This window comes from Methanobacteriaceae archaeon (assembly GCA_030656015.1).
In the GTDB taxonomy this organism is placed as follows: Archaea; Methanobacteriota; Methanobacteria; order Methanobacteriales; family Methanobacteriaceae; genus UBA349.
In genome coordinates this window covers 57,672-115,342 of record JAUSNX010000001.1, presented here as the reverse complement: position 1 = coordinate 115,342, position 57,671 = coordinate 57,672, and the positions used below count along the sequence as shown (strand labels likewise).

At 33.0% G+C, this 57,671-nt stretch carries 52 protein-coding genes, 2 pseudogenes and 1 CRISPR repeat array (2 of these 55 cut by a window edge); of the genes and pseudogenes, 22 read left to right on the top strand and 32 right to left on the bottom strand.

The window, feature by feature from the left end; all coding sequences use genetic code 11:
- Together Q7I96_00520 and Q7I96_00515 are read left to right on the top strand one after the other, a co-directional pair.
- On the top strand, positions 1-452 hold the 3' portion of the coding sequence (locus Q7I96_00520; GenBank protein MDO9626091.1) for an Ig-like domain-containing protein. 289 nt of this gene lie to the left of the window's left edge; 452 of the gene's 741 nt are visible here — the last part of the coding sequence; its start codon lies beyond the left edge, outside the window; its stop codon occupies positions 450-452.
- A 187-nt stretch (positions 453-639) separates the two neighbouring features.
- On the top strand, positions 640-1,845 hold the full coding sequence (locus Q7I96_00515; protein MDO9626090.1) for a cation:proton antiporter: 1,206 nt from the start codon (positions 640-642) through the stop codon (positions 1,843-1,845).
- Positions 1,846-1,892: 47 nt separating this feature from the next.
- Here Q7I96_00515 and Q7I96_00510 read toward each other — a convergent pair whose 3' ends face one another.
- Positions 1,893-2,510 carry an isoprenylcysteine carboxylmethyltransferase family protein gene (locus tag Q7I96_00510; protein ID MDO9626089.1) on the bottom strand — a complete coding sequence of 206 codons (618 nt, stop codon included), beginning with the start codon at positions 2,508-2,510 and terminating at the stop codon, positions 1,893-1,895.
- Between the two features lie 95 nt (positions 2,511-2,605).
- Positions 2,606-3,238, bottom strand: coding sequence for a TetR/AcrR family transcriptional regulator (locus Q7I96_00505; protein MDO9626088.1), 633 nt, complete (start codon positions 3,236-3,238; stop codon positions 2,606-2,608).
- A 329-nt stretch (positions 3,239-3,567) separates the two neighbouring features.
- Here Q7I96_00505 and Q7I96_00500 point away from each other — a divergent pair, with 329 nt between their 5' ends.
- Positions 3,568-3,972: a nucleotidyltransferase domain-containing protein gene (locus tag Q7I96_00500; GenBank protein ID MDO9626087.1), complete on the top strand. Its 405-nt coding sequence runs from the start codon at positions 3,568-3,570 to the stop codon at positions 3,970-3,972.
- A gap of 43 nt (positions 3,973-4,015) precedes the next feature.
- A complete protein-coding gene (locus Q7I96_00495; protein MDO9626086.1) occupies positions 4,016-4,687 on the top strand; it encodes a hypothetical protein in 672 nt (223 codons plus the stop codon).
- Positions 4,688-4,756: 69 nt separating this feature from the next.
- On the opposite strand, the pseudogene Q7I96_00490 reads toward Q7I96_00495, so the two are convergent.
- Positions 4,757-5,101, bottom strand: a pseudogene (locus Q7I96_00490) (ion channel).
- Positions 5,102-5,399: 298 nt separating this feature from the next.
- On the opposite strand from Q7I96_00490, the gene Q7I96_00485 reads away from it, so the two are divergent.
- Positions 5,400-5,762, top strand: coding sequence for a hypothetical protein (locus Q7I96_00485; protein MDO9626085.1), 363 nt, complete (start codon positions 5,400-5,402; stop codon positions 5,760-5,762).
- A 201-nt stretch (positions 5,763-5,963) separates the two neighbouring features.
- On the opposite strand, the gene Q7I96_00480 is transcribed toward Q7I96_00485, so the two are convergent.
- On the bottom strand, positions 5,964-6,143 hold the full coding sequence (locus Q7I96_00480; GenBank protein MDO9626084.1) for a MarR family transcriptional regulator: 180 nt from the start codon (positions 6,141-6,143) through the stop codon (positions 5,964-5,966).
- A gap of 308 nt (positions 6,144-6,451) precedes the next feature.
- Between Q7I96_00480 and Q7I96_00475 the strand changes: the two genes are divergently transcribed.
- Together Q7I96_00475 and Q7I96_00470 are read left to right on the top strand one after the other, a co-directional pair.
- Positions 6,452-6,733 (top strand): hypothetical protein, encoded by a 282-nt coding sequence (locus tag Q7I96_00475; GenBank protein ID MDO9626083.1) that lies wholly within the window; start codon positions 6,452-6,454, stop codon positions 6,731-6,733.
- Between the two features lie 5 nt (positions 6,734-6,738).
- Entirely contained in the window at positions 6,739-6,972 is a 234-nt protein-coding gene (locus Q7I96_00470; GenBank protein MDO9626082.1) for a hypothetical protein, read from the top strand.
- A 26-nt stretch (positions 6,973-6,998) separates the two neighbouring features.
- Here Q7I96_00470 and Q7I96_00465 read toward each other — a convergent pair whose 3' ends face one another.
- The gene (locus tag Q7I96_00465) at positions 6,999-7,196 is read right to left on the bottom strand and encodes a hypothetical protein (GenBank protein MDO9626081.1); all 198 of its coding nucleotides are present in this window, start codon (positions 7,194-7,196) and stop codon (positions 6,999-7,001) included.
- A 128-nt stretch (positions 7,197-7,324) separates the two neighbouring features.
- On the opposite strand from Q7I96_00465, the gene Q7I96_00460 reads away from it, so the two are divergent.
- From Q7I96_00460 to Q7I96_00430, 7 genes are all read left to right on the top strand, one after another.
- Positions 7,325-8,356, top strand: coding sequence for a type II CAAX endopeptidase family protein (locus Q7I96_00460; GenBank protein MDO9626080.1), 1,032 nt, complete (start codon positions 7,325-7,327; stop codon positions 8,354-8,356).
- An 8-nt stretch (positions 8,357-8,364) separates the two neighbouring features.
- Complete coding sequence (locus Q7I96_00455) at positions 8,365-8,592, top strand: hypothetical protein (protein ID MDO9626079.1); 228 nt, start codon at positions 8,365-8,367, stop codon at positions 8,590-8,592.
- A 152-nt stretch (positions 8,593-8,744) separates the two neighbouring features.
- On the top strand, positions 8,745-9,341 hold the full coding sequence (locus Q7I96_00450) for a methyltransferase (GenBank protein MDO9626078.1): 597 nt from the start codon (positions 8,745-8,747) through the stop codon (positions 9,339-9,341).
- 85 nt (positions 9,342-9,426) lie between these two features.
- A complete protein-coding gene (locus tag Q7I96_00445) occupies positions 9,427-11,454 on the top strand; it encodes an FUSC family protein (GenBank protein MDO9626077.1) in 2,028 nt (675 codons plus the stop codon).
- Positions 11,455-11,488: 34 nt separating this feature from the next.
- Positions 11,489-12,397, top strand: coding sequence for an ABC transporter ATP-binding protein (locus Q7I96_00440; GenBank protein MDO9626076.1), 909 nt, complete (start codon positions 11,489-11,491; stop codon positions 12,395-12,397).
- A 6-nt stretch (positions 12,398-12,403) separates the two neighbouring features.
- Positions 12,404-14,002, top strand: coding sequence for a hypothetical protein (locus Q7I96_00435; protein MDO9626075.1), 1,599 nt, complete (start codon positions 12,404-12,406; stop codon positions 14,000-14,002).
- A 371-nt stretch (positions 14,003-14,373) separates the two neighbouring features.
- Positions 14,374-18,012: an Ig-like domain repeat protein gene (locus Q7I96_00430; protein ID MDO9626074.1), complete on the top strand. Its 3,639-nt coding sequence runs from the start codon at positions 14,374-14,376 to the stop codon at positions 18,010-18,012.
- 211 nt (positions 18,013-18,223) lie between these two features.
- Here the strand turns inward: Q7I96_00430 and Q7I96_00425 are convergent, their stop codons facing one another.
- The 4 genes from Q7I96_00425 to Q7I96_00410 form a co-directional block, all read right to left on the bottom strand.
- On the bottom strand, positions 18,224-18,547 hold the full coding sequence (locus tag Q7I96_00425; GenBank protein MDO9626073.1) for a hypothetical protein: 324 nt from the start codon (positions 18,545-18,547) through the stop codon (positions 18,224-18,226).
- Between the two features lie 135 nt (positions 18,548-18,682).
- Positions 18,683-19,009 carry a hypothetical protein gene (locus Q7I96_00420; GenBank protein ID MDO9626072.1) on the bottom strand — a complete coding sequence of 109 codons (327 nt, stop codon included), beginning with the start codon at positions 19,007-19,009 and terminating at the stop codon, positions 18,683-18,685.
- Positions 19,010-19,342 (bottom strand): hypothetical protein, encoded by a 333-nt coding sequence (locus tag Q7I96_00415; GenBank protein MDO9626071.1) that lies wholly within the window; start codon positions 19,340-19,342, stop codon positions 19,010-19,012. It abuts the gene before it with no gap.
- Positions 19,343-19,492: 150 nt separating this feature from the next.
- Positions 19,493-20,260, bottom strand: a complete 768-nt coding sequence (locus Q7I96_00410) for an ion channel (GenBank protein MDO9626070.1) — start codon at positions 20,258-20,260, stop codon at positions 19,493-19,495.
- Positions 20,261-20,374: 114 nt separating this feature from the next.
- On the opposite strand from Q7I96_00410, the gene Q7I96_00405 reads away from it, so the two are divergent.
- Positions 20,375-20,854, top strand: coding sequence for a DUF488 domain-containing protein (locus Q7I96_00405; GenBank protein ID MDO9626069.1), 480 nt, complete (start codon positions 20,375-20,377; stop codon positions 20,852-20,854).
- A gap of 192 nt (positions 20,855-21,046) precedes the next feature.
- Here the strand turns inward: Q7I96_00405 and Q7I96_00400 are convergent, their stop codons facing one another.
- Both Q7I96_00400 and Q7I96_00395 read right to left on the bottom strand, forming a co-directional pair.
- Positions 21,047-22,075: a Fic family protein gene (locus Q7I96_00400; protein MDO9626068.1), complete on the bottom strand. Its 1,029-nt coding sequence runs from the start codon at positions 22,073-22,075 to the stop codon at positions 21,047-21,049.
- A gap of 561 nt (positions 22,076-22,636) precedes the next feature.
- Entirely contained in the window at positions 22,637-23,275 is a 639-nt protein-coding gene (locus tag Q7I96_00395) for a hypothetical protein (protein MDO9626067.1), read from the bottom strand.
- Between the two features lie 493 nt (positions 23,276-23,768).
- On the opposite strand from Q7I96_00395, the gene Q7I96_00390 reads away from it, so the two are divergent.
- The 4 genes from Q7I96_00390 (at position 23,769) to Q7I96_00375 (ending at position 35,975) form a co-directional block, all read left to right on the top strand.
- Entirely contained in the window at positions 23,769-26,648 is a 2,880-nt protein-coding gene (locus tag Q7I96_00390; protein MDO9626066.1) for a DEAD/DEAH box helicase, read from the top strand.
- 149 nt (positions 26,649-26,797) lie between these two features.
- Positions 26,798-27,787: a ribonuclease H-like domain-containing protein gene (locus Q7I96_00385; GenBank protein MDO9626065.1), complete on the top strand. Its 990-nt coding sequence runs from the start codon at positions 26,798-26,800 to the stop codon at positions 27,785-27,787.
- Positions 27,788-28,260: 473 nt separating this feature from the next.
- Complete coding sequence (locus tag Q7I96_00380; protein MDO9626064.1) at positions 28,261-33,450, top strand: DUF3320 domain-containing protein; 5,190 nt, start codon at positions 28,261-28,263, stop codon at positions 33,448-33,450.
- Between the two features lie 404 nt (positions 33,451-33,854).
- Entirely contained in the window at positions 33,855-35,975 is a 2,121-nt protein-coding gene (locus Q7I96_00375) for a histidine kinase dimerization/phosphoacceptor domain -containing protein (protein ID MDO9626063.1), read from the top strand.
- 67 nt (positions 35,976-36,042) lie between these two features.
- Here Q7I96_00375 and Q7I96_00370 read toward each other — a convergent pair whose 3' ends face one another.
- Entirely contained in the window at positions 36,043-36,762 is a 720-nt protein-coding gene (locus Q7I96_00370) for a hypothetical protein (protein MDO9626062.1), read from the bottom strand.
- Positions 36,763-37,027: 265 nt separating this feature from the next.
- Complete coding sequence (locus Q7I96_00365; GenBank protein MDO9626061.1) at positions 37,028-38,305, bottom strand: transglutaminase domain-containing protein; 1,278 nt, start codon at positions 38,303-38,305, stop codon at positions 37,028-37,030.
- A 345-nt stretch (positions 38,306-38,650) separates the two neighbouring features.
- Here Q7I96_00365 and Q7I96_00360 point away from each other — a divergent pair, with 345 nt between their 5' ends.
- Complete coding sequence (locus Q7I96_00360; GenBank protein ID MDO9626060.1) at positions 38,651-38,977, top strand: Rieske 2Fe-2S domain-containing protein; 327 nt, start codon at positions 38,651-38,653, stop codon at positions 38,975-38,977.
- A gap of 132 nt (positions 38,978-39,109) precedes the next feature.
- On the opposite strand, the gene Q7I96_00355 is transcribed toward Q7I96_00360, so the two are convergent.
- From Q7I96_00355 to Q7I96_00325, 7 genes are all read right to left on the bottom strand, one after another.
- Entirely contained in the window at positions 39,110-39,409 is a 300-nt protein-coding gene (locus Q7I96_00355) for a hypothetical protein (GenBank protein ID MDO9626059.1), read from the bottom strand.
- 93 nt (positions 39,410-39,502) lie between these two features.
- Positions 39,503-39,790, bottom strand: coding sequence for a winged helix-turn-helix domain-containing protein (locus tag Q7I96_00350; GenBank protein MDO9626058.1), 288 nt, complete (start codon positions 39,788-39,790; stop codon positions 39,503-39,505).
- 132 nt (positions 39,791-39,922) lie between these two features.
- Complete coding sequence (locus Q7I96_00345) at positions 39,923-40,723, bottom strand: ABC transporter ATP-binding protein (GenBank protein MDO9626057.1); 801 nt, start codon at positions 40,721-40,723, stop codon at positions 39,923-39,925.
- Positions 40,716-41,855: an ABC transporter permease gene (locus Q7I96_00340; protein ID MDO9626056.1), complete on the bottom strand. Its 1,140-nt coding sequence runs from the start codon at positions 41,853-41,855 to the stop codon at positions 40,716-40,718. Before Q7I96_00340 ends, Q7I96_00345 begins: the two co-directional genes overlap by 8 nt.
- Before the next feature lie 524 nt (positions 41,856-42,379).
- Positions 42,380-43,972: a methyl coenzyme M reductase system, component A2 gene (gene atwA, locus Q7I96_00335; GenBank protein MDO9626055.1), complete on the bottom strand. Its 1,593-nt coding sequence runs from the start codon at positions 43,970-43,972 to the stop codon at positions 42,380-42,382.
- Between the two features lie 12 nt (positions 43,973-43,984).
- Positions 43,985-44,581 carry a DUF134 domain-containing protein gene (locus Q7I96_00330; protein ID MDO9626054.1) on the bottom strand — a complete coding sequence of 199 codons (597 nt, stop codon included), beginning with the start codon at positions 44,579-44,581 and terminating at the stop codon, positions 43,985-43,987.
- A 79-nt stretch (positions 44,582-44,660) separates the two neighbouring features.
- Positions 44,661-45,023: a NifB/NifX family molybdenum-iron cluster-binding protein gene (locus Q7I96_00325; protein ID MDO9626053.1), complete on the bottom strand. Its 363-nt coding sequence runs from the start codon at positions 45,021-45,023 to the stop codon at positions 44,661-44,663.
- A 252-nt stretch (positions 45,024-45,275) separates the two neighbouring features.
- Here Q7I96_00325 and Q7I96_00320 point away from each other — a divergent pair, with 252 nt between their 5' ends.
- Positions 45,276-45,554 carry an ATP cone domain-containing protein gene (locus Q7I96_00320; protein ID MDO9626052.1) on the top strand — a complete coding sequence of 93 codons (279 nt, stop codon included), beginning with the start codon at positions 45,276-45,278 and terminating at the stop codon, positions 45,552-45,554.
- A gap of 24 nt (positions 45,555-45,578) precedes the next feature.
- Here the strand turns inward: Q7I96_00320 and Q7I96_00315 are convergent, their stop codons facing one another.
- The 5 genes and pseudogenes from Q7I96_00315 to Q7I96_00295 all read right to left on the bottom strand — a co-directional run bounded on the left by Q7I96_00315 (position 45,579) and on the right by Q7I96_00295 (position 48,461).
- Positions 45,579-46,331: a hypothetical protein gene (locus Q7I96_00315; protein MDO9626051.1), complete on the bottom strand. Its 753-nt coding sequence runs from the start codon at positions 46,329-46,331 to the stop codon at positions 45,579-45,581.
- 176 nt (positions 46,332-46,507) lie between these two features.
- Positions 46,508-46,774, bottom strand: a complete 267-nt coding sequence (locus Q7I96_00310; GenBank protein MDO9626050.1) for a hypothetical protein — start codon at positions 46,772-46,774, stop codon at positions 46,508-46,510.
- A 327-nt stretch (positions 46,775-47,101) separates the two neighbouring features.
- Positions 47,102-47,755 carry a ribonuclease III gene (rnc, locus tag Q7I96_00305; GenBank protein MDO9626049.1) on the bottom strand — a complete coding sequence of 218 codons (654 nt, stop codon included), beginning with the start codon at positions 47,753-47,755 and terminating at the stop codon, positions 47,102-47,104.
- Between the two features lie 136 nt (positions 47,756-47,891).
- On the bottom strand, positions 47,892-48,167 hold the full coding sequence (locus Q7I96_00300; GenBank protein ID MDO9626048.1) for a hypothetical protein: 276 nt from the start codon (positions 48,165-48,167) through the stop codon (positions 47,892-47,894).
- 171 nt (positions 48,168-48,338) lie between these two features.
- Positions 48,339-48,461, bottom strand: a pseudogene (locus Q7I96_00295) (class III signal peptide-containing protein).
- A 188-nt stretch (positions 48,462-48,649) separates the two neighbouring features.
- Between Q7I96_00295 and Q7I96_00290 the strand changes: the two are divergent.
- Positions 48,650-49,993 (top strand): glutamine synthetase family protein, encoded by a 1,344-nt coding sequence (locus Q7I96_00290; protein MDO9626047.1) that lies wholly within the window; start codon positions 48,650-48,652, stop codon positions 49,991-49,993.
- Between the two features lie 331 nt (positions 49,994-50,324).
- Here the strand turns inward: Q7I96_00290 and Q7I96_00285 are convergent, their stop codons facing one another.
- The 7 genes from Q7I96_00285 to cas3 form a co-directional block, all read right to left on the bottom strand.
- On the bottom strand, positions 50,325-50,753 hold the full coding sequence (locus Q7I96_00285) for a hypothetical protein (GenBank protein ID MDO9626046.1): 429 nt from the start codon (positions 50,751-50,753) through the stop codon (positions 50,325-50,327).
- Positions 50,754-51,344: 591 nt separating this feature from the next.
- Positions 51,345-54,676: direct repeats of the CRISPR family, unit length 30 nt; unit sequence ATTTCAATCCCAATATGGTCTTATTTTAGC.
- A gap of 354 nt (positions 54,677-55,030) precedes the next feature.
- Positions 55,031-55,294: a CRISPR-associated endonuclease Cas2 gene (gene cas2, locus Q7I96_00280; GenBank protein ID MDO9626045.1), complete on the bottom strand. Its 264-nt coding sequence runs from the start codon at positions 55,292-55,294 to the stop codon at positions 55,031-55,033.
- 4 nt (positions 55,295-55,298) lie between these two features.
- Complete coding sequence (gene cas1b / locus Q7I96_00275) at positions 55,299-56,267, bottom strand: type I-B CRISPR-associated endonuclease Cas1b (protein ID MDO9626044.1); 969 nt, start codon at positions 56,265-56,267, stop codon at positions 55,299-55,301.
- Between the two features lie 34 nt (positions 56,268-56,301).
- A complete protein-coding gene (cas4, locus tag Q7I96_00270) occupies positions 56,302-56,820 on the bottom strand; it encodes a CRISPR-associated protein Cas4 (protein MDO9626043.1) in 519 nt (172 codons plus the stop codon).
- Positions 56,821-56,921: 101 nt separating this feature from the next.
- Positions 56,922-57,311, bottom strand: a complete 390-nt coding sequence (locus tag Q7I96_00265; GenBank protein MDO9626042.1) for a PIN domain-containing protein — start codon at positions 57,309-57,311, stop codon at positions 56,922-56,924.
- Complete coding sequence (locus Q7I96_00260; protein ID MDO9626041.1) at positions 57,308-57,541, bottom strand: AbrB/MazE/SpoVT family DNA-binding domain-containing protein; 234 nt, start codon at positions 57,539-57,541, stop codon at positions 57,308-57,310. The genes Q7I96_00265 and Q7I96_00260 overlap by 4 nt, the downstream gene beginning before the upstream one ends.
- Positions 57,542-57,642: 101 nt before the next feature.
- Positions 57,643-57,671, bottom strand: the 3' end of a protein-coding gene (cas3, locus tag Q7I96_00255; protein ID MDO9626040.1) for a CRISPR-associated helicase Cas3'. The gene runs 2,203 nt beyond the window's last position; the window shows 29 of its 2,232 coding nt (coding positions 2,204-2,232); the start codon falls outside the window, past its right edge; the stop codon is at positions 57,643-57,645.

Genomic DNA, 57,671 nt, shown 5'->3' with positions numbered 1-57,671 from the left:
ATTTTGATGTACCGATAATGGGGGATTATAGTGGACATACATTGGAAACACCGGATATTGACACCTCGAGAAATATCTATGTAAGTGTAACTTCACGGAAAATTAGTTTTGGTGGCACAACATACAATGACATAATTCCACCTAAAATAATTGCAACTAAACCCCTCAATAACTCCAACCATTTATCTCTAACCTCACCTATAAAGATCAAATTCAGTGAAAAAATCAGCAAAGGAACAAAATTCTCAAAAATCTACATTAAAAACCTAAACACCAATAAAATCGCAAAATCAACAGTAACCAGCATATCTGGAAACACCATAACCCTCAAAATGACCAAAAGCAGACTAAGTCTTAACACCTATCAGGTTTACATACCAACTGGAGCAGTCAAAGATGCTGCAGGAAATAAAAACACAGGATACGTGCTAAAATTCAAAACAAAAAAATAATAATTCTTTCTTTTTTTAGATACAATTTTTAAATTCAATAACCATTAAATTGGAGAAGTAAACTGTTTGATATAGTCTGAATAATGTATAACCTTTTGGAAATATTAATTGCAGTGATATATCAAGCCATGTGTATAATAAAAACCTATTTCACCCACCATACCCAATACTATAAATGGCGATAAACATGGTGGAACTATTATTCTTTCTCATAATGCTATTCATAGTGGCCCTCATATCTCGTAAAATTGACCATCTCCCGGTATCGGCCCAGATGATTTTCATCTTTGCAGGTATGGCAGCCGGCTATTTTTTAACGGGTTTTGTGGATGTGCGGGAACCTCCCATATCCACCATCGTGCTCATAATTGCCGAAGTGGCCCTGGTACTGGTATTATTCACCGATGCCTCCCAGGTAAAACTAGGGGCCCTTAAATCTAATCTATTAACCCTAAGACTATTATCTGTAGGCCTAATATCCACCATAATTCTGGGAATTCTGGCTGCAGCCACCATATTCACTGATTTGACTTTCTGGGAAGCAGCCATTATTGGAATAGTTTTGGCCCCAACTGATGCTGCCCTGGGCCAAATTGTAGTTAAAAATAAGAAAATTCCAGAGAGAATCCGTAAAGCACTGGAAGTGGAAAGCGGATTAAATGATGGTCTATGTGTGCCTTTTTTACTGGTATTTATTGCCATAGGCCTGGCTGAAGAGACATTTTCACCCATGGGATATTTTATAGATGTGGCCCTGGCCCAGATAGGATTAGGGGCCCTAGTAGGTCTGGGTGTGGGAATCATTGGTGCCGGTGTGGTTATAAAATCCCGTGATAATGGATTGATCACACCTGAGTATCAGAGAATCGCTTTTCTGGTTCTGGCTGTAATTTCTTTCCTTTTAGCTGATGAAATTGGGGGCAGTGGATTTATAGCGGCCTTTGTAGGTGGTCTGGCTACCGGATACATCACTCGGGATGCAGGTAAAGTTCTCATTGATTTTGCTGAGGCAGAAGGCCAGTTTCTCAATCTCACGGTTTTCTTCCTTTTAGGAATAATCATAGCCGGATTGCTACCATTTATAACCTGGCAAATAGTTCTCTATGCTATTTTAAGTTTGACTATTATTCGCATGCTGCCGGTGGCTCTATCATTAATTGGGGCCAAAGTGGACATTGATTCCACCTTATTCATGGGATGGTTTGGTCCTCGAGGCCTGGCCTCAGTGGTACTGGCTCTGATTGCTTTGGAAGAGCTGGGATCTTTCTCCGGTGAGGAAACCTTTATTTTAGCGGTGTTTACCACAGTGTTCTTTAGTGTGGTGGCCCATGGGGTGACTGCTCTTCCTTTATCCAGAAGATATGTTAGAAAATTAAAAAAAAATAATTATTAATAAATAATAATATGCGTTTTTGAAATATTTTAAAAAAAAATTAGATATTATACCAGATAAGGTATGAACATCTTGGTTTTGTTTTTATATTCTTCATATTCCGGGCCAAATTCATCTATCATGTCATTTTCTTCTTTTTTGGCCAGCTTATAGTACATTACCAGCAATATGAGGTATAATACTATTAATGGTATGGTGGCCCATCCTATCATTATTCCCAGGGTTATCATGAAGAATCCGGTGTATTGGGGGTGACGCACATATTTATAAATTCCATCTGTTACTAATTTTCCCTCTCCAGTTTCTTTAACCCAGTAATTTTTGTGGATTTTTTTCCAGCCCATTAAAACCAGGGCCACTCCACTTAAGGATACTAAAGCACCAATCCAGCTTCCCATATCTCCAATGTAGGTTCCCAGGGTGTGTCCCCAGAAAACACCTTCTGGTAACCAGATACCAAATAAGGCTCCTATGGCAAACATACTAAACGGTATTCCGAACATTTCAATGGCAAAGGCCACAACAAAGGCTAAATAAGCACCAGTTGGTTTTACACTACTCTTTTTATAAAAAGGTGCAAATAATATAAATAATCCGTAAATCGCTATCCAAATTAATACAGCCCACCAGTTTCCAAAGTGGGTAAATACATTTTCTTCTATCATTTAATATCACCAATTATTATAATCTATAAAATTTATTTTGACTAAAAAATGGATTTCATCAATTTTTATTTTAATTGAGTCTTAATCCAAGAGTTTCATTGTTTTTTATTTTCAATGGAGCGTGTCATCATTTCAATGGCGTACTCAATGAGCTCTTCGTGAGTTAAATCATGATCCTTCATGTGCATTTCAATGGTAGGTGTTAGATTAATCATATTCTGCATAGATGAGGTTATATACAAGGAGGTTTTCACAGGATCAATATCCTGACGTATGGATCCATCTTTTATTCCTTCGTCAAAAGCACTGGTCACAGTTTTAAAACTATCAGACCTTATTTTGTTAAGTTTTTCCATTTCTGGAAAATCTTCATCAAAGGGTATGTTGTAATAGAAACGGGACAGATAATAACCGGGGTATTCCTTGTAAAATTGATAAAATGCTAGAATGAGCATTTTTATTTTTTCCAGACCGTTTTTTGCTTGAGGATAGCTTTTAGTTACTATTTCATTCAAAATTCGGGAGCCACGTATGGCAATGGCCAGATATATTTCTTCCTTGTTTTTAAAGTATAGATATAATGTGCTTCTTGCTAGTTCTATTTCCGTAGCAATATCGCCCATGGAAACATTTTCATAACCTTTTTCAAAGAATAATTTTTCGGCTGAGTCTAAAATACCTTGACGTCTGGATTCTTTTTCTCTTTCCTTTCTAGCAGATATGGTCATAAAATTCACCTGACATATTGTCATAAATTAGACAATATGTTATATAATGACATACCGTCACTAAATAACAATGCGTCATATTAGTATTTAAACTTTTGTATTGAATTAAAAATCTCAAATTAATACCTATTTTGCAGTTTTAGGAAAATTTTTATCTTTCCAGGCGAAAATATTTTATTTTAGCCGTTTTACCAAGGCCTTATTTAGTTTGGTTGCCATTGGGGTTATCTGAGCTTATGTCAATTATATAAAATCTAAGAAAATAAAATTGACATAGGATACTCAATAATAAAAAAAATTTATTAAACCCGAACACTATAATGAATAATATGAAATCTTTTAAAGTTTATCCCGAAGCCGTGGATGAATTTGTAAATAATATTATTCAACATTATAAAAGAAGGATTGATATTATTTTCTTATTTGGTTCTTTAGCCCGGGGAAAAGCCCGTGAAGAATCAGATATTGATATTTTAGTGGTGGTTGACCTTGATCTGGATGAAAATGTAGATGTTTCTTTTTTCCTTTTACTTAAATATGGTAAGATTATATCTCCTAAAGATATGAAAAAATCTCGTTTTGATAAAATGGCTAAAGAAGGTTTTTCTTTTATTAATAATGTCTTAACTGAGGGAGTAGTTCTGTATGAAAGAGTGGGAAAAGCATCTGCAGAGAATAAATCTGCTAATATTCTTCTTGACAACCAAACTAAAAGAATAAATTTAATTTTTTGATTAGGATATTATTTAAATCAATATTAAACAGGGGGCCTTTTAAATGTTGGATTTTGGAATAACTGTCCAGGAAAAAATGGAAGATTACGACACTAAGTTTTTAAATGAATTGCTGCCTGGTGAGCAAATTTCTGGTGAAATTGTTATTGGAGAATTTAAGGCCTTACCCATGGGTGGAAGGGAAGTAGCTGAATTCTATGTCATAATTACTGACCATGGGAATCGTAAAAAATGGGTTTGTGAATTTATAACTTCCTATTATCCCGAAACTGATAATATTTATGGGGAGCACGGTGCTGTATTTTATAATTTCATTGATTCTTTAAATCACGTGGTGAATAATACTCCTAAAAATTGGCAGGAAAACTATTCTGTGAATTTTCACAAATTCCGAAAAACAGTAAATGATAATGTATCCCTGATAACAGTAAAAACAGTTCAATCACCTAATGAAGATGCTAAAACTCTTAACCTGGAAGTCATTGATGCCACTATTAGTAAAAAATCGAAAACTCCAGATTCAGTATCCATCTATGATTTAGCAGATGAAGATCCTATCATTCTCACGGCATATGCTCATCTTCGCAATAAAGGAGACCGTATTACGACAAAAAACATTCGATTTGAATTAAAAACATTATTTGATGATAAAAATATAACTGAACAGGCCTATCAATCTGCATTAAAAGAATTAAAAACAATTAAGGATGTTTGAATCTATTTTAATTTAATTTTTTATAATTAATATTCTTGATGTTGTAATATATTATTTCTTATTTCAAACCTATTTCTTAAGAATTTCCTTTAAATCATCTATTTCTGATTTTATTTCTCTCATCTGATTGTCCATATCATCTAATTTTTTAATTAAATGGCCCATTGTTTCCTGATTTTCTTCTTTTACGGATTCACGTTCTCTTCTGAATTTTTCCAGTATGGCTGTGGTGGCGGTGGCGGTTAGTATGCTGGAAAATCCTATGGCTGCAAACATGGCCATTAAACCAATTACTCTACCCGTACTGGTATGGGGGACTACATCTCCATAGCCCGCAGTAGTAATGGTTTGCATAATAAACCAGAAACTATCGCCGCTATGGAGTGAAAGCATATAAAATAACCAGGAAAAACCATAGTAATTCGTAAATACGTCTGATTCTTCTTTCTACTTTCATAGATATATTATTAAAGATTTTTTAGATATATTTCTTTTCTTTTTTAAAATCAATCATTTTTTTTATTAAGAAGTGTATTTTTTGATAACTTTATTTTAACTATCCTAGGTTTAAATGTTATAAAATTATATAACGAAATATTTAAATATTTAAAAGTTAAAAGTTTAATTTAAAAATATATAAGTGAGGCAAAAAATGCAAAAAAAACTAATATATTTATTATTAGCATTTATGTTGTGTGCATCTTTTTTAGCAATGCAACCTGCAGCTGCAACTACACAAGATAAAATTAAAACCATGATTATAATAGATCATGAGTATTACACACACAATTTTGGTATTAGTTGGTGGTTAGCTACAGAAACATATCTTATTGATGTAAACAAGGGAAGTCATCTAAATCATCAAGTTTTACGCTATGAATTGTATAATCCTGAAGGAGTTCTTTGTGAAGTTCAAAAACATAAAACTGATGAATTATGGTATGAAGATGATGTATGTGCTGAAGCACTATTTGAGGGTGATTTTCCAGGCGAATATTGGGCTTTAAAAGTATTTTATGACGGAAATGATATATATGAACCTTGTCAGAAGACTTTTAGGTTTTCAACCTCGTAAAAATATAATTATCCGTGGGGCGGATCTGATTAACTCATCCAGATCCCTCTAGAAAAAATTTGTAAGTTGGAACTGTCAATTTTGCAATCAATCTTGCAAATTTTTATACCAAAAAAATCTGTAAATTAATATTTCTTTAATATTTTTAAATTATTAAAATTTTATTTATAAAATAAAAAATTAAGAATAATAAACTTAATTCTATTTATTCAAGGCCCAGTAGCATCTTTTAGGGGAGATAATGGTCTCGTCTTTCTTGAGTTCTTTCATTATTTTATCAACTTCTTTTTTCTCTACACCAGAGAGGGCACTGACTTTAGTGGCGTTTAAAGGTTCTTCAGATTCTTTGAATGCTTTTATAACTTTTTCCTTATTATCCATCGGTTATCACCTGTTAATTCTCTTAAAACTTATATTATTTTTAGATTAATATAAATTAAATAGTGGATATTCTTAATTTTTTATATTAATATAAATTTATAAGTGAATTTTTAGATTAATAAAAGTCAAAGGTGATAGGGGGCCAAGCATCACTATTATGATTAATTGTATAACAATATTTTTCCACTACTTCATACATACTCCAATATGGAGATAAAAAAAATGTTGGACGTATTATTCTTTCTTATAATGGTTTTTATAATAGCTTTAATCTAGGGTAAGATAAATAAATTACCGGTAAAGGCCCAATGATTATCACCTTTGCCGGCCTATTGATCGGATTTTTTTTAACGGGAATCATGGATGTGCGCCAAGCCCCTATATCCAACATAGTACTAATCATTGCCGAGGTGGCTCTGGTACTGGTACTATTCTCAGATGCGTCCCGGGTCAAATTAGGGTCTCTAAAATCAAATATTCTCAATATGTTTATTCACTATAGGATTAATCTCCACCATTGGCCTGGGTATTATGGTGGCGGCCTTAATATTCACCGAAATTTTTCCCGTAAGAATACCTTTCCCAGATAAAAGTTTTGAACAAAATATTCTTTCCACTACAGTATGGTATTGGCCTTATGCGGTTTAAACTGCCTCGAATTTTTTCACCATTTAAATCAGTCCCTGAACTTCTGGGACACTCCGGTTTGTCCGGTGCATTTTCATTTTATTGCCCTGAAAAAGATATATATTTGACTGGTACAGTTAATCAGGCCGCTTATCCTGATTTATCCTTTAATTTAATGGTTAAAATAATTAATTATTTATAATTCTCATCAGTTAATTATAGCGGCTGCTAACTTTTCGAAGCATGAACTGACATTTCTGGTGGAATAGATGAATAACTGAAAAATGCGTTCAATGAGGCTGAAGAATGAGGAAAAGAAAAATCTTCTGTTGGTGATGTGAAAAAAGCTTCATTAAGTGCGATTGCAGTAGAAAATAAATCATCAAACCTAACTGATGGCAGTGGATTGTTCGGTTGGAAATTCAATGGAAACGTTGAATAATTAAATACCCATCAACTCATATCAACACTTTTTTAGCCATTCTGTCGTAATTTATATTAAGTTAGAGATACAATACTAGATTATATGGGTTATTAATAAATGGGGCATATTTTTGACTGAATCTGTTTTACAAAGAGGACAACTTAAAAAAGAGTTATATGCGTTTTTAATTATCACTTTTGCAGCCACCTATATTCTTCAATTAGGTATTTATGTCATTGCCGGTCCTTTATCATATACATCTCCATTCTGGATTGTGACACTTTCAGCTTCTATGTTTATACCGGCTATTGTTGCCATATTCTGTATGGCTTACTTCAAATCTAAAGCCATGACTACAGAAACAAAAATTATATTCACATTTTTCTTGATTTATGTAGTTCTATTCCTCTTTGAAAGCTTTTTTCAGCCAATTATAGGAAATATAATGGGTAAACCTCTCCTTTCAGGGATTATTGGCGTTTTAGGAATTTTAACTTTAATCATACTGAACTTAAAAAAGAAATGGCGAAATGGCTTGGAACTCTCAAAACTATCATTTGGAAAAAATCTGAGATATTACATCATTATACCGCTAATTTTTTCTGCAATACTCATTATAACTCCTATTTTTTATCATATCTATGGATTGGGCTCTCCATCTACAGAATTTAACCTTTATATGTTCTTTAACACTTGGATACCTAGTTTAATTTTGTTTTTCTTCATATTATGGCCCTCTTATTTTGGAGAAGAATATGGATGGAGAGGATACCTCCAAGACAGACTATTTCCACTTTTAGGTGGTTATAAGGGCGTTTTAATACTTGGCATTATCTGGGGATTATGGCATAGTGTGCTCATCGTGTTGGGGCATAACTATCCAGGATATCCTATCCTTGGAAATGTTTTAATGGTTATTTATTGCATTGTACTGGGTACTATTTTCAGTTATGCTGTTTTAAAGACTGGAAGTATCTGGATTGCAGTAATACTACATTTAATTAATAATAAAACAGCTCCCGTAGCAACATCTTTCATTGCGAATTCTGATAATCTTATATTGGGTTCTTTCATTGGAATTGCGTTTTTAGCAGTATTTGTACTGGTACTATTAAAGTCTAAAGTCTGGAAAATAACTGAAAAAATTGCATTTAATGAGTAAATAATCCAATGAAAAATGCAGAATCAACAACACAACAAGAACCTAACCACCAATTAATGAAAAAATTTCAACATATATTTAAATTTAACCTTCAAAATGCTTTCCCACCAAGGGGTTTATCGGCTTTTTCATTCTATTGCCCTGAAAAAGACATATATTTGACTGGCACAGTTAATCAGGCCGTTTATCCTGATTTATCCTATAAGTTAATGGTTAAAATGATTAATTATTTATAATTTGATAATATCTGAAAAAATTAAAAATCTTATTTAACAATATAACTAAAAGATAAATAATTTTTTAATTTCCAATTATTAGGGGTCTTTTTTAAATATTATCAGTTATATAGTCAATTATAACTTTTATTTAATTATTTAAGGTAGTAAAAATGATTCAATACAACGGAATTGCCATTAAAACCCATCCAGATGTTTATAAACCATCTAAAGACACTTTTTTACTTGCAGATAATCTTGATATAACTAGAAGAGACGAAGTCCTGGAAATAGGTACTGGGGCTGGATTAATAGCAATTTACTGTGCCCAAAGGTCAAAAAGAGTTGTTGCAACGGATATCGATGAAGAGGCCATAAAATGTGCATTGAAAAATGTTATTGCCAACCGCACATATAATGTTGAATTAAAAAATGGTGACCTTTTTGAACCGGTTCAAAATGAAAAATACGATCTAATTCTCTTTAATACATACAATACTGCTGTTAATGATAATAAAAATCAATCCGAAGATATTTCCAAATCAAGAGAAATAATAAATAAATTCATTTTAGAATTAAAAAATTATCTCAATGAAGGAGGCCGTTTTCAGATTTTGCAGTCCACTGATTGTGATATTGAAAAAACCATACAAAAACTGGAAGAATCCGGATTTGTTGTAGAGATAAAGGCACGTGAAAAAATATTATCATCCGAAATGGTCCTAATTAACGGAAAAATTGAAAAAGAAGACTTAAAATCAATCAATTAATTGTTCTAATTATACTAAACCTTAGAGGGTTATAAGAACCTGGAACTTAAATTAACAAAAAAAACATGCTGTAATGAAGTGTCACATGTCTTTGAAAAATTTTAAAAAAAAGATACATACCTTTATATTTCCTAATAATGCTCAACCAAACTGGAAGGGCCTTTTAAACATGTTCGCTGCCTTGGCAGTTGTTTTACCATTAGTTTATTTATTGGGTCTGGATAGCTATGCCATTACCTTTGTATTGACTGGTGCTATTATAAGCCAGATTTTGAGTTTAAAACTCCCCTTAAATTTATTGTTGCGTTTAAATATCCTGAGCATTATAATAATTGGCTTATCATTTATAACAGCCGGTATTGGATTGATGAGTCCATGGGTAGCTCTTTTATTATTATTTGGATGGATTTTTCTCTTATCAATTTTAAATATACTTGGAAAGGCCCCAGGAACTCTAGGTTTTTTGGGAGTATTTTTGTTTTTCTACGGTTCTATTGCCATAGTCAACTACCAGGCTACTCCATTACAGTGGGGTCTTTACGCATCTTTTGGAGCATTTATAAGTTCATTGGTTATCATTATCCCTAAATTTTTACAAAAAGATCGCTCAAAACGTGAAATTGTGGCATCATGTCTTCTTCCCGACGCGAATCTAAATACTATTATAGTGGCCCAGAAACTCGTCTCTGATACTATCTCAAACCAGAAAAACACAAGCCTGGTGGCGGTGGGAGGGCTATTGGTGGGGGCCCGATTCCAAGCAAATAGCATAGAATCAGAATTAAGTGGAAAAATCAAAGAATATTTTCAAGATTATTTGGCTGAAGTAGATTATTTAAGCCGAGATATAGCAGAGAGTGTTATAAAAAATGATAAAAACCATATAATTGGCCTTGAGAAACTTGAGGCAAAATTCAAGATGATAAATGATTTTCCAGGTAGTGATCTTGAATTTTTCAATGCTAAAAAACTAGCGAAAGGCTACCTAAACATATTTCTAAAAGCCCAGGATGTTTTAATGGGTAAACTTATTATACCTCTCCCTCCCAACAATTTTTCATCGGACTTATCGGCTTGGGAGAATATCAAAGCCAACTTAAATATAAACAATATGTATATTAGGCACGGAATCCGGTTTTCACTGGCTGTTGGCATTGCTTTTGTATTATATTTAATAACTAAATCTCACAACATCCACTGGATAGCACTATCCATTTTCGTGGTATTAAAACCAGACCTAATAAGCACCAAAGAAAGGATGATTAAGAGAGTGATAGCCACAATAATCGGGGTGGTGCTGGCCTTAATAATAGCTAACTTTTTCATATCTATAGGCTGGCCGGTGATGATTACAGTAATGATTTTGATTATGATGGCTTTTATAGTGTTATATTACAATATAAGCTATTTACACATGGCAGTAGCTGCCACCATGCTTATTATTTTCATTCTACCTATGGATAAAATCATGATTATGGGTGGATTAAGGGTGTTAGACGTTTTAATTGGATCAACAATAGCTTTTTTTGTGAGCTATGTTGTTTTACCAAGCCGTTTAAAGGTGAATCTACCTCAACTTTTGGCAGATAGATTAAACTCAACCAGAGAATATGTACTAAAATCATCACCACCTATGGATATCAATAATCCAGAAATATTAATCGCTGTTCGTGAAATAGCCAGAACCCATAATGATCTTAAGGCAGGTATTCAAAAATTAAAAGACTCATATGAGGATATAGATGTGGATGTGTCCTTGTATCAGGATATCCTTAATTCAGTTGACAAATTATCTGGTGATTTCACTGCACTCACCTTAAAAACTAAAAACATTAAAATAAGTGATAAAAAATTTCAATTAGCTATAAAATATCTGGCTGACTTACTAGGTACTCTGGAAGAATCAATAAAACTAACATCGAAAGTACCCCCAAAAATCGATTTTAATTATACAAATAACATGATTGAAAATATGAAAAAAGATATCACTAACGAGGAGTATATGGTGGCATTCAAATACCTGGAATGGATAATATCCGATATAGAGATACTTTATGGTTTAATACAGTATGGATCTAAAATAAGGACCTTTGATAGGTATAAAGACGTTTAAATCAATTTATAATTATTGGTGGAGATGTGAGTACATGTCTATTATTGAAATAAATAATTTGACTAAAAATTATGGAAAATTCAGGGCGTTAAATAGTCTAGATTTCAAAGTAGAGCAAGGTGAAATTTTTGGTTTTATTGGCCCTAATGGTGCCGGTAAATCAACCACTTTACGTATTTTAATGGGTATGCTGCAAAAAAACAGTGGAAATGTCTCTATTATGGGGCTTGATCCCTGGAAAGATGCAGTAAAACTCCATTCACGTTTGGCTTATGTTCCGGGTGAAGTGAATCTATGGCCCAACCTAACCGGTGGGGAGGTCATTGATTTTTTAGGAAGACTCCGGGGAGGGTTTAGTGAAGAACGCCGGGAAAAACTCATAAAAATGTTTAAATTAGATCCAACCAAGAAATGTGGTACTTATTCAACAGGTAACAAGCAAAAAGTAGCCCTTATATCTGCATTAGTCTCTGATGTAGAATTATATATTCTTGATGAACCAACCATAGGCCTGGATCCATTAATGGAAGTAGTCTTTCGAGGGTGTATTAATGAACTAAAAAAAGAGGGTAAAACAGTTTTACTCTCTAGTCATATACTCTCAGAGGTAGAAGCACTTTGTGACCGGGTTAGTATTATTAGAGAGGGACAAATTATTGAAACCGGTACATTTGAAGAATTAAGACACCTAACCCGTACATCTATTACCATTGAATCATATAAACCCATTACCGGCCTAGAAAATCAGGAAGGTGTTTACAACATTACTTTAAAAGAAAATCATGCTCAGTTTAGTGTGGATGCTGAAAAAATTGATTCGGTGCTGAAATATTTAGTCCAATTCGGTGTAAAGTCTCTCTTAAGTACTCCCCCTACACTTGAAGATCTCTTCATGCGTTATTATGGTGATGAATACACTCCAGAAGATGCGGCCGTGGAGTGAATTTAAATGAAAATGGAAAATCTTTCTGGTACCAGGGCCTTAATCCGCCTAATTCTTCGCAGAGATCGCATAATCATACCAATTCTATTTTTATTCCTTATTTTAATATTTGTCAGCATCGCTGCCAGTTTTGTTAATCTTTATGCGGACGCTGCACTAAGAGAAGCCCTGGTTTTACAGATTTCTAGTAATCCTGGTATTGTTATAACTTTAGGCCCTATTCAAAACTCTTCAATTGGTGGCCTGGTGGCCTGGCGTAGTGCTGTATTTGGCCCTATCTTAGTAGCATTGGTAAGTATCTTTCTCATGATTCGACATACTCGTAGTGAGGAAAGAAAAGGGCGTCTTGAGCTATTAAATTCCACGGTAGTTGGTCGGCAGGCGACATTAACTTCAGCTTTAATTACCATTTGCGGTGCTAATATACTCCTGGGGATAGTAATTTTTCTATCTTTCTTGGGGTTGGGACTTCCATGGGAAGGTTCACTGGCCCTGGCATTATCCATGGTTGCATTTGGGTGCCTTTTTGCAGCCATTACTGCAGTAATGGTACAGTTAACCGAAAGTTCAAGTGAGGCACGATACCTCAGTGTGGCCATTTTAATAGCTTTTTTCATATTACGCATCATAGGGTGGGATGAAGGAGGCACCAACTGGTTTTTCTGGCTTTCACCCCTCGGATGGGTGCAGAATATCCGTGCTTTTGCTGGTGAAGAATGGTGGATTTTTGGATTATTCGCTGTTTTGACGATTGGATTACTTGCTTTAGCCTATTATCTCTCTTCAGTTCGAGATTTAGGGGCAGGGATTTTACCACCAAGAAGTGGTCCTAATAGGGCATCATTTACATTAGGTAGTACCCTGGGACTGGCCTGGAGACTACAAAGGGGAATGTTACTATTTTGGATAGCAGGGTTTGCTTTAATGGGAGTTTTTATTGGATACTCTGCCCAGACCGTTTCTAATATATTTATTGATAATCCACAGTTTTTGAATATCATCTCCCAAATTGGTAAGGGTACAGAACCTTTGGATATTTATATAAATTTCATGCTGGTATTATTTGGTCAGATATTTGCCATTTATGGGATTTTATCTGTATTGAAATTACGTTCTCAGGAAGTAAAAAGATATTCAGAATTCCTTCTCACAAATACAGTAAGTAGAATTAAATGGGCTTTAACTAACCTTTCTTTTGCATTAATCGGCCCCGCTATAATTATGGTCATATTTATTTCATGTTATAGTGTCAGTTATGGATTAATTTCAGGTAATATGGGCCAGAACCTACCCCAACTATTAAGCGCAGCCATAGTTTATTTACCCGCAATCTGGGTGATGGTTGGAATATCTGTGGCATTATTTGGCCTTTTACCTAGATTAACCTCTTTAAGTTGGGTAGCACTGGGATTATTATTGATAATAAATTTACTGGCGGATTTCCTGGATATTAATCACTGGATACTGAATATTTCTCCATTTACACATGTACCTAATTTATTGTTAGGGTATACTGTAGGATGGCCTTTAGGTATAGTTTTAGTGGTGGCACTAGTGCTAATATTGATGGGGATACTTGGTTTCCAGCGGCGGGATATTACTTAAAAAAATAATAATTTTTTATTTTTAAATTAGACTATTTTTTATTTTTTATTTTTAAATTAGACTTTTTTTCATATGCTAGTTTAATCTAAAATGAAGTTTAAACTAAAAAAATAATCTAATTTTCACATATCTCTATTTACCTTAACCTACTAAGCTGTATAAACCTGAAAATGTTTTTTATATTATAAATTGTTGATTACATACCTTTGAATGTTTTTACTATAATATTATACTCTGTCACTTAATGTGGTGTAACTCGTGAATAAATAATAAAAAATATTAACTACTTTTAACATAAAATAATTGTTAAATAATAAATAAATTTATTATCATTGCCTTAATGCATGTAAAAATCATAATGGGGTGAAAAAGTGAGAATAAACATGCAAAAAAAGTTAATATTAATTACGCTATTACTTATTTTCACATTGATTAGTTTGGGTGCGGTATCAGCAGAATCGCTTGATAATGTAACGGTTGCAAACAGCCCAGAGACAATCGATGATAACATTACGCAAAAAACGTCTACCCATTTACCAGATCCTGAAGTTTGGAGAGGCGGAGTCTTAGTCTACTCCACAACTATTTCTATTCAGGATGCTATGGATCACTCTATGAGTGGTGACACTATCAAATTGGAAGAGGGCCAAACATTTTATGAAAATCTGGTCATCGACAAGGACTTAACCTTTGAGGTTATGAACGGCGGAACAGCAACCATAGATGGTAGTGGAACTGATAGAGTAATTCACATCCTTCCCGGAATCACAGCCTATTTTTATAATATAACATTCCAAAATGGCCATGCTCCTGATGGGAGCCTACTTTCTCCTGATGGTAAAAATGGTGGAGGTATCTGGAACGAAGGCACTCTTTATCTGATTAATTGTATCGTAAAAGATAACCGGGCCGGAGACGGAGGTTCAATCACTTACGGAGGTATTGGTGGATCTGGTGGAGGTATTTATAGTACTGGAACATTAGAACTAACCGATACACAGGTTTACAATAACCGTGCTGGAGATGGTAGTAATGGTATAGCTTTAACCCACTCGGATGGTTTCCATGGTGGGCACGGTGGTGGTATTTACAGCACCGGAGCATTAACCATAAACAACAGTGAACTATACAATAACCAGGCTGGTAATGGTGGTAAAGGTGTAGTCCTAGGCGAAGGTGGTAATGGTGGTAATGGTGGTGCTATTTACACTACTGGAACTTTAACCATGAGTAACACCCAAATCTATGAGAATTACGCCGGAAATGCCGGAAGTGGTGGTATAAATATAATCATCGGCGGAACCGGAGGTGCTGGTGGTAATGGGGGAGCAATCTACAATACTGGAAATGCTAATGTAGAATGCTCTGAAATCTACTCCAACACTGCTGGTGATGGAGGAACTGGAGCTTCTGCAGCTGATGGTAACCTACTCAATCCAACTGGATATAATGGTCACCACGGTGGCCCTGGTGGTAATGGTGGTGCCATATTTAACCAAGGATCTTTAACTCTATCTGAAACCGAAATTTACTCCAACAAAGCTGGAAACGGTGGAACTGGAGGAGCTGCAGGTGACGGACGTGATAGGAGCCTAACTGGTGCCGGAGGTCCTGGTGGAATCGGCGGAACTGGAGGTCCCGGTGGTAATGGTGCAGCTATTTACAACACTGGATCTGATACTCTCACTGTCACTGATTGCAATATAACTCAAAACACCGCTGGAATCGGTGGTGTTGGGGGTGTTGGTGGTCAAGGTGGAGATGCTAGAAGTAGCATTCCATTTAGAGGAACAGCATACACTGGAGGCGCTGGAGGCCTGGGAGGTCCTGGTGGTAATGGTGGAGCAATCTACTACAACAACGGAAACGGAGCCATAAATGACTCAAATTTCACTGATAATCGCGCCGGTAACGGTGGCGATGGTGGAATAGGTGGTCAAGGTGGTGCCAGTGCATCAACTTACACTAATGGAAACGGTGGCCCTGGTGGAAATGCCGGTAACGGTGGTAATGGTGGAGCAATCTACTATAAAACCGGAAGCCTAACTGTCGAATCCAATAACCTTATCCATAACCAATTTGGTGATGGTGGAATTGGAGGAGATGGTGGACAAGCTGGCCCGGGAACTGGATCTGGAACTATAGGAACTGATGGAACTGATGGTTCATCTGGAACTGGTGGTGCATTTTACGCAGCCAACAACACAGCATTACACTTCAACCGAATACTCAGTAATGGTGCAGTAGACGTGGTAGCAGCAGGTGGTGCTACAGTACAAGCAGAAAACAACTGGTGGGGATCAAATGATAACCCTAGTAGCCGAGTTTCTACTGGAGTAATTTACAGTCCATGGATTATGCTTCAAATATTTGCCAATCCCGGAACTATACATTACCTGAACACTTCAAATATTACTGCCGATTTAACCTGGAACACATTTGACGGTGTTACTCCAAATGCACAGCCTGGTGGAAACCACATTACGAACAACACACCGGTAACATTTTCTACCAATTTGGGAATTATTAACCCAGTAAACACTGAAACTACTGGTGGAACAGCCAACTCAACCTTTACAGGAACAGTTGTAGGTATGGCCACAGTTTCAGCTCAGGTGGATAATGAAATACAATCTACCTCAGTAACTGTTGATAAAGCGGATACTGTAATTACGGTTAGCAATGCAACTGGTGTCTATTTAGGTAGTGTTGATTTGTTTGCTACTTTAGTAGATGTGTATGGTAATCCTTTAAGTGGTTTATCGGTTGATTTCTTTGTGGATGGTAATTTAGTTGGTTCTGCTACTACTGATGGTAGTGGTCAGGCTAGTTTTACTTACTCTCCGATTATTGAGAACCCTGCGGGTAATCCACATACCATAACTGCGAACTTTACGGGTAATGAAAGCTACAATCCTGCTTCAGGAACTAATAACCTAACGGTTAATAAAGCTAACACTACTATTACGGTTAGCAATGCAACTGGTGTTTATTTAGGTAGTGTTGATTTGTTTGCTACTTTAGTAGATGTGTATGGTAATCCTTTAAGTGGTTTGCAGGTTGATTTCTTTGTGGATGGTAATTTAGTTGGTTCTGCTACTACTGATGGTAGTGGTCAGGCTAGTTTTACTTACTCTCCGATTATTGAGAACCCTGCGGGTAATCCACATACCATAACTGCGAACTTCACGGGTAATGAAAGCTACAATCCTGCTTCAGGAACTAATAACCTAACGGTTAATAAAGCTAACACTACAATAACCGTCGACAATGCCACAGAAAATAAAGGAAAAACTGTGAATTTAATAGCAACTTTAAAAGATCAATATGGAAATCTTTTAGCTGGAAGAACAGTTAATTTCCTGGTTAATGGAGTTAATGCTGGAAGTGCAGTAACTGATATTAATGGAATAGCCACTAAATCCTATTTCATCAACTTGATTGGAGGTACGTACAACATTCAAGTAGATTTCTTAGGAGATGACTATTACTTAACATCAAACGGCACTGGAACCTTAAAAGTTCCTCAGTCTGACCTATATGTCAAAATCTGGGCTAGCAATAATAAACCTCATGTAGGGGATAGTATAACTATAACCTTTAAGGTCGGTAATCGCGGTGTGGATACGGCCCAAAATGTGGTTTTAACCATGAAAATACCAAAAGGTATGGAATTTGTCAAAGCCAATGTTGATGTAGGTACTTTTACCTACAACAAAGCTACGGGGGTTATTACCTGGAATATTGGAAATGTGCCTGTTGGAGACCCATATCTTTACCTGGTGGTAAAAGTCTTAAAATCCGGTAAATTTGTCTTTAAACCACATTTGTCAACGGAAACCTACGACCCTAATCTTGTGGATAACACCGGAATATTAGTGGTCAATGCTCAATCCAGCAACAACAACCATCATAAAATACCCATGCAACATACCGGAATACCAATTGGAGCTTTATTAATAGCTATCTTAGCTGTCTTTGGTGGATTAATAATGCCATTTAAAAAATAAACCTTTTTATTTTTTTTATTTTTAAAATAAGATATTGATTATTAATCATTAATTTAGTGCTGAATTTTATTTTAATTATAGTCCTAAAATTAATTTTGTGTTATTAGATATACGATATTCAATTTTTTAGAGATTTAAATTACTTATAATTAAAAATAAAATCGCAAATATGAAATATGAAATAAATTAAAATAAAATAAAAAATTAATTATTAATCAAGTTCTCGAAACTCTACTTTATAATCTTTCCAGGGATTTCTCCCATTTTTAGATGGCTGTGTCCCATTAAATGTAATTCGGGCCTCACTACCAAAGGGAACTTTCTCCATTAAACTGTCCAGGACGGTAGATCCCCATATTTTGATTTCTTCATTATTTTCTTGGCGGAGGGTGTACATATTGCTCTTATATTGGCCTACTTCCTCTTCTTTGTCAATGAATATTCCCTGGATAGATTGTCCAGAGGCTGCTGGATCCCAGATATTCACTTTTTCTTTTTTTTCTTCTTCTTTTTTTACTTCTACCCATTCACTCATGATAATCACACTAATTAATTGTTTAATTTGAAATTGAAATACTATGTATCTATTATTAGAACTTATTTAATTTAAAATAATAGTATTACTATATTGCATAATTATTAATATTTATATTTTATTAAAAAACAAAAATTAATCTCGACCGACATCAGTAATGATCCATAGTTTGTAGAAGACATAAATCAACAGGACATTCGTCAACAGAACCATGGCGGTGGCCACATCAGAAATTATTAGATTACTATTTGAATAATTATAAACATCTAAAAATCGACTTATAGCCAGAATAAAAATACCCGCTCCTAAAATCTTGAAGGCCATTATGCTCTGGTCTTTATGGGTGAAAATTAATCCTAGGGCAGCTTCCCTATAACGAATTATGTTGAGATATAGTCTAATTACAAAATAAAAGTTTAATAGGACTAATATTACTACTGATATTGAAAGGAGAAGATCCATCTAAGTATCCTCCACTTCAGTTTTTCCAGTGTGGCCTTTCATTAATTTCTGCAAGAAATAGGTGAAAATTAATAGTAAAAATACATTTGTATTCAATGAAACTTCCACTAGTAGAGGAACACTTCCTTGAGCATATAAAACACCAGTAATCACGGTAAACATAGAAGACAAGACTAAAATTCCAAAAAGAGTTGATATTCTTTCAGTATGTAAAAATACCATGGAAAGTGCTGTTTCTTTATTTTTCAACACACTAAATAAATTATAAACAGAGTAAAGTAGCAGTAAGGCAAATATGAATCCAACAATTCTTTCTAATAATAATAAATCCATAATAGTATTATATGGCCCTTAATATAATAAATTTATGATTATTCTTATTTTATTTAGGATGGGATATAGTTTAATTTTAATATAATAAATTCCTGATAATTAATTATTTTAGAAATTATCACATTTAAAAAATAAAAAATTAAATTCATACTATTTTTCTTTCAATATTTCCTTTAATTCCTTAATTTCAAACTCTAAACTATCAATCTTATCATGCAACACGTCAATCTTATCCATTTCTTCTTTTTCAGTATCTTTAATAAAAATAGAAGTTATAGTAGCCGTTAAAAAACTGATAAACCCTATACCTGCGAACATGATCACTACACCCACTAAACGACCGGCATGGGTCTGAGCCGAGATATCCCCATAGCCCACGGTGGTGATGGTAACTACCATATACCACAAAGCATCATCCATCCCAATCATTCCAGGATTTTGGCCATGCTCCACCACATAAAAGATAATGGTTCCTGAAAACAATATTACTAAAATAGCAAATATACCCTGGTCAATGTGGGTTTTATGTAAATAATCCAATATATGTCTTAATTCTTTTTTAAAGAGTGCAGCAATTCGTATTAGTCTGAAATATCGAAGATAGGTACCATAATGACCCACTAGTAGTTCAGGGACCATCCCAATAATGTCGGTCCAGTTGTGTTTTAAAAACTCTAGACGGTTAGTGGCCTTCCATAAACGGTAAATAAATTCTGGAATGAGAATTAAAACTACAGTTAAATCAAAAAATAAAATCATTCCATAAATTTGGGGATTCACAGGTATGAAAGTTATTAAGGTAAGCAAAATAACATCGGCCAGTATCAAAAAAATGATTATGGATTCAAATAATCGGGATAAATCCCGGTTAAGGGTTTTGCATTTAATGGGAATAATTTTAGATATCTTTGTGATCATATAGGGCCTCAAAAGTGCATATAATTGAAATTATTAGATTAATATTGTAATTAACAAGTTGATAAATATAAAAATATAATTACTTTATTTACCACCTACTATAAATGATTTAACATGCCTGATCTTAAAATCCATACCATAGGCCACAGCAACCACTCCATGGAAGATTTCATCAAAATACTCCAGAAAAACTCTATTGATACATTAATTGATGTTCGTTCATCTCCCTACAGCAAACACGTTCCCCATTTTAATAAAAAGTTATTAGCAGAAGCTATGGAAAATGCATCTATTTCATATATATTCCTGGGCTCTAAGATTGGAGGTAAACCTCGCGACCCTAAATATTACCTTGACGGAGAAGTAAATTATCCCTTACTGGGTAAAACATTGAAATTCAAGGAGGGCCTTCGAGAAATCATGTTATTAGCTGAAGAGAAGAATATGGTCCTCATGTGCAGTGAAGAGAATCCTTATCAATGCCACCGTCACCATTTGATTGGCCATAATCTACAGAAAAAAGGTTTTAAAGTTATTCACATTCGTAAAGATGGTATAACTGAGAAAATTGATTATCAAAAGACTCTTTTTTAGAAAGTTATAGCTAGTCATTTAAAAATTATTCATATAGTTTTAATACCACTATGGGAATAGCATACCATGGAATAACATAACCATAATTCTAATTCAAAGGCATTAAATATCTTGACTATGTATTTGACTACTTATTATTAATTAAAAAATAAATTTTGACAACTATTTTGACAACTAAATTATAAGAATACTTTAAAAATTATTTTTTAAAATATAGTATGTGGAACGGCTGCCACCCTTTTTTTCAATAAGATTCAAATCCATTAATCTTCTGAGATCTTTATATGCTCCTTGACGTGAGATATTAAACAAATTTTTTACTTCTAAATTGCTAATCTGCCCATTTAAATGAAGGTACTCAATAATTTTTATCTGTTTTTTAGATAATTTAATCTGTTCTTGAGGAGAAACATCTGGAGAGAATAATAGTATTTGGTCTTTTATACGAGAAATTGAAATTAAAAATCCTTCTAAAAAGTAAACTAACCATTCAGTCATATCCTTAGTTTTTTTATCTACTGAATTAAGGGCCTTATAATACTCTGTCAAGTCACTATCATAATACTCATCAAGGGTAAAAAACCTATCAACGTCAAATTCTTCAAGATGGAGAAATAGTGCGGTCAAAGCCCTTGCAGTTGAGCCATTTCCTTCTGTAAATGGTTGTATTCGCATAAATTCATAATGAACAATTCCCGCAGCAATAACTGGATTTAAATCACCCAGATTATTAATCCATTTAATGAATTTTTCCATTTCTCTTTCTACCAGATAGGCGGAAGGGGGTGTAAAAATCACTTCTCCAAGGTTATTGGACATGAATACTGGCACGGTACGATACTGACCACACACACAATCATCATCTAATATTTGATAATTAATATCGTGATGAAGCTTTAAAATAGACTCTTTAGTGATTTTTTCATCACTAGAATACATATCTAGCTTTTTAAGAACATTTAAGTAATTTAATACTTCTTGTTGAGCATTTTCATCTGCGCTGACTTTAAGGCCTCGAGCTAACTTATCTACTTCATTCAAGGTAATTGGATTACCTTCAATGGCTGTTGAATAATGGGCTGATTTTAAAAGGGCTTCTCTTTTAAAAGAAACTTCCATTTCCACTAATAAATGTGTATTAAGAATAAAATTACGAATAGAGTTAATTTTTAAAAGATCATTTACCATATTTTGGGTGTAAATGAAATTGGGATGAAACATTTTTAGGCCTTATTAATTTTTTAATTAAAAATTTAATAATGAAAATTTTTTCATTATAATTATTTCTGGAAATTATTTTATTTGAAAATTTTATTGATAAATTAGTAATTTGACAACTTTTTGACTACTATTTTGTATGGGAGTTATATAATAAATATTTGACTACTAATTTGACAACTTTAATTGCAGTAAGTAAGTTGATTATTTTTAGAAGTTTAATTATTCGCAAGTTATATACCAAAAAATAATATCGAAAATTACCTACTAAAATTCCTTATTTTTATCATATTTTCACTATTTATTTTATTAATTCCATGGATTTTAGAGGTACTGTGGGACAAAATGGTTGAAAAAGCAGTAACAGAATTTCTAAAGTAGATAGAAAGTTTAAAAAAATCTAATCTTGAATTAAAACCGAAAGGTGCTGGATAATGGATAAGTTGCTTGAGAATTTGTTGTAAAATAAATCAGATTATTCTAATTGATTTAATAGTTATTAGGCCAGGAATATCCTTATATCAAATTAATATTCAGGAATAATTGATATTTCTTAATTTATTTTTAAATTTTTAGTTTTGATAATTCTGCCAGAATGTCGGATGGATTAACATTATATTGGCGTGTTTTTATCTCAATGTGTTGTTCAGTTACATCATTAATAGAATGCCAGTTATGCTTTTTAAGATACGCGATTTTATTTTTCTCAAAATCATTAACAATTATTTGAACTGCATTTCTTAATTCTAATTCCGGAGCTATTATGGGCCGGGCCTCTTCATCAGGAGTATAAGGATAATATTCATCAAGGTATTCCCATACTTTATCCATAGTTATATCGATTTTTTGAGCTCTTATGAATCTCGCAATCTGATGATCCTGCAATTCTGTGTGAATCCATTCATTAACACTTGCTCCTTCAGGAATGGATCTCTCGGCCTTAATAACAATTGTTTTTATAATTGGATTAACCAGGTTAATATAATTTGAATCATCTAGCTGGGATGTTTCATCCAATCTACGGAGTATTGAATCTCTAGCTTTTGTATGATGCTCTAATTCTTTCAAAAGAAGATGTCTCTCAATGGACACATCTGCTCGTTGATTTATACCCACAGCTAAAGCATCCTTTAATCTAATATTATTTTCTTTAGCTAATTTTAATAGTTCTGATGAAATTTCAATTTTAACTTCCTCTAACATTCAAACCCACCTATTTTCAAAATATGTATTCTGTTTTTCATTTTTAAGACTTTTTTTTAATTATTTTTTGATATTAAATAATAAAATTGTCAGGTTATTTTAATCATATTATATTTTTCTGATATTAAATAATAAAATTGTCAGGTTATATATTCTTTACTAGAGGATAATGAAATAGGTTAATGGCCATTACTCCTAAAAAAAATAATTGTAAAGATTGTCAAAATAAGAAAAATGTAAGATAAGTAGAACTCTCATAGGAAAATAGTGTTTTTACTCTTAAATGACATTCCTATACTTTTTTTAAATAATAGAAAATTGGATTATGTGCTTTATTTTGATTATATTTAAAAAAATCAACTGGAATTATACATAATATATGCTCTATAATTTCTAAATAATACTCAAAAACATTTATTAACTTACAAGTACCATTAAGAATAATTAATAGATAAATTAAGTTCTTATTACAACATTACAAAACAGGAATAACATGGTCAGCAAGGTACTTGAGAGACTGAAAAATGACATTCGCTACCGGGATAAAATAGAGCATGTAGAAACTCTCCCGGCCCGTGAGGCCCAGTACTGTGAAGTGGAAAACCTTCCAGAAAATATAATGAATTATCTGGGTAAAAACAATTTCCAACTTTATCAACACCAGGCTCAGGCTTTCAAACATGTGCGTGCGGGAGAAAATGTTTTAATTACCACTCCCACAGCTTCTGGAAAAACTATGGCTTTTAATCTGCCTATTATGGAGCAACTCACGGCAGATAATGATGCCACCGCACTCTATATTTATCCGGCCAAGGCCCTGGCCAATGACCAGCTTCAAATAATTAAAAGCTTGGAAGTTGATCTTGATCTTAAACTCATATCCAATATCTATGATGGAGACACGCCTAAGAGTGAACGCCCCGGGATTAAGAAAAATTCACGATTAATTTTAACCAATCCCTATGAACTACATCTTATTCTTTACTGGCATCACCAGTGGGAGAGATTCTATAAAAACCTTAAATTCGTGGTTATTGACGAGGCACACCAGTACCGTGGAGTTTTTGGCTCTAATGTTGCATTTTTAATTAGGAGATTGAAAAGAATATGCCATTACTATGGTTCTAATCCCCAGTTCATTCTCTCGTCAGCCACCCTGGCCAATCCTCAGGAATTTGCTGAGAAATTAATTGGAGAACCATTCCAGCTTATTTCTAAAGATACTTCTCCCAGTGGAGAAAAACATTTCATTCTCTATAATCCTTACAATAAGAAGAATGATCTTTCAGTTCACCAGGAGACCATGAACTTATTTTTATTCTTCATAATTCAGGATTTGCAGACGCTGTGTTTCACGGTATCTCGTAAGATGGCCGAACTCATTGCCATGTGGTCCAAAAACCAGATTGGTGAGAAAAAACCAAAATTGGCCGATAAAATAACTGCTTATCGAGCGGGTTATCTGGCTGAAGAGAGGCGAAATATTGAGGAAAAACTCAGATCTGGAGAACTGGTGGGAGTAACCACAACCAATGCTCTAGAGTTGGGTATAAATATTGGTTCATTGGATGCAGTAATTATATCTGGATATCCTGGAACCATGATATCCACCTGGCAACAGGCTGGAAGATCTGGTCGGAAACATAAAGATAGTCTGGTGGTATTAATGGCCTTCCAGAACCCATTAGATCAGTACTTTATGAACAATCCTCAGTTTTTATTTGATAAGGCGCATGAAAATGCCATAATCGATTTGCAGAATCCTCACATTGTAAAGGCCCATCTTTTATGTGCTATTAATGAGCTGCCCTTAAATAAAAAAGACTTAAAAGAATATTTTGAGGCAGAACCTTCTATCTTAAGCGACTTAATTAATAATGGGACCATTAGGGAAACTCCCTATAATTGGATTTATAATTCTAATGATAATCCTGCTTTTCAACATGGATTAGATCAGATATCCTCAGATATTTTCAAGGTAATGCATAGCAATCGATTAATGGAGAAAATGGAACGTTCCCATGCCTATCGAGAGGCCCATGAAGGCGCGGTCTTAATAAACCAGGGAGAGACCTATACCGTAGAGACCTTTGATAGTGAAAGAAGATTTATAAATGTGGCCAAAAGAACAGTGGACTATCACACCCAGGTTTTAAAGGATGTTGACATAAAGATAACTGAAAAAATAGATCAAAGAGAAATTGGTGGGCTTAAAGTTCACTTTGGAGAACTGGAAGTTTCGGAAGATTTTTACAAATATAAAATAATGAATTACCGTAAGGTTCTGGGAACTTATCCTCTGGATTTACCTCCCTTAAAATTCAGAACCCGGGGAGTATGGTTTACCCTACCTGCATCACTAAAAGATGAACTGGAAAAGAAATTCGACGGGGATGAAATATTTGCTGGTGGTTTGCATGGCACCGAACATGCACTCATCGCTCTTTTTCCATTACATGTAATGTGCGATAGATTTGATATTGGTGGATTATCAACACCATATCATCCAGATACTCAAGAACCAAGTATATTCATTTATGATGCTTATGAAGGCGGCATAGGGCTAGCTGAAAAGGCGCTGGAAGTATTTGAAGAACTGTTAGATTCAACCCGGGCCCTGGTTGATAACTGTCAATGCAAAGAGGGTTGTCCATCCTGCATATACTCTCCAAAGTGTGGTAATGAGAATAGGCCACTTCATAAAGACGCTACCAGCTACATACTAAAGAAAATGCGTCAAAATATGGAATCTGGTAATGTGAGGGAGATAATCCCTGAAATATCTCAGATGGCTGGTGATGGAATAAAAGATATTAAAGATGGAATATCCATTAAAGATGAACCATCTCCTGAAAATATCTCCATTCACGCACCACAAACACCTGCCAAGGCCCTAGCAGGTTCAGGGGCCTATGTAGAATTTGAAGCTTTGAATAAACTTCAAGAAAGGGGAAAAGAGCTATATGCTAACGGAGAATCCGAAGAAGCATTATCATTCTTTGAAAGGGCCCTGGAAATCAAACCAGAAGATGCAAATTTACTGCAATATAAGGCCATGTCCTTAGAACAAAATGGTAATCATCCCCTGGCCCTGGAATATTATAAACAGGCCCATGCACTTGATTCAAAAAATGAGGATTTACTTTATCATCTGGCCATATCACTTTATAACAATAAACAATACTTAGAGGCCAAACTTCTCTTAAGTGACATTATAAAATCCAATCCACAAAGTGACCAGGCCTGGTATTTATTAGGAGTAATTTTACAAGCCCAAGAGGATATTCATGGTGCTATTCAGTTTTATAGTAAGGCCTTAAGCTTGAATCCTGATTATGAGGAAGCATCTGAAAGTTTAAGGAAGTTGCTTTAAATAAAATAAATCAATTAGTAACTACAAATAAATTATTAATCCTAATAAATCACCTCATGAAATTTATAATATACCATACCATAAGCCAATTAATAACTAAGGGGCCCTATATTATAATTAAAGCTTATTTAACGCAATAAAGGATTAATATGCCATCTGATAAATACAACAAACACGAAAAATATCTGAAAGATTCACTTTCAACCTACACCGATCCTGTTGAACGGTTAAAGGCCAAATTAATGGAAGAAAATGAAAATAAAACCATTGAAGATTTAGGTGGGGAAGAAATTGAAACAGATCACGGTAAAACATTTCAGATAACTAATCGGGAAAAAATTAAATTCAATCTTAAATCCTCTAAAAAAGTTAAAAAATCTATCAATTGTGATTTTAAACTTTTACCTGGTGTGGGAGATTCAACAGAATTTAGATTAAAAACAGATGGCTTTAAAACCATGGAAGACCTCACCCAACACCCACGTTTTGGTCCAAAGGCCGAAATTTTACTGGAGAAAGTCGATAATGGTTTGGCCTGTGATATAATTGACCTGGTAAAAAATCGCTATCCTGCTTCTCACAAGCGAGTTCTGGAATGTGCTGGATTTAAAGAACCAGAACACTTCATATTTCTGGATATAGAGACCATGGGATTATCCAACGTGCCAGTGATACTCATGGGAGAGGCCACTCTACAAGATGATGAGATTGAAGTTAAACAATATTTGTTGCGTGATTATGGCGAAGAACCAGCAGTTCTATCTGCTTTTACTTCTCATGTCAATGAGGACACAGCCTTTGTATCCTTTAATGGTGCAAGTTTTGATTTACCATTTATAAAAAATCGTTTAAGGTTTTTCTCCATAAAAAATGATTTAAACCGACCTCATTTTGATTTATTGCATTTTTCCAGGCGTTTTTGGAAGGATGATTTACCTAACTGCCAGTTAACCACGATTGAGGAACACTTATTTGATATTGAAAGGATAGATGATGTTCCAAGCGGTGATATTCCGGACTATTATAAAACTTATCATAAAACAAATAATATTGGACCTTTAGTACCCATAATAGAGCACAATCGAATGGATATTATTACTTTGGCCTTGATTATGTCCCGGATGCATGAGGATTTGTAGGCTGATTTTATATTATGGATAATAATCCTAAAATATTAGAAATTTATTTTTTCTTTAATTATTTTATATCATACTCTTTTTTTTAATAATCAATGGCATTTATTCTATTTTAAAAATTTATTTGTAATGTATGGTTGGAACTGATTAATGATTAATTATAATTCCATGAATCAAATTCACTAATGAAAAATCATTTCTAAGAAAGATTTATCTTATATTAATCCTTAAAATATTTATTAGATAACTATTATAATTTAAAAATAGGATAAAAATAAAATATAATAATTAAAGTTCTCTAAGGAATCAATAATAAAATAGAATCAAATTTAATTCCATCATGATTCTTAAAATTATATCTAAATTATGAATTTAGGATTAATAGGGTAATTAATCAATGAAATTCATTTCATCAATTTATAATAATATCAATTTATAATATAAATGGAAAAAATAGACAATATAAGAGGGAAAATATGGGGTCTAAAGCAAACAAATCAATTCAAAAAGAATTTAAGAGTCTTAGAAGAAAATTACTTGATTTAAGTATGCGTAATCAGCTTTTAAACTTTAGACCTCGCTCTAGAACCATTGAAGTGGTAAATGATACTCCCTCTCACATTTACGATTATCTGGTTTTAAATGAGAAAAAAATGCAGTTCCTGCCTCAAAGAGATGAAAAAGAGTTAGAAAGAGAATTAGAAAAAGAGGCTGAAGAGAAAAGAGAACTACCTGAAGATCTCTCCGATGAAAACAGTGCTATTTTAGAATCCATGGTGGAGAACCTCAAAATAGCTAAAGTAGATACCATAATAAAAGATGAAGATAAAACTGAAGATAAAGATTCGGATCTCTGGGAATTCCCACCAATTGACGAGGAAACTGTAGAAGAACAGAAAAACCGTTTTTTGGAAACGGAATTAACACCATCTGAGCTTCAAAGAAGACTATTTTATATTAATCAAAGGGCCCGTACCATGCTCCAGGAACAGGGATATAATATCCTTTATCTAGGCCTGGGCTTTTTAGAATGGGACGAACCACATGTACCAGATATAAGGAAGGCACCACTGGTTCTTATTCCAGTTATAATTGAAAGAAGAAAAGTAGGGATGTCTTTTTCTATCCACTGGGACGGTAATGACATACTAACCAATATATCTCTCCAGGCCAAGTTAAAGGAACAAGATATTGAACTTCCTGAATTTAATATGCCGGTCAATGCCGAGGGCATCAAAAAATACCTAAAGAAGGTTAAAAAGGCCACCAAATCCATGAAAGGATGGAAAGTCCACGACGAAATACAGCTTGGTTTCTTTTCATTTACCAAGTTCGTCATGTACCGTGACCTGGACCCGGCCACTTACAAGGAAACTATAGATATAACTGAAAAACCACTAATAAGTGCTATTTTCAACCCAGATTTAGCAAAAGAACGCTCCAATTTCATGGAAAGTGAAGTGGATGAACGACTTAAATATAAAGACGTTTACCATGTAATGGATGCTGATTCGTCACAAATAGCAGCCATAGAAGATGTTAAAGCAGGATCTAACCTGGTGGTGGAAGGACCACCCGGAACGGGTAAATCACAGACCATTGTTAATCTCATTGCTGAGCTCATGGCCAATGACAAAACCATACTTTTTGTCAGTGAGAAAATGGCTGCTCTGGAAGTGGTTAAAAGCCGTTTGGATCGAATAGGCCTGGGAAAATTCTGTTTAGAGCTGCACTCTCATAAAACCCGTAAAAAAGATGTTTTACAAGAGTTGGAAAGTTCTCTAAAGGATATGCCGGAAGAAGATCTGGATATTGATCGGCAGCTTAATCGTTTAGAGACCCTTAGAAAACAATTAAATGAATATAATCGGGCACTTCATCAGCCACTATACAAAATACGATTATCACCTTTCCAGCTTTTTGGAATGAAAGAAAGTGCAGAGAAGAAGTTTCCAGAGATTCCAGTGGTAAGAATTCCATCTCCAGAAGATATAACTCCTGAACAATGGGAAGAATCCATTATTGAACTGGAAAACCTCACCCGTCTTTCTGAATTATTACCTCCCTTAGCTGAAAATCCATGGTCTGGAACTGACCCTGGAATGATTTTACCTCCCACCATACGGGAGATTGAACAGCAAATAATTGAAACTCAAGATAATTTAGATTTATTCCGCAAAAAAGTCAAGGCATTTGAAGAGGAATATGGTATTAAAAATTCCAAAAACTTCTATGAACTGGATAAAACTATTCTAGCCTCTCAAATATTATCTGAATCAAAGCCAGTGGATTTAGAAATTTTAAATTCACCAGTATGGGATGAACATGAAAATGACGCCTTTTTACTTTTAGAGAAACTGGAGAAACTTCAAAAAAGTATAACTATACTGGAAAGATTCCATGACTCGGTCTTGGAAAAAGATCTGGATAAGTTGTTAAGGGACTATCTGGAACATTCTTCCAGTAAAATCAAGTTTTTAAGTGGTAAATATCGGAAAATCAAAAACGAAATTGATTCACTTTACATTAAAAACCCACCACAAAATGATTATGAGATTATACAGGATTTAGAATCTTTAAAAGATCTAACCAACTTAAAAAATCAACTGCATGAACATGAAGAAGTGGCCCGGAAGTTCTTTGGATCACACTGGAACCTGGAAAACTCCTCAGTTAAAGAATTAACGGCCACTGCCAAGTGGATGGTTCAATTTAGAAAACTGGCAAATGAAAATATAATCACTGATAAAACTATGGAATTGGTTGTCAGTGGAATAGACCATGAAAAAATAACTCAAATGGAAAATGAACTCTTAGCAGAAAATGATTATTTCTCTAAATCATTAGATGCCCTTAAATCCACACTAAATACTCATAGTCACATAATATTCAATAAAGAACCACAAATGGTTACTTTCAGTCAATGGAAAACCAAATTACGTTTATGGAAGGACAATCTCAGTATTTTGCCTTTATGGTCTCAGTATCTGGAGAAAAAGAAGCTTTGCATGAAAACCAAGGCAGCACCATTTATTCCATCAGTTGAATCTGGAGCTATAGCCCTTGATGATGTTAAGGATATAATGGAAGGTAATTTGGCCGATAGTCTTTTAAGCATGGCCTTTAAAGAGATTTCCATTCTCTACACATTTATTGGAGATTTACATCAGGGTAGAATAACTGAATTCCAGGAACTGGATTCAAAAATCATTGAGCTCAATCGTAAACGATTATTCAATAAGTTAAATCATAATATGCCTCAAGTATTTGGAGGAGCAGCTCCTAACTCCGAGGCCAATGTTCTCAGTGGAGAATTCACACGAAAAAGAGGCCACCTACCTTTAAGAAAACTTCTAGCAAAATCCGGAGGACTCATACAGCAAATTAAACCATGCTTTATGATGAGTCCCTTATCCATTGCCCAGTATTTAGATCCGGCCAATGAAAAACTGGAATTTGATGTGGTAATCTTTGATGAAGCATCTCAGGTAAAACCAGAAGACGCTCTAGGTGCCTTTTTACGGGGAAAAACTGCGGTGGTTATGGGTGATACTAATCAACTCCCACCAACTTCATTTTTTGATCAGATGATTATATCTGAAGAGGAAACAGAAGAAGTGGCTCGAGCAGCAGACATGGAAAGTATTCTTCACCTGTGCAAACGTAGTTTCCAGGTAAAAATGTTGCGCTGGCACTACCGTAGCCGGCACGAATCACTGATTGCAGTATCCAACCAGGAATTCTATGATAACTACCTTCTAGTTTATCCTTCACCCTGCCATGAAAGTGAAGAATTAGGTTTAAAACTTAATTATCTTCCAGAAACTGTTTATGAGCGTGGAAGAGGATCTTTCAACCCGGTTGAAGCTAAGGAAGTTGTTAAAGAAATATTCAATCACTTTAGAAAGTATAAAGGAACTAAGAGTCTGGGTGTTGGGACTTTTTCTGTGGCCCAGATGAACGCAATTCTAGAAGAACTGGAATTAATGCGAAAAGAACATCCTAAAATGGAAAGGTACTTTAGAGAAGATGCTGACGAGCATTTCTTTGTTAAAAATCTGGAAACTATCCAGGGTGACGAAAGGGATGTTATATTCATTAGTATAGGTTATGGATTTGATGAAAATCAAAAAATATCCATGAACTTCGGCCCATTAAATCAAGAAGGTGGAGAACGCCGTTTAAATGTACTCATTACCAGGGCCCGGGAAAAATGTGTGGCCTTTTCTAATTTCCGTTCCATGGATCTCCATGTAACTGGGGGAACACCATTTGGGGTGAAAGCTCTCAAAACCTTTTTACAATACGCTGAAAACGGTAGCTTAAGCCTAGAAAAAGGAACTAATGATGAAATACAGAGCCCATTTGAAGACTCAGTTTACCAATTCCTGGAAGAACATGGCCTAGAAGTAGAAAGAAGTATAGGATGCGCTGGTTTTAGAGTAGATATGGCTATTGTAGATCCAGAAGACCATGGAAGATACATGGTAGGTATTGAATGTGATGGGGCCATGTATCACAGCTCTGCTGTGGCCCGTGATAGGGATCGTCTCCGTGAACAGGTTTTAGAAGGCCTGGGTTGGAAGATTATTCATGTATGGTCCACTGACTGGTACCGGAATCGGGAAGAAACCCAGAAAAAGCTATTAAATGCCATTGGTGTTATTGAAATAGAAACAACTACTGAGCTTGAAAAAGAATCAGAAGAAATCAATGATCTAGGAGAGAATTTAGAAGAAATTGAAGAATCTGAAATTGCAATAGGTGAATTAGCAGAAGAAACTATGGATGAAAAGTCTGAAAATGAGGTTCTCATTGAGAATGGTATAAAATTATCTTCTTCAGAACTTGATAGTTCTTTTGAAGTCCAATCAAGTTATGCCCATCCTGAAAATATAGTTTCTAAAAATATTGATGCTGAAAATATACCTTCGGAAGATATAGATTCTGAAGATTCAGATATTACTGGAAATGTTAAAACTAGTGATATTGATTCTACTATTGACTCAGATATTGGCCAACCATTATCTAAGGAAACAGATCTAGAAGAATCAAATCTTCAAACTGAAGAAATAGATTCAGAACATTCTAAACAATTAAACCCATCTTCACCACCAAAATTAGAAGATAAACTCATTCCCTATCAACCTTATGAATCTACTACTCTAACAACTTCTGATGAACTTTATAAAAGTCCTACTCCTGTTGTATCTACTGTAGTTAGTGAAATTGTATCTATAGAGGGCCCTATTCATTATGAAGAAATTATTAGGAGAATTCGTGAGGGATGTGGCCTTAGGAGAGCAGGAAATAAAGTACGGAATATTATCTCCAGTGCAGTAGAGATGGCTGAAAACAATGGTAATATAAGGCGTAGCGGTGACTTCTTATTATTGAATGACACATCTAATGTGCCAGTTAGGCAGAGGATTTATAAACCAAATATTACCTTTATTTCTGCGGAAGAAATAGAAGAGGCCATTAGAATGGTTCTGGACTTTGAATCCATGACTCCTGAGAGAGAACTGGTTATTAAAACTTCACGTCTCTTTGGTTTCAAGACCACCAGTAAGAAGACCTTTGATCGTATAAATAGTGTTCTGCGAGATATGATTAATAAAGGTGTTTTAAAAGAATTTAATGGAAAAATCGATTTTAATAGATAATATAAAATTAAAATTTAATATTTTTTTATTTTATTTATTTTTACATTAGTATAATATTATTTATTACCATTTAAAGACTCTAATTTAACTTCAAGATCTTTTAGATGCTCATTATTACATTGTAGGATAAAATCGTCCCCAATATTTCTTATAAGCTGATTTAAAAGATCACTTCCTTTTAAGTTATTAATATTGCCTACTAAAATACTTAATTTTCTTTTAAAATGAATCTAATCCAATTAAAGTATTATTAAAAAGTTTTAACTAAATTAAAGATATTGCACTGGTTTTAAATTATTTAATTTCTGTTTTTGGGTTAAATATATTGAATTAGTGGATTTTAAATAATAAAAGTTAATATTAATAAAGAGCAATAATTAATATTAGTGAAGGTGAAATCCAAATTGAATGAATTTGCAATAATTTCCTTAATATCGGCCATAACCTCCTTTTTTATAGCTAACTTCATTTACTTTAGGAACCCTAAGAACTCTCTAAATCGAACAATTACTATTTTCAGCGTACTTGTTTCATTCATGGCACTTTGTGAATTTGCTTATCGTTTAGCAGAATCATCAGGTAGTGCATTTATATGGCTGAAATTTAGTGCATTTTGGCCTTTTATACCAGCAGTATTGCTACATACCGCGTTTATTTTTACTCAAAGATCATATATCTTGAGAAGTAAATTAACTTACTTGCTGATTTATGGGCCAGCATTGATTTTTGTAATTTTAGGTATAGGAACCAATTTTTTCATAGGACCACCCATACATGAGTACTGGGGATGGATATATTCTATACCCTTAGATGAAACTATCTATGATTTATTTGCCCTTTGGACCGTATTAGTTTCATTTATTTCGTCATGGATGGTATTTTTGTATGCATTTCAATCAGAGACCGGACAAAAAAGACAATCATTCTATATTAGCTTTGGAATATTCATGCCACTTATATTGGGTATAATCACAGATTTTATTTTAAGAAGTTTCTACATTCAGATTCCAGAATTAACCAAGACTTTTTTAACTATAGGCCTAGTTTTCATTGCTTATGGGGTTTGGAGATATGATTTCCCTATTCTAACTCCATCTCAAGCAGCAGAAAAAATTATCTCTACTATGCCTAATTTATTAATTCTAGCAGACCATAAAGGAAACATAACTAAAGTGAATAATAGTTTAACTTCAGTATTGGGATATGATGAGAATGATTTAATTGGAAAACCCTTTTATAAAATTTTTGCTTCAAAGCAAAAAATAGATTTAAAGGAAATTATACAAGATGGAAAACAATTTAATATTGAATCGGTGATTTGTTCTATAGACCACCAGAAAATTGATGTTTTTCTTAATATTTCTCCTATACTGGATATTCTTAAAGTAACTACTGGGTTTGTCATAATAGGAACAGATCTTACAGAAATAAAAAGGGCTTCTCAAAAAATTATTGAAAGTGAATTTAAATTCCGTAGTGTTGTTGAACAGATATCTGATGGTATTTCACTGGCAATAGCTCCGGGAATAATTATTGATTGGAATAGTTCCATGGAAGAAATAACTGGGATTAAAAAAGAAGATTTTAATGATAAGTTTATTCATGAAATAATTCATGACTTGATTCCATTAACCATTAATGAAATGGGTATAGATGATAATGGCCATATGATGGAACCATTAAACTATTATAAAAATGAATTTGAAAATGCTTTCAAAGATAAAATACTTCCAGATAGCCTAAAAATAAAGGAAACAAAGATTATACGTTTGGATGGGTCTTCAAGGGATGTCATGATAAATAATTTTTTTGTTGAAAAGTGCACCCCTCATATCTTATGCACTGTAGTACAGGATATAACTGATCAAAAAGAATCTGAAAACTTTTTAAAAGCTTCTTTAGAAGAAAAAGAAATTTTACTCAGGGAAATTCACCATAGGGTTAAAAACAACTTGCAAATCATTTCAAGTCTGTTGAATCTTCAAAAAAGGTATGTTAATGATAAACAGGCTCTTAATTTATTCCAAGAAAGTCAAAACCGTGTTAAATCCATGTCCATGATACATGAAAGTCTTTATCAGGCTACTGATTTGGGCCATATTGATTTTTCGGTTTATATTTCTAAACTTTCTATTGAATTAATGTCTTCCTATGGAGTAAATACCAATCAAATAAGTTTAAAAAGGGAAGTAGAAGAAGTAGTTTTGGATATTAATACTGCCATTCCCTGTGGCCTTATAATTAATGAATTAATGACTAATTGCATAAAATATGCTTTTCCTGAGGGAAGAAAAGGCACAATTACTATTAAATTTTTCTTAGAAGATGATCATTATGTTTTAGAAGTTTCTGATGATGGTATTGGATTACCTGGGAATATGGACTTTAAAAAGATGAAATCTTTAGGAATAAGACTGGTTAATTCGCTGGTAGGTCAACTAGAGGGTACAATTAAATTGGATACTAGTTCAGGAACTAAATTTATCATTAAATTTAAGGAATTGGAGTATGATCCTAGGATTTAATTGTTCATGGTTTCAATAATATTCCTTAAATAGTGGGCGTTATAATTTGATTTATTATATTCCAATTCTAATCTAATTCATTATTATCTTTTTTTAAACCTTCTAATTCAGCAAATTCATCTACCCATTCTATGCACTGGCCTTTTTTCTCAGCACGCCTTATAAAAAAGATTCCAATTAAGGCACCTATGATTCCACCTAAAGCATCAGTAAAAAGATCACTCATCGTATCATCTAAAGGATTCTGAGTTAAAGAACCTTGAGTAAGGCCAGTAGGAAGTACCTGGCTTATATGGGAATAAATAAAGTTATCATAGGAATATTCTACCATTTCAAGTATTCCACCTATTCCTATGGTTATGAGAATGATTAAACAAGCCATTAATGCCAGACTGGCCCTTATTTTTCCATAGATGTATGCAGTATATAAGAACATCATTCCAATCAAAGAAACCATTAACGGAACTGTAAGGTGCATAAAATCATCATAGTGTGGTATTTTACCGTAAAGGCCGAAAGTATTTCCTAAAACATATTCTAGAGTAACCACTACTAAAAACATTATTTCCACTTCGACAGGAATAACCTGCTTGTGTTGTGGGTTTAAAAAATTGGGTAAATAAATAATTAAAAGTGCGATTAGGGCCATTATACCAAATACTTTAATCCCACCTACTCCAAAAATGACTATTGTGATTCCCATAATTAGGATAAAAATGCGCATTAATTTTAGAAGATTTTTCTTCCAGGCACTTATATTCTTGACAGAGGGATTTGTAAAACTCATTTTAATCAAAAACTTTGTATTTTTAAAATATAGTAGATATTAATGAATATGATAAACTATCATTTATTTTTATCTTATAATAATAATAATAATAATAATAATAATATTTTTTAATAAAAATAAAGTATTAATTATAAAAATATGAGCTAATTAACTTTTAAATGAGATAATTAATTTACAAATTTTTAAAAATTAGCCAAAAAAAATAAAAAATAAAAACCCCACATTAAAAATTAAAATGGGGACTTTTATACACGCTTTTCTTTTAGAAAGGTAGCTCTGCATATTTATTTTTAATAGTAACTGATGAGGTGTTCCAATTCTTTATAACACCCAAACTATTACTATAACTTATAGCATCTGCCGCATACCATACTCCATTTATATAGAGTTGGGCCCAAACATGGCCGTAAGTTGTTCCACTATTGAATACAGTTGATCCATGCACATATCGAGATGGAATCCCTGCTGTCCTTGCTAGAGAAATTAATAAATGGCTGTGGTCTACGCAATTTCCTTTTTTTAGTTGTAGAGTTTGTACTGCTCCGTATTTAGTATTGTAGTAGAAACTGTAATTGAGGTTGTTCCGTACCCAGTTAAAGATTGCTGAGGCTTTACTCCACTTGGAACTTAATCCTTTAGTGATGGAAGCCGATAATGCACTAATCTGGGAATTGGTAACCTGACAATTCGAGGTGGACTTCAGGTAATTGGAAAGGATTTCACCATTATATGCATCATTTACATTACTAATACCAATCTCACCGGTGTTGCTAGAACCGGAAATGCTGATACTGGTTAGGGAAACATATTTAGGTAGATATCCTTTTGTTGCCTGGAAGTTCAGGATTTTTGACATGGTGTAAATTAGTCGTTGATACTGAATATTTCCTAGTGAGCTACTTGCGTAATTTGGTGCTCTTCTATTATTTTCTATATAGTTGGCCACTTTACTAGCTAAGGTTAGGTAAGCTGATTTATAGAGAACGCCTACTTTTGAATTTCCATTTGGGTTACTGGCAGCAGATACACTTTTGAGAGTTATGCTTGTGGTTTTTCCACTATTGATCTGAGTTATTCCTTTTGCCAGCAAGTAAAGGAATTCACTCATGGTTAAATTGTAGTTTGAGATAACTACATAGCCAGGTAGTTTATGGTTGTTTTCGATGTACACTCTGACCTTTGATGCAGCATTTTTAATGCTTTTAAGGTCGAACTTCGCTGAATATTTACTGTTGGTGGTTCCTGCTGCTTTTATATCTTCTTTTGCAGAGTTATTATTTAGGGAGGTTGAATTTGGACGTTTTGATTCATTATTTACAACGTCTGCTTCTTCATGTTCGGTGGAATTGTTCTTGGTGTTATTCGATGTATCGACAAGTATTTGATTTTGATTCATTTCTGTCGAATTATCTCCTATTGAACTGTTATTACTAACTAATTCATAAGAGGTGTTATCACTGGTTATTGATTGATTTATATCTTGGGCATATATGGTGCTGGAACAAGAAAAAGCGATGCATATTGCTATTACAATTGCCATCTGCATTTTTCGCGAGATTATATCTCCTCCGATCAACAAAATCTACTTTTGATGTAATTCTAAACACATGGTTTAATATACACTAGTGAAATTTGTTGATGTTTATAATTTGAATTTTAGAGGATATATAGATTTATGATTTTAATTGAAAAATTGAATATTATTTTAGTTTTAGAATAAGGATGAAAATACTGTGGCTGGTTTAATTATACTCGTTAAAAAGATAATATTTCAATTTATAATATTTAAATAGTTTAAATAAGAAATATTAATTAAATCCGGTTTTAAAATCTAAATAATAAATTTATTGAGGTTTTTGTTAGAATAAATTTAAGGGGCGTTAAAATGGAAAAGTTATGTGAATTAAAGGATATTTCAGAAGGCACTATGAAAGGGTTTTCAGTTCAGGAAAAACAGATTTTAATAGCTAATGTTGATGGAAATTTCCATGCTGTTGATGCTATTTGTACTCATAGGGGAGGATATTTACCTGATGGAAAATTAAGCAAGAACTTAGTCATTTGCCCAGTGCACGGAACTCAGTACGATGTTACTACTGGTAAAGTCTTTAAAAATGTATCTACCTTAATGAAATTTTTAACAGGCGAGGCATCAGATTTGAATAGATATGATGTTATTATTGAAGAGGATTCTATTTTTATTGAATTATAATTATCTAAAAATTAGTATATTTACTGTAAATTAATTACAATTTTTTTATTTTAATTTATTTGATAATTATCTATACCTAAAATTATTTTTTGTAATTAATTGTTTATTAAGCAATCATTTAAGATATAACAATTAATAATCCCAGGTAACTTTTAATAAAATAGTTAGGGCTATCAATTCGATGATATCTCCCACATAATAGGGTTTATCCATAATAGCAGAACTATCGGTTAGTATAAGTATTATAGTGGCCAAATTTTTAATCATTAACAAAAATGCAAATAGAATAAGTCCTACGGTAAAACCTATTTTTATTTGATTGTAGCTTTTTATATATAGATACAATAGGCCACCGGCAAGCCCTATATTTGCTATTATTATTACAATAGATAAAAGTTTAATTCCAGATAATCCTAATAGTTCTGCGGCCATTTTAATCACTTGAATATTTAATTAATTTTTTTAAATTAATTTGTTACGTATTTTATTTGATTCCAATACTGCTTTCAAATATTATAATGTAATTTATTTTTCAGCTTCTTTTATTTGATTCCAAACTGCTTCAAATTCATTATAATTGTTTTCCATTTTCTCAGAGAGGAAATACATTTTACCATATTTGGCCCCTGATGATTGGACAACTGCACTGTCCTCTAAAATTTTCATATGATGTCTTATAGTTCGATAATTAACATCTAATAACTCAGCAAGCTGATGTGCGTTATATGGTCGTTCATTTAATTTTTTAATTATCTTGGCACGATTAATTCCACCTCTTGTACCAAGAATTAACCACCAGAGCACTTTTTTCATTTGTATCCCTTTAAGATGTAGAAATATAAAATTATTATAATATTTTAGGTGCTTCAGTGAATATAATTACCGATTCTATATTATATTATCTAATTTAATTTAAAAATATAAGAAAAGAAATTTAAAAAATTATTATTTCAAATTCGCTTTTTCTTCCTTTATTTTTCCATCACGCACAGTAATAATTCTATCTGCCATATTGGCCACATATGGTTCGTGGGTTACCAGTACCAGAGTCACATTTTCCTTTTGATGAAGGTCTTTTATAAGATCCAGTATTATGTCTCCTGTTTTCGAATCCAGAGAACCGGTAGGTTCATCGGCCAATATAATAGATGGGTGATTAACCAGTGCGCGGGCAATGGCCACTCTCTGTCTTTGTCCACCTGAAAGTTTGGTGGGCTTTTGATCGAGCTTATCCGGCAAGTCCACAGATTTTAAAAGACTTATAGCTCTTTCTTCCATGGCTTTACTAGAAAATGCAGTTTCTAGCATGGGTATTTCCACATTTTCTTTGGCTGTTAAATTGGGAATCAAGTTGTGTAGCTGGAATACAAATCCAATTTCTTCAGATCTAAATCTGCTTAAATCTTTGTTTTTAGTTAAATCAATACCGGCCACATTAATAGAACCTTCATCCGCAACATCCAAAGCTCCAATCATATTTAAAAGGGTAGATTTTCCAGAACCAGACGGTCCTATTATGGAAACAAACTCTCCTTTTTTTATTTCCAAATCTATTCCATTCAGGGCCTTTATTTTACCATCATCATAGCTTTTTTTAAGGTTTTGTATTTCTATAATATTTTCTGGATTAGAATGTGTTTTTTGATTTTCTCTAATATTAGAATCTTCATTGTTTTGATTTTCTGGATTAGAATGTGTTTTTTCATTTTTTCCAATATTAGAATCCGTATTGTTTTGATTATTCATAGCGCAACGCCTCAGTTGGTGCTAATTTTGATGCCCGGTAGGCAGGATATATTCCACCAATGATACCTACCAAGAATGCTACTCCATAGGCTCTTAAAAATAGGTCAAGTGAATAAACTGGGTTAATCATAGTACCGAAACTAGCAGAATATGCAAGTAGAATATTTACGCCCACAATTCCGACTATGGTACCTACCGTACCAGCAACTAAAGTGAGTACAATGGATTCTCCTAAAATCATACCTAATATTCTACGACTTCTCCACCCTACCGCTTTTAAAACACCGATTTCACGGGTTCGTTCATAAACTGACATGATCATGGTGTTAATAACTCCCACCCCACCAATGAGTATGGCCAGTAGTGAAATTGCCCAGGTGGCGGTGTCAATGTAGCCTAAAGCATCATTTACTCGATTTGCCTGATCAGCAGCGGTCGATGTTGTTAATTCATTTGGATATTTATCTGCAATTCTGTTACTTACTTCAGTTACATTGGCATTGTCAGTAACTTTTACGGATATAGCAGTTATTTTATTATCATTACTGGTAAGATTCTGTAGTTTACTTAAGGATACATAAGCCCCCGCATCTGACATGAAATTTCCAGTTTCAAATATTCCAGTAATCTTGAATTTCACTCCAAAAATATCGATACTGTCTCCCACAGATTTATTTAGACTATCTGCTGCGGTCTTTCCTAAAATTATTTCATTGGCATTTTCATTAAATACTGATCCATTTACACTACTTACTCCCACCAGACTTAATTTACTTTTTTCAATACCATTCACCGTAAATCCACCGCCGGGCCCCATTGAAGCACCTGAGATATTGGCATTGGCCTTTAATATTCCTGCTGTTTGTTTGACTCCACTAATTTTCAAAAGATCATTGGCTTTAGATTCGTCAATACTGCCTCCGGTTGATTGAAAACTGTTAGAACCAGTTTTGGTAACAGTTATTTCAGCCGAACCTGCTTTTAATGTTGTTTCAGTGGATGCCTGGAGGCCGCTAGTTACCAGTCCTAAAGCCACAATGGTGGCAATACCAATAGCTATACCCACAATAGCCAAGGCGCTTCGGGTTTTATTTCTAAATGGATTTTTTAATATTAACCCTAAATAATTCATATACGTAACTCCTTTATTATCTTAATTAGTAAACTCTAAGTAATTCTTTCTGGAATTATATTAAAGTAATTATTTCACAATTAGGTACAAATTAGGTACAAATTAAATATAATTTGAAAATAATGTTTCCTAGAATTAGTTCAATAATAAATAGATTCCAATTTTTGGATTTATAATAATATTATATTAATTATAATTAAATAATCTTGGCACAAATTCAAATAAAATTTCAAAAACTAGATGTCAAAAAACGATCTAATTGACTTTATGCTCTAAATGATTTTTTAATATTTAAATATAGATTTATAAACAAATTAAAAAGATAAAATGAAATAAAGTATTTTTAATATTTAAATATAGATTTATAAACAAATTAAAAAGGTAAAGTAAAATTAATTTAATTGAATCTATTGGTGGGATTGTATTTTAAAACGAAAATAATCACTCCCACAGCAATTAAGGCCAAAAATAGTTTGTACATATATTATCACTACCTATAAATTAAATAATAATTGATTAAAAGTTCAATCATTTTTTAACATTTTTTCTTTTTCTTTAATGGTTAAATCTTTAATAATATCTTGGGGGTGGCCAGTTTTTAGAATTTTTCCTCCCCTCATTAGGGAAGCTACATCACAGACATCAATTACAAAATCCATATCGTGAGATATAATTAGAAATGTCTGGTTTAACTCTTTTCTTGCTTTAATAATAGAATCTGTTAGCTGAACTCTAGTAATAGGGTCCATGGTACCGGTTGGTTCGTCAAGTACAATAATTTTAGGTTCTTTTATCAAAACCTGGGCCAGTGCTACTCGGTGTCGCTCCCCACCACTCAACTCATCGGGATACTTGTTTAACATAGATTGGGCATAATTTTCTGAAAACCCTACTGCATGGAGAACATGTAAAGCTTTTATTTTACCAAATTCTGCAGGCAATTCCAAACTAATGGAGTCTGTAAGGTTTTGAATTATATTTTTGTGAGGATAAAGACTGTATTCTTGGTGAAGTAGTCCAATATATGGAGTTATTCTTCCTCTTCCCAATGGTCCCTTTTGAGTCATATCAATCCAATTTTCACCTAGTTTAACATTTATATCTCCTGAACTAGGTTCAGTTAGGCCACAAAGGATTCTGGAAAGTGTGGTTTTACCGGCTCCACTTAATCCCACAATACCGTATATTTCACTTTCATTTACTACCAGATCCACTCCATCCACGGCCTTAACTACTCCTCTTTCAATGGAATAATAATGTTTTTTCACATTATCCAGTTTTATAATAGGCTCACCAATACTAGTGTTCGTTTTTTTATCAGGTAATGGTACGGTATCCATGAATCTTTGAACAACAGTTTCTGGATTTCCAGCATCTATTATTTTGCCGTTATCTAGCCATATTACATAATCTGATAGTTTTTTCATAACTTCCGGCCAGTGAGAAGAAACGACCATAGTTTCCCCTTTGTTTTTTACGCCTTCTAGAAGTGCTTCGTGCAATAATTCTGCTGTTTGGGGATCCAATGTTCCTGTTGGTTCATCTGCTAAAAATAGCATAGGTTCTTTGGCCATTTGCCTGGCTAGAACAACTCTTTGTTTTTCCCCACCACTTAAATCACGAGCTATATGAGTTATTCGGTGAGTCATCTGGGCTGTTTCAATCAGTTCTATGGCCTTAGGAATGTTTTCTTCATCTGATGTATCAATTGCCTTTAAGACATTGTCTATGACGGTATCGTCTTCATATAATGCAAAGGTTCGCTGGAGCATGATTGATATTCGGCGTCTTATAGCCGCAAATAGTGGCCTTTCACAGTTCCAAAAATCAACACTTTTGGCTTTAAATTGTCCACCACATTGGCATTTTTTGTTTTCCATGGATGGTGGTTCTACCCTTAAACAATCTGCACATAAAGCAATATTATAGGTTATTTGACCATCATCTGGCTGGTAACCTTTCATTCCGCGCAGCATATTTATTAGAACTGATTTCCCAGAACCACTTTTTCCTAGAATTCCTATTACTGATCCTTCTTCAATGGTCAGGTTAATATTTACCAGAGTTTTAATGTCATTGAAAGATTTATTAACATTCTTTATTTCAATAAAAGTCAAATTTATCACCATTCAGGATTTGTCTGCACCACAAAGTAGTGTTTCGCATTCAGGACATTTAGTATTTCTACATGGCACAGCACGTATTTTTGGAGATTCATATCCGCAATTTGGACATTTACAGACTTTAGGGGGACCAGCTCCCAAGCCCGGACCACCATAAGATCTTCGCTGAACTATGGAATTATCTTCATTTTTTGATATTATTTCTTCTTTAGTCAGCGTAATATCTTCTGATTTACAATCGGGACATTTATCATACAATTTATTAGGACTATTCCATTCAAATTCACAAACATTGCATTTATAATTATTTTTTCCTGTCATGAATTCATCCCCTGTGATAATTATCGTATTTCCCTCAATTAAGGCCTTAGCTATTTTTTTCCGCGCGGAGGATAATGTTCTGTGAAATGTTGGTTGGGATATACCCATCATCTCTGCCGACATTTTTTGTTGAATATCGTGATAATCTCTCAATCTTATTGATTCAAATTCATCTAGATTAATTTCTATTGGATCAACTGAGCCAATATTATCACTGTCTGGTTTAAAACAACGAATTTTAGGTTCATCCCTTATTTTCCTAATTCTTCTAGGCCTGGACATGAGTGAATATATATTCAAATCGGGATATAAATTTTATTAATTTAAATTTTTAAATTTAAAATTCTTTAAATGAGAAGAGTTATTTTGGAAAACCACCTTGTAATGTACTTATTTCCATTAATTTGTCTTCCTTAAACATTTCGATATTTTTCTCCACAGTTCCAGGTATGCTTTTATAAACTTTTATTCCGGCATTTCTTAAAACATGGAATGATACATTTCCTAATTTTCCAGTTATTAGCACGTCTACATCATTATCTGCTAAATAATTTGATGCCAGGCTTCCAGCACCTTTTTCGGATCGCACCGGGTTTTCACTAGCAATGATATCATTTATTTCACCATCATTCAAAGTGAAACTTATGAAATCATGGCTTCTTCCAAATATGGGGCTCACTTCGGAGCTTAAATCCCGTCCATTAGATGCTATTATAATTTTCAAAAATCATCCCTCCTTCACAAATATACTGTTATGAATATATATTCAAAACTATTATATAAAGTTTATAATAACTCTGTTAAGTTTTAACCATGTGGATAATGCTTTTAAAGAATAAATTAACAAATTTTTTTCTTATTTTTTCTTTAGAAAATTATTCAAATTTTTAGTTATTAAAAATAGAAAAAATTTTTAATAAAAAATTTATGAAATAAGATATATAAAATTATTATAAACTACTAAATGGGTGATTTGATGGAACATGTAATAAAAAGAAAAGGAGAAACTGAACCATATGAACCTACAAAAATAAAAAATGCTCTTCAAAAGGCGGCCATTGATGCGGGATATACTCCTGAAGAAAAAGTAGACATAATTGAGGAAGTATACTATAATATTAAAGAACAAATTGATGGAAAAACAGAATTAAAAACAGACACTATTAAAATGTGTATATTAACTGAATTGGATAAATGTGAGCCGTATATTGCTAAATCATGGCGAATATTTGATAATAAATTTAAAAAAAGATGATGTAATAAAATATAATTGCTAATCCTATTTAAACTCTTTTTCCAGAGCCTTTAAAATGAATCGAGGCCTATTACCATATTTTTTAATATAAATATCTATTTTATCATCACTCAAAAAACTGTAATAAGTTTTCACAATTTTAATCATTTCTTCTTTGCTATAGGATACAACAACCACGTCAAAAAAAAGTTTTAAGAAGAAAACCAAGATTTTTGATATTAAATGGAAGTCAGTAAGAATATCATATCTTACTCCATGAAATTTTAGTACCCATGAGGTCTGAGTAACCACATTAACATCTTTTAAGTACTTGTAATGTTTAAAATATTCATATAATATCCTAAAATAAAATGGAAATGTGCTAGGCCCGTTATTTTCAGTCCATAGCCCCAGGCCTACTTTGTGGGGATCAATATATTCCGAATCCAGGAATGGATCGGCAAATAGTACCAAATTATATTCTGAAGCTTTTTTATAAACCTCTTTTTTGGATTTTGCTCCCATATCCTCTTTAATAGTCTTCCAAAATATTTTATATACTTCATTAGGTTTTGAATCAATATCTATGAATAAAAAAGCATCATAAACATTAATATCCAATAGCGAAAGGGCCTGGTATATATTAGCGGATTTACCTGTGCCTGGTGTGCCTAAAACATGGACGAATCGTCCTTTTGATGTTTTTAAACTTTTTAATTTGTCACATAATTCATAAAAAGAAGTCGTCTTCACGAAATCTTTACTATCCTCTGCTGAGAGAACTTTATGATTGGCCATTATTATCATATTGTCATATCTAGTATTGATATTTTTTCATTTTGTTCCCTTAAATGGAATTGTGGATAAAAATAAATTTCAATAATTTTCTATAATATTTTTTGAAAATCAAGAACTTTTTAAAATAAGATCTATTCTATAAGTTATAATAATTAAAAAAAGAAAAAAGAATTTATTTATTCAATTTCTAGCTTAATGCCACCTACGTGTGGTGCTAATGCATTGTATAGTAAAGCCACTATAGCTGCGCCTATAAAGGTCATAATAAATGCAGTAATAGGCCAAATTACTATGAGATATAAGGCTCCCATAGAAGCAATAGAACCAGAAACTGAGTTTACCACAGCTGTTGTATTACTATCTAATGCTATAAGATAAGTACTCACGCTGTATAATGCAGCATATCCAACAATAAAATAAATGATCCCTGCAATGAATGACAAAATTAAAGAAATCACTGATATAATTGAGGCAAAGGACATTACTGGCAATGCTTTAACTACTTTCACATCTCCCATTTTTTCACCCCCGTGAAAATTGTAATGTATTTTATTAATAATATATTGATGTTAATAACATAAATTTATTTCTATATTATTTTAAAACAAAAATTATAAGCACGACTTTAGGAGCGCAGATGGTAAGTAAAGAATTTTATTTTAATTTTAGGCATTTTTATATTTAAATTGAATAATTTGAATCATAACTGGCATTTAAAAGTCATGATGAATTCTTTATGTATTTAAGGTGAAATATTTAAAATAAATAGTTTAAAGTTTATCTAAAGCAATCTTAGCAGCATTTTGTTCTGCTTCTTTTTTACTCCCACCACTACTTAATCCGTAGCTTTTACCATTAATTATGGCGTCCATAGTGAATGTTTTATCGTGGGGACGACCTTCTTCTTTAATTAGTTCATAACTCAGTTTAAAATCTTTTTTATCACATAATTGCTTTAATTCGGACTTATAATCATAAAAAAATATGTCCTTGTTTTCTATATGTGGAATGACGGTTTTAGAGAGAAATTCTTTAACAATATCCAGGCCCTGATCCAGATACAATGCTCCAATAAATGATTCAAATACATCACTGATAATGGAATTAATTTCTCTTTGACTTAATTGTTCCCCCACACCCCGTTTTATGTACTTATCCAGCCCTAATTCCATGGAATAAGTGTAAAGTGCTTTTTTACAGACATAATTAGCACGTTTACGGGTTAAATCACCTTCATTTAAAGTAGAATCCATATTATATAAAAATTCTGATACCACTAAATCCAGAACGGCATCCCCTAAAAATTCTAATCTGTCATAACATTCATTAAGGCCATTTTCATTAGAATATGACTCATGGAGAAAGGCCAACTCATAGAGATGAGTATTATTTGGTTGGATGGAATATTTTTTTAGTATCTGCATTTTATCAATTATATTATAGATTTATAGGTTGATAAATTATTATAATATATTTTTTTTTTAAAAAAATTATTTTAAGACTTATTTTAATTGCAAAATGGTCTAAAAAATAAAGTATAAATAAAGTATAATATTATTTCTAAGTAGATGATCGAACTTTGGATGTGTCCTCGGTATAATTTAAACCAGTTCCACTACCTCCAGGAATAGTAAATGATTTTATAACTGCTCCGGATGGATTATTGTGCCAATTATAAGGTCCTGCAACTTGCCAAGAAGTTACCTTATCTCCAATACTTACAGTAACCAGAACCCACCTATTTTTGCCGGTCCAATCAGAACCAGGTAAATCTTGTGGTGCTTTGTCTGGATTTCCAACACCCACTAGAACCACAAAGCTAGTGCCCGAATTCATTTTTCCTAAATTTATAGATTTTGTTTGACCCTTATTAAGATAAAAAAAAGATTTATATCCACCACTAATTACATTATTACCATTAGTAGTATCATTGACTTCGTATACTGCTTTTAATGCATATGGAGTTCCAATACTAGTTATATTTATTTTAACATCTGCTGTTTCATTATTGGAGTTAATATCAAAATAGCTTTGATATAAACTTATGGCAGCTATAGCAACAATTATAACTCCACCAATTAGTAGCAGGTATTCTGCACCGCCTTGTCCTTTTAAATCTTTTAAAAAGATATTTGCACTTCCAATTATATAATAATAATAATAATAATAATAATAATTATTAATTTGTAGAAATATTATAACTGTATAAATGATTTTTATTTAATATGCTCCTTCTTTATCTAATAATAATATATAGCATAATTCATATAAATAATTTAATAATTAACAAAGAAATCCTATTCATCTAGGGTGAAATTATGAATGAAATAAAAAGCAAATTATTGAATTCAAAAACTCAGTTTATACGTGTCTTATGGTGTGATAATGCTAATATTATCCGGGCTAAGGCCTTGCATATAAACACTCTGAAAAATATGAATTCAGATAGTGAACTTTCAGTTGGAATTTCTCGTGCCCAGCAGGGTGTTCCTGTGATTTATGATGGTGTAGTGGATGGTTCTGGCCTGGATCCAGTGGGTGAAATAACATTAAAAGGAGATTTATCTACTTTAACTAATATACCATATGCTCCAGGACATTCCAGAGTTATAGGGGATATGGTCAAAAATGGCGAAGTTTGGGATAATTGTCCACGCGGATTTCTCAAAAGGATGATTTCTGATGCTCAAGAGGAGGGCTTAAAAATTAAATCTGCCTTTGAAAACGAATTTTACCTCCTTAAAACAGGTGAAAATTATAAAGATTATGAACCATCGGATTTTACTCCTTTTGCTTCAACTTATTCCATGGATCAAAGATTAGATGTTATTGGTGAAATTGTTAAATCTTTAATTGCCCAGAACATCAATGTGGAACAATATTATCCTGAATCGGGTCCAGGACAGCATGAAATAACTATTGGATATGATAATGTCCTTCAATCTGCCGATAACCAAATTGTATTTCGGGAAACTATAAAAGCCATATCTCTGAAATATGGGCTTCTAGCATCTTTTCTACCTAACATATTTCCCAATGCTGCAAGCAGTGGTTGTCACATTCATTTTAGTCTGTGGAAAGATCAGAATAATATTTTACACGACTCTGAAGATAAATATGGCCTTTCTAAAGTATCCCAGCAGTTCATTGCGGGAATATTGCACCATCTGCCAGCATTAATGGCCATTACCACACCCATACCAAGATCCTATCTTAGAATCCGTCCAAAGATGTGGGCTGGGGCCTTCCGAGTTTGGGGTTTTAACAACCGCGAGGCAGCCATCAGAGTCATAAGAGAAGATAATGGAAATATTTTACACTTTGAATTGAAAACGGTCGATGCTTCATCCAATCCTTACCTGGCACTCGGTGTGGTTATTGCTGCGGGAATGGATGGTATCCGAAAAGATATGGAACTAACAAAACCTGTTCAAATAGATCCAAGCATATTATCTTCTGATGAAAGAAATGAATTGGGTATTGAACCACTTCCAGATAATATGGGTGAAACACTGGATAATTTAGGAAAAAATGATGTATTATTAAATGCTATGGGTAAAGAACTTTCAAAATCCTACTTAGCTGTTAAAAATGTTGAATATGAGTCATTACTCAAGTTATCACCTGAAAAAGAATTGGAGTTACTCCTGGAGAAGTATTGAAAAAAAATTTATTTCAATTTAATTTTTAGCAATTTTTCAGTACTATAACATACATTTATGTATAAATTACATGAAATTTAACGTATTTTTAATAAAAAATTGTTTTTATTCTTATTTTATTTAAAATGAGTATTCTCTAAAATGAACTATTTCCATAATTTATATTATTTACAACAAAGTTTTAAAAGTTTATTTAAAAAAATAAAAAAAATATTTTAATTAATTAAAAACTATGTTACAATCATTATAACTGAGTGTTTTCTTGTTTTTTTTGGGTCTTAAAATGATTTTATTGTAATTATTAATCATTTTAACAAATCTACCAGTCAATTTATTCTACACCATTGAAGTTAGATAATCCGTACCGGAATAGGATTACTCCATGCGTATATGGTTTTACAGCTTTGATTTCCGCAGATATGGTACTTGCATTTTTAGGAGTAGGATTTTCATCGGATTGGTAAGTTTCAAGTCCGGCTACAATTTTATCAGGGAAAATGAAATTGAAAATTTGATTATATTTTTTAACCTTTTTTGTTAAACCAGCTATTCCCAGATCATACTCACCTACATAGAGTTGAGGGACTATGTAGTCACATAAAGGTGCTATTAGATAATAATTTTGATTTCCATCCCATCCGTCAGGTTTAACCGTGATGGAGAATGTTTCGCCTATAGTGGCCAATCTCATCTGTATAATTTCTAAAAGATATGCGGGCATATTATATGTTTCCACATCTAATTGAACCCCTATATTCATCTGAGCAACTTGTGAGGCATAACTGAACCCAGGATATACCCATGCGTGGGTCTTTATTCCCGCAGTATCAGCTTTCTTTTTTGCTTCTGATAGTACGGATTTGTAATTATTATTTTTTACTAAAACATATATATCTGTTATTCCGGCGCTTTTTAAGGTGCTGAAATTGATTTCTGATAGGGGTGTAGCATTGGGGTTTATATAATAGCCTATGATAAAATTTTCACTATTTTGTGTAGAAGTGAAATTCCCTGATGCAGCTAAACATTCTGAATTTAAACCTAATGAAAGAGTAAGTATTAGAAATAATGATATCCATTTATATTTAATCTAAACACCCCCGATAAGAAACCATTATAATTAATATAACTGTTCTTAATATTTGAATATACATGAAACTTAGATCATGGATAAAAGAAGCAATATTTTCCGACTTAAATTAATAAGGTTAATTTTATTTTTTATCTCTAAAAAATACCCTGAAAGATGGGCTCTTTTTGAGAAACGTAAAAATTAATCCCTTCTAAAAAATGAGTTTGATATGGAGAATTTTAGTCGCCCAAAATTCTTGATAAGCTTCATTGGATTCTTATTTCAATCCCAATATGGTCTTATTTTAGCCTCAAATAAGTGGAGTTAATTTAAAAGGTTCTGGTTAATTTCAATCCCAATATGGTCTTATTTTAGCCTCAAATAAGTGGAGTTAATTTAAAAGGTTCTGGTTAATTTCAATCCCAATATGGTCTTATTTTAGCGGGCCTTCCGTTTAGCATCCATGAGGGCGTTTTGTTCATTTCAATCCCAATATGGTCTTATTTTAGCTCGCCGTTGGAGTACTCATATCCACACTATAAGTCGGTATTTCAATCCCAATATGGTCTTATTTTAGCTCTTACATCAGAATTTAAATTATTATATTCTAACATATTTCAATCCCAATATGGTCTTATTTTAGCAGCATTATCTGATTTTGGTAATACTGGCTCTGAATCTATTTCAATCCCAATATGGTCTTATTTTAGCCATTACCGTGATCATTCAAACTAACCAGAGAAGTATATTTCAATCCCAATATGGTCTTATTTTAGCGACGGCTTATTCAAATACATGGACTCGTTGTAGTAGTATTTCAATCCCAATATGGTCTTATTTTAGCATAAATATCACATAATATATAATATAAAGTATTAATTATTTCAATCCCAATATGGTCTTATTTTAGCAAGGATGTAATTATACTAATCGAAATCGTAAACCTATTTCAATCCCAATATGGTCTTATTTTAGCTACGAAGAGAATGTAGTATTTGTGACCTCCTTATTTAATTTCAATCCCAATATGGTCTTATTTTAGCAGGTTAAGAACAGGGATAATCATCAATGCCTAATTTGATTTCAATCCCAATATGGTCTTATTTTAGCGAAAATCAGTTGTATAAGTTTGTTGCGTCTCTTCGATTTCAATCCCAATATGGTCTTATTTTAGCAAAGAAACAGGGAAAGCCGCCGAAGGTGCAGCTGGATTTCAATCCCAATATGGTCTTATTTTAGCCTTCCATTGCAGGTTTATCAACTATACTCACTGCAAGATTTCAATCCCAATATGGTCTTATTTTAGCCTTGTACTCTTGAAGAAGGGAAGGCTGTGTTGGTTATATTTCAATCCCAATATGGTCTTATTTTAGCTGCGTATAGTGTTGTTACTGCGGAGGTGGTTAGGTATTTCAATCCCAATATGGTCTTATTTTAGCTTTTTTAACTGCTGATTTTGTTTTCCCGGTTCGTCTATTTCAATCCCAATATGGTCTTATTTTAGCGGTGTACTCCATTCCAGGTATGAATATCATATCCGTATTTCAATCCCAATATGGTCTTATTTTAGCTAGAATCCCAACTATAACTGCTATGGCAATGTATTATTTCAATCCCAATATGGTCTTATTTTAGCAATCCCTGAATACTGTGACATTGATAACCTGTGTACATTTCAATCCCAATATGGTCTTATTTTAGCTATAAAAAAAATAATTTATTTAGGATAATCTTCTAAATTTCAATCCCAATATGGTCTTATTTTAGCTGCTTTAATAAATCCTGAGCAATCCACCGTAATTTTATTTCAATCCCAATATGGTCTTATTTTAGCCCTCCCCCTAACAATTGCAGAACCACCCCTCTTTGATATTTCAATCCCAATATGGTCTTATTTTAGCAACCTCAACACCACCACCAATAATCACAGCATTATCATTTCAATCCCAATATGGTCTTATTTTAGCAACACCCCCACTGATGAATCAGACCCCACCGCATATATTTCAATCCCAATATGGTCTTATTTTAGCTACTATCAGATTCATCAGTAGCATAAGCTAAATCAGATTTCAATCCCAATATGGTCTTATTTTAGCAGGAATGCAGTAACCCCAAATTATGCAGATAACCTTGATTTCAATCCCAATATGGTCTTATTTTAGCTTAGTGTAGAAAACCAAGCATACCTACCATTATTTAATTTCAATCCCAATATGGTCTTATTTTAGCTACTACAAGCCGTGTAGCGAATAGTATTGTTTTTGTATTTCAATCCCAATATGGTCTTATTTTAGCTATTGAAACTGATGACCTTATGAAAATACATATCAAATTTCAATCCCAATATGGTCTTATTTTAGCCATAAGAACAGTCCTAGGAATCAAAGACATAACAAAATTTCAATCCCAATATGGACTTATTTTAGCAAGACAAAACCGCTATTACTAATTATTTATCTATATTTCAATCCCAATATGGTCTTATTTTAGCACTGTCTGTTCATTATCTAATATTTTATATAATGATTTCAATCCCAATATGGTCTTATTTTAGCTCACCAGTAGACCATGGAAAACTACAAGGGTCAATTTCAATCCCAATATGGTCTTATTTTAGCTTATTAATATCTTTGGGATTGATTTCACCATCAATATTTCAATCCCAATATGGTCTTATTTTAGCTTATTTATCGCCTCGCAGTCAAAAGCAATAAATATTGATTTCAATCCCAATATGGTCTTATTTTAGCAAATTAAAGACTGTAAAAAAGAGTTATGTTTTACTAATTTCAATCCCAATATGGTCTTATTTTAGCGCGGGTGTGAAAAATAATCGTATAAGTGTAATTAAATTTCAATCCCAATATGGTCTTATTTTAGCCAAAGAACCGCTGTTCCTATTCTAATAGTTAAATTAATTTCAATCCCAATATGGTCTTATTTTAGCACAATATGAAACAGTATCCACTGTTGGGGTTGATGAGATTTCAATCCCAATATGGTCTTATTTTAGCCTCAAGGCGGCGGGGCAACCCAATTAAGTAATATAAATTTCAATCCCAATATGGTCTTATTTTAGCACCCCAACAAGTACGGGTGAAACCGGGACTAATACATTTCAATCCCAATATGGTCTTATTTTAGCTACACTGGATAATGTTGAGGCCATGTCCTTTTTCAATTTCAATCCCAATATGGTCTTATTTTAGCCGATTTCACTTGAACCATCAGTTAGTAATTGTAGTACATTTCAATCCCAATATGGTCTTATTTTAGCTTATCACTGAATAGTGCATTAATATCACTGAATCCTATTTCAATCCCAATATGGTCTTATTTTAGCCCTGTAACTTTTGAAGTAACACTGAATAATACTAAATTTCAATCCCAATATGGTCTTATTTTAGCTCGTGAGGCCACACTCAACATTATTGCATCTACAAGATTTCAATCCCAATATGGTCTTATTTTAGCCTTTACAAATCGTAGATGTTGATTCAGCGGTTGAATTCATTTCAATCCCAATATGGTCTTATTTTAGCATGTGGAATATTCTTATTCAGTTCTTTGTTTATTTTATTTCAATCCCAATATGGTCTTATTTTAGCAGGCCAAAAATTTGGCCTATTTTGGTTTATACTTACTATAATTTGTTCTTTTAGGGTATATATTTTGTCTATCTCTAATTGGGGTATTTCTTTATATGGAAAGACGACGGATCCAGGATTCTTTTTAGTGAAATTAGATGCTTAATAATATATTATTTAATTAAAATCTAAATATGTACTAGGTAATTGTTATAAAATGTGTATTAAGAACATATTTGTTTAAAATAGAATAAAGTAACTTAAAGTTATTTTAATATAAATTAAAAATAGTTAATCACACACGACTGAGTTAGAATATACAAAAACTAAAACTAAAAAGGTAAATAGAGTAAAATAAAATTTTGGGTAATTAAATCAGAGAATCCCATCAATAGGTGCTTTTTCAATTCCCATAACCTTCCTTTTAAATGCATTTTCGGTTCTAAATGAATATATAATTACTGAGTCTTCATCTTCTACAATAATTTCTTTAAGGCCATTTTTTATCTCTACAAAACCACTAGTTGTAGTTTCTCCTTCAAAGACAGAATTTTGTATCCAGTAGAGATGTGTGCGAAGAAATCCTTTTACTTTGTTAACCCTTTCGACCTTTATATCGTAAACAATAATTAGATACATTTTCTTACCACCACATTACAAATGGTTTATATTCTTTTGATTCTAAAAGGTGTTTTATAAGTTTATAGGCCTCTAAACGAATTAATCTTCGATAAGATACTTTTCGGTTAAGATCTCTATGTTTAATTGTTTTCTTTAATCTAGTATCATATTCTCTTAGGAAAATTTTCCGACCATTTTCATTTAATAAGCAGTAATCCAGATCCTTTTCAAAGTCATCTTCACTTAACATCCTTTTTTTAACTAAGTACAGGATTAATCTATCAACAAAAATTGGCTTAAAGATTTCACTTAAATCTAGTGAAAGAGAAAATCTACGCTCTGATGGTTCATGTAAATAAGAAATAGTGGGATTTAATTGGGTGTTATATATCTCACTTAGAACTGTGGAATACATTAGGGAGTTTCCAAAACTAATGAGGGAATTTATCATATTTTCTGGAGGTCTTCTAGTCCGTTTTCCAATTTGAAAGTCTTCAGGAAGGATTTCATCCAGACGATTGTAATAATCTGCTCTAATTCGTCCTTCAACATTCATAACTTCAGTTATTCTATTACACCCATCTAATTCACTTAATATCTCGTTAATCGGATTATCCACACTGTAATAGGCCAGTACTTTGAGCATATTTTTAGCAGCACCATCTACAAATTTTTTAGCAATAAAAATCCGTTTGTCATGATCTAAATAGTGTTCGGCCTGTTTAATTATTAAATCGCCAGATAAAAGAGTTTCACGCGGATAATAGCTCCCATTATAATATCCATAATAATTAAAAAAGTGTATGGGAATTCCTTCTTTGGAGAGAAGGTTTACTACCTGAGAAGAAAATGTTAGGGATCCATAGGCATATATTGAATAAATCTTATTTATGGGAAGTGGCCTTTTGCCCTCTTTATTTATAAAATAAACTGTGTTTTCTTTTCTTTTTAAAATACCATCCGACATTAAATAGTAATTTTTTCTAGTCATTTTGAAAATGGACTCTTATGAGTTTAATTATTATTTAAACCCAGCAGAGTTCGAAATAGGCACATTTCCTGCAAAAAGGTTTTTTCACAGGTTTAGGAAGATTATCATCAATAATATTTTTAATTTTATCAAATACATCTTCCAGTTGAGCTTCATTGGTAGGGTTAAGCTCATATTCTTCTTTTTTACGGATTTTAGGATAATCTAAAAATCCTCGAGTATTAGAGATTCCCTTCTCATGTTTAAGATAGTATAAATAGTATAAAAGCTGGAATAGATGGGCCTTTTCCATTTTGGTGCTCTTTTTGACCTCATGTATTTCCAGAACATCTCCTTTTCTGATGAAGTCCACATTAATAATGTTATCCAGAGCAAAGTCCCTATTTTCTCTTTTATAGGAATTTTCATGGATTATTTTTCCTAAAGAGACTAGTTCTGATTCCTGTTCCATCTGAATATTGTGAGAAAATAGCCATAGCTTGGTATGACAGATAAAATAATAGTTAATTTGAGTTCCTCTTATTTGAAGATTCTTTTTAGACTTGGAGATCATTTTTTATCCCCTTAATATTCGAATGATAATTTTAAAATCTAAAAGCATTCCGGATTTTAAGTTGCTTATAATTATATTTATTTCACTTAATGATCAGTATATTAATAAATTCTGTTGATTCCATTGACTTTATCAAAATCAGAGTCAAAAGAAACTATTTCAGATATATTAAAAGTCTTCATAATCTCCACAGACACGGAATCTGTTAAGGAGAGCTTTCCATCATATTTTAAAAATGTATAAATTGCACTATCATAATGTGATAAATCCGAGTCAACTATTTTGCAATTATCTTTAATGGTATCATAAATCATTTTACCGGCCTTTCCCCCTGCTCTACTCCCTACAATGGTAACTGCCTCAGAGATTATAAGGCCAGATACTATTTTTTGAGATTTTTCCAGTTCAGGAATTAGTTTCAATGCTTTATCGTGCCATTGATCATTTTCCAGGATAAGGCCAATGAAGAAAGAGGAATCAATAAAGATCAAATTTCTTCTCCCCTCTGAAGCTTCTTTTTGAGCTCAACTGCATCTGTAGGTTCACCTTTTACCATTCCTGCAACATCCTGGAAACTTACTTTCTTGCGGAATTTGATTTCGGCCCCATTTTCTGTGGGCTTCCATTCTAATATATCGCCGGGGCCTATATCAAATATTTTTCTTATTTCTGATGGCACCACAGTTTGGAACCCATTTGAAAGTTTAGTTGTTGAAGTCATTTTATCACCACTTTGAATATATGGCTTTCAAAGTATTTATGTTTTTCAAAGTATTTAATGAATTCAAGATGATTTTGTTTTTTGACTGTACCAAAATATTTTTAAATAAATCCATCTTCTTCTGAATCTA

Coding starts and splice junctions, on each gene's coding strand:
- Q7I96_00515 (MDO9626090.1), top strand. CDS start 640: ATGGTGGAACTATTATTCTTTCTCATAATGCTATTCATAGTGGCCCTC.
- Q7I96_00510 (MDO9626089.1), bottom strand. CDS start 2,510: ATGATAGAAGAAAATGTATTTACCCACTTTGGAAACTGGTGGGCTGTA.
- Q7I96_00505 (MDO9626088.1), bottom strand. CDS start 3,238: ATGACCATATCTGCTAGAAAGGAAAGAGAAAAAGAATCCAGACGTCAA.
- Q7I96_00500 (MDO9626087.1), top strand. CDS start 3,568: ATGAAATCTTTTAAAGTTTATCCCGAAGCCGTGGATGAATTTGTAAAT.
- Q7I96_00495 (MDO9626086.1), top strand. CDS start 4,016: ATGTTGGATTTTGGAATAACTGTCCAGGAAAAAATGGAAGATTACGAC.
- Q7I96_00485 (MDO9626085.1), top strand. CDS start 5,400: ATGCAACCTGCAGCTGCAACTACACAAGATAAAATTAAAACCATGATT.
- Q7I96_00480 (MDO9626084.1), bottom strand. CDS start 6,143: ATGGATAATAAGGAAAAAGTTATAAAAGCATTCAAAGAATCTGAAGAA.
- Q7I96_00475 (MDO9626083.1), top strand. CDS start 6,452: ATGATTATCACCTTTGCCGGCCTATTGATCGGATTTTTTTTAACGGGA.
- Q7I96_00455 (MDO9626079.1), top strand. CDS start 8,365: ATGAAAAATGCAGAATCAACAACACAACAAGAACCTAACCACCAATTA.
- Q7I96_00450 (MDO9626078.1), top strand. CDS start 8,745: ATGATTCAATACAACGGAATTGCCATTAAAACCCATCCAGATGTTTAT.
- Q7I96_00445 (MDO9626077.1), top strand. CDS start 9,427: ATGTCTTTGAAAAATTTTAAAAAAAAGATACATACCTTTATATTTCCT.
- Q7I96_00440 (MDO9626076.1), top strand. CDS start 11,489: ATGTCTATTATTGAAATAAATAATTTGACTAAAAATTATGGAAAATTC.
- Q7I96_00435 (MDO9626075.1), top strand. CDS start 12,404: ATGAAAATGGAAAATCTTTCTGGTACCAGGGCCTTAATCCGCCTAATT.
- Q7I96_00425 (MDO9626073.1), bottom strand. CDS start 18,547: ATGAGTGAATGGGTAGAAGTAAAAAAAGAAGAAGAAAAAAAAGAAAAA.
- Q7I96_00420 (MDO9626072.1), bottom strand. CDS start 19,009: ATGGATCTTCTCCTTTCAATATCAGTAGTAATATTAGTCCTATTAAAC.
- Q7I96_00415 (MDO9626071.1), bottom strand. CDS start 19,342: ATGGATTTATTATTATTAGAAAGAATTGTTGGATTCATATTTGCCTTA.
- Q7I96_00410 (MDO9626070.1), bottom strand. CDS start 20,260: ATGATCACAAAGATATCTAAAATTATTCCCATTAAATGCAAAACCCTT.
- Q7I96_00405 (MDO9626069.1), top strand. CDS start 20,375: ATGCCTGATCTTAAAATCCATACCATAGGCCACAGCAACCACTCCATG.
- Q7I96_00400 (MDO9626068.1), bottom strand. CDS start 22,075: ATGTTTCATCCCAATTTCATTTACACCCAAAATATGGTAAATGATCTT.
- Q7I96_00395 (MDO9626067.1), bottom strand. CDS start 23,275: ATGTTAGAGGAAGTTAAAATTGAAATTTCATCAGAACTATTAAAATTA.
- Q7I96_00390 (MDO9626066.1), top strand. CDS start 23,769: ATGGTCAGCAAGGTACTTGAGAGACTGAAAAATGACATTCGCTACCGG.
- Q7I96_00385 (MDO9626065.1), top strand. CDS start 26,798: ATGCCATCTGATAAATACAACAAACACGAAAAATATCTGAAAGATTCA.
- Q7I96_00380 (MDO9626064.1), top strand. CDS start 28,261: ATGGGGTCTAAAGCAAACAAATCAATTCAAAAAGAATTTAAGAGTCTT.
- Q7I96_00370 (MDO9626062.1), bottom strand. CDS start 36,762: ATGAGTTTTACAAATCCCTCTGTCAAGAATATAAGTGCCTGGAAGAAA.
- Q7I96_00365 (MDO9626061.1), bottom strand. CDS start 38,305: ATGGCAATTGTAATAGCAATATGCATCGCTTTTTCTTGTTCCAGCACC.
- Q7I96_00360 (MDO9626060.1), top strand. CDS start 38,651: ATGGAAAAGTTATGTGAATTAAAGGATATTTCAGAAGGCACTATGAAA.
- Q7I96_00355 (MDO9626059.1), bottom strand. CDS start 39,409: ATGGCCGCAGAACTATTAGGATTATCTGGAATTAAACTTTTATCTATT.
- Q7I96_00350 (MDO9626058.1), bottom strand. CDS start 39,790: ATGAAAAAAGTGCTCTGGTGGTTAATTCTTGGTACAAGAGGTGGAATT.
- Q7I96_00345 (MDO9626057.1), bottom strand. CDS start 40,723: ATGAATAATCAAAACAATACGGATTCTAATATTGGAAAAAATGAAAAA.
- Q7I96_00340 (MDO9626056.1), bottom strand. CDS start 41,855: ATGAATTATTTAGGGTTAATATTAAAAAATCCATTTAGAAATAAAACC.
- Q7I96_00330 (MDO9626054.1), bottom strand. CDS start 44,581: ATGTCCAGGCCTAGAAGAATTAGGAAAATAAGGGATGAACCTAAAATT.
- Q7I96_00320 (MDO9626052.1), top strand. CDS start 45,276: ATGGAACATGTAATAAAAAGAAAAGGAGAAACTGAACCATATGAACCT.
- Q7I96_00315 (MDO9626051.1), bottom strand. CDS start 46,331: ATGGCCAATCATAAAGTTCTCTCAGCAGAGGATAGTAAAGATTTCGTG.
- rnc (MDO9626049.1), bottom strand. CDS start 47,755: ATGCAGATACTAAAAAAATATTCCATCCAACCAAATAATACTCATCTC.
- Q7I96_00300 (MDO9626048.1), bottom strand. CDS start 48,167: ATGAATTCGGGCACTAGCTTTGTGGTTCTAGTGGGTGTTGGAAATCCA.
- Q7I96_00290 (MDO9626047.1), top strand. CDS start 48,650: ATGAATGAAATAAAAAGCAAATTATTGAATTCAAAAACTCAGTTTATA.
- Q7I96_00285 (MDO9626046.1), bottom strand. CDS start 50,753: ATGAATATAGGGGTTCAATTAGATGTGGAAACATATAATATGCCCGCA.
- cas2 (MDO9626045.1), bottom strand. CDS start 55,294: ATGTATCTAATTATTGTTTACGATATAAAGGTCGAAAGGGTTAACAAA.
- cas1b (MDO9626044.1), bottom strand. CDS start 56,267: ATGACTAGAAAAAATTACTATTTAATGTCGGATGGTATTTTAAAAAGA.
- cas4 (MDO9626043.1), bottom strand. CDS start 56,820: ATGATCTCCAAGTCTAAAAAGAATCTTCAAATAAGAGGAACTCAAATT.
- Q7I96_00260 (MDO9626041.1), bottom strand. CDS start 57,541: ATGACTTCAACAACTAAACTTTCAAATGGGTTCCAAACTGTGGTGCCA.